Genomic DNA, 56680 nt, shown 5'->3' with positions numbered 1-56680 from the left:
GAAAAGCCAAGGTGACGGTAGAAGCCTCTGGCGCGTTCGTTGTTTGGATCGACCCCGAGATGCACGGCCGTGACCCCATGATTGCGAAGCGCCTGAAGCTCGGTGTCGATCATCCGTCGTCCCCAGCCGCTTGCCTGAAGTCCGGGAAGAATGTTGATGTGAAGATGCGCCGGGTACTGGTCCTGAAGCCAGGGCGTTCCGCTGCGCGGATTTTGGATTCGCTCCAGCACATCGGCGTCGCGCGGACGGGTAGGCGCCAGTCCGGCGATCTCTCGGCGCACGGACGGCCACCAGTTTGCCGCCAAGTCTCTGTCGAACCCGCTGGTATCAGGCGCGCCTATGACATAGCCGACCGGCCGGTCGCCCTGAACGAGAACAAAGGCAAAGTCTTTGGCGAACTTGAGATAGGGTACCGACCAGATGTAGCCGGGCAGATGCGGGTCGCTGTAAAGGGCGCTGGCATCGTGACCGCCATTCGCGGTCCTCAGGCAGATGTCAAAAAAGGCTTCAGTATCCGCTTCAATCGCGGGACGGATGAAGCAACTGGTGTCCATCACTTTGCCACCTCCTGCGTGGCGCTTTGTCATTTGAGGTCGCGAGAGGAGCTGATGCACTGACGATTACCTCAGATTCGCCAGCCAGGCAAAGCTCTGGGGGAAGAAAACGTTCGGCCGGCGCCAGGCGCGAAGCCGGAACGGAGAGTGGAGAATAAACCAAGTGAGGTGGAGCAGATGAACAGAACCGTGAAATCGATCAGCATACTGCCGGCATACCGATTGAAAGCAGCTGTCGCGCTTGCCGGCGCGGCGCTTGTGAGTTTCGGCCTTTCCGCCGCCCGCGCCGACGATCTGGCCGTGTGGGACGACCAGACCTTTGAAGGTCAGAGCGCAGTCATAGAGCAGCTGAACAAGGACTTCGAAGCCGCGCATCCCGGTGTCACGATCAAGCGCACCGCCCGCACCTTCGATGACATGAAGCTGACGTTGAAGCTTGCGGTCTCGGCCGGCGATGGCCCTGTCGTCACCAAGGTCAACCAGGGCGCCGGCGACATGGGCGCGATGGTCAAGGAAGGATTGCTCCTGCCGGTTGACGAGTACATCAAGAAATATGGCTGGGATAAGCGGCAGTCGGATTCCGTGCTTGCCAGAGACCGCTGGGAGGGGGCGAAATTCGGGGTCGGCAAGACCTACGGCATATCGGGTCTCGCCGAGATCGTCGGCCTTTATTACAATAAGAAGATCCTCGACGACGCGGGCGTGGCGCTGCCGCATACCTTCGACGAGCTGTTGGCCGCTCTCGACAAGCTCAAGGAAAAAGGCGTCGCGCCCTTCATGATGGGCTCGGCCAAGCAGCATCTCGCCCTGCACATGATCGGCGCCATCGATCAAGCGCATATCGACGCGGCCAATCGCGCCGAGCTTGATGACCTGATTTACGGCAAAGGCGGCTCCTGGAACACCAAGGGGAATATCGAATCGGCCAAACTCGTGCAGCAATGGGCGCAGGGCGGCTACTTTTATCCCGGCTTCGAGGGCATCTCGGGTGATGACGCCGTCCAGCTGTTCATATCAGGGCAGGGCGCATTCCTGATTTCCGGGACCTGGTATTTCGGCGACATGCAAAACAATCCGGATATCGGCTTCATGGCCATTCCCGCCCCGAAGGGTATTTCCAAGCCGATGAGCGTCGGCGGCGTGGATCTTGCCTGGGCGATAACCAGCCTCGCCAAGGACAAGGCGAAGCAGGACCTGGCCGGCGAGTATATCGACTATATGGTATCCGAAAAGGCCGCTGAAAGCTGGGCCGCGGCAGGCTATCTTCCCGCAACATCGCTCCCGGCAGATGCAAAGCCGAAGCTCACGCCGCTGCTGACCTCCGGCATCGAGATGTGGAAGACACTCAATGCCAACGATGCGCTCGGCCATTACCCCGATTGGTCGAGCCCGACGATGCTGAAGACAATCGACGACAACACGCCGCTTCTCTTGTCCGGCAAGATCACGCCCGAAGCCTTTGTCGATGCCATGGACAAAGACTATCAGGCCTATTTGAAGGATAAGAAATAAGAAGTGCGGACGCCGGTCACGACGGCCCCGGGCGGTCCGACCGGCGTCCCGTTCATCACGTAAAAATTGGCGCTACGAGCTCACGGCTTGCGCGATGACCAGAGGTTTGGCAGGGAGTACTGGATGAAACGCTCCGCACTGGATGGAACGCAACAGACCAATTTCATCTATTTATTGCCTGGATTTCTGCTCTATGGGGCGTTTGTCTTTGGGCCGATCGTCGCGGCTTTGGGTTTGAGCCTGACCAGCTGGGACGGCCTGACCATGCCCAGATGGGTTGGGCTGGGCAATTACGCCGATCTCTTTTCCGACAGCCGCTTTTACATTGCCTTGCGCAACAATGCCGAACTCATGATCTTCTACTGCGTCCTGCCGCTCGTGCTCGGCATAACGCTTGCCGCCTGTGTGTGGAATTTGAAGCAGCGCGAACAACTCGCCCTCAGAACGTTCCTGTTCCTGCCTTACATCATGCCGACTGCCGTGTTGGGCATCATCTGGGCATGGCTCTACAATCCGGCATTCGGCCCGTTCAATCAGTTTCTGCGAGCGGTAGGCTTGGGCAGGTTCGCTTTGCCCTGGCTCGGAGATTTCAATTTCGTGCTTCCCGCGGTCGGGATCGTTGCCACCTGGTATTTCTTCGGTTTTTGCATGGTCATCTTCCTCACCGGAATCCAGCGCATCGACCCGTCTCTTTTCGACGCCGCCAAGGTCGACGGCGCGTCGGCGCGAAAGACGTTTTTCTGGATAACACTGCCGCTTCTCATGCCTGAGATCAGGGTGGTTTTGCTTCTGACGGTTATAGCCTCGATCAAAAGCTTCGACCTGATTTTCACCATGACCCGCGGCGGCCCCGCCAATGCGACGCTGGTGCCGAATATCTACATGTATCAGCTCGGTTTCGAGCTCAACCGGTTCGGCGCCGCAGCGGCCATCGCCATCGTCGGCGCCTTGCTGACATTCGCAATCAATTACGCAATTCACCGGCTGGTGGGCTCAAGAAGCAAGGGATTGGCTTGATGAGCCGTTCGTCCAACATCCCCGCCGCGCTGTTCCTTCGCATTATCCTCTGGCTCCTGGCTTTCGTAACGATCACCCCGTTCCTGCTTCTGCTGCTGACCTCGATAAAGAGCAAGGCCGACGTTCTGAAGGGCGCATTCGCCCTTCCGGCCTATCCGCATTTCGAAAATTACCTCGATGCCTGGAATGCCGGGCATTTCAACATCTACTTCTGGAATTCGATCGTCGTCGTCATACCCGTCGTTGCTGCAAGCGTCTTTTTAGGCCTGCTAACCGGATTTGCCTTCGCCTACCTGTCATTCCCGCTGCGGCGCACGCTTTTTGCGATCCTGACGCTCGGCATGATGGTACCGGCGGAGGCCTTCATCATTCCGCTTTATTATGAAATGCGCTATCTCGGGCTGATCAATACCTATGCGGCTCTCATCATCCCGCAGATCGCGATGTCGATACCCTTCTCAACGATCTTCCTTGCGAGCGCGATGCAGCAATTGCCGGAGGAAATTCTCGAAGCGGCGGTCCTCGACGGCGCCGGACGCTTCTATATCCTTCGCAAGATCGTTGTCCCGCTGATGATACCGGCAATGTCGACGCTGGCGCTGTTCTTGTTCATCTGGACCTGGAACGAATTTCTCATCCCGTTCATTCTGGTCAACGACGACGCCTATCGGACGCTGCCGCTGGGCATGCTGTTTTTCCAGGGGCGCTATACCGTCAACACGCCGGTTCTGACTGCCGGCGCGGTGATCGTCATCTTCCCGCTCATTCTGACCTATCTGGTATTCCAGCGGCGATTCATCGCCGGCTTGACGGCAGGCGCGACGAAATAGACAGCCACGTGCTCCCAGCTATGGCGTCCGGCCGCGCTTATGGCGCACCTCAAGCGCCGCGCAGCCCCAGACCGTGCCGAGCAGCAGATAGACATGGCGCCAGTGGTCGATATCGATGACGTTGCCGATCGCGGCATGGCCGAGAATCGAGATCCAGGCGATCATCAGGAAGGGCTGCCACGGGCGGTCGAGCAGCAGGTATCGGAAGCCGAGCGCGAGCGTCCAGATAAGCATGCCGACATAGCTGGCGAAGCCGAGCCAGCCATAGGAGGTGAGCGATTTCAGCCAAATATTGTGCTCGTCCTCGGGAAACATCGTGCCGAATACCAGCGGGCCGATGCCGAGCGGGCGCTCCATCATCATGGTGAAGCCGATCCGGTGACGTTCGAAACGGCCGAGATGTTCGCCGTCATATTGCTGCACCAGCTGGGCGCGGGCGGAAAACAGTTCGGCGACCTTCGGGACTTGAAGCGCCACCAGCAGCGATGCGATCAGCATGATGATCGCCGCCAGCGACAGCACCAGCACTCGCAGGCGAAAGGCGCCGCTGCGCTCCTTCAGCAGCATGATGAAGATCAGAAGCCCTATGCCGAGCGCAAACAGCCCCCAGGCGGCACGCGAAAAAGACAGGAAAATGCCGAGCGCCAGCACGAGCAGGGCGGCAGCCTTCAGCGGCGATTTCTTCAGGTCGCCCACGAGAATACCGTGGACGAGATAGAGCGATGGCGGCACCAGGAAGGGGCCGAAGACGTTTGGATCCTGGAAGGCGCCCTTGGCGCGGTCATAGAGGGTGAAGATCTCAGCGCCTGGAAAGGCATGGAAATAGCCGAGTATGCCGAGCGCCGAGGTGGCGACGGCGGCGAAGACCCAGGCATTGAAGATCAGCGGCAGCCGCTTGTGGCTGTCCTCGATGATTGCCGCGTAGAAGACGGCGGTCAACGCCAGGAAGGTCGACACCGCGATATACATCGGCGCCGTTGCCAGATCCTTCATCTGCGTCAGTGACAGCATGCCGCCGATATTGAAGGTGAGCAACAGGGCAAGCAGGGGCGCCACGCCGCGTGAAATCTTCAATCCCAGGATGAACCAGAGACCGATCAGCCCGGCCATCCAGAGTTCGTAGGGGGCAGGCTCGTCGATGACGAAACCGGAGAGGAAGACGCCGAAGGCGACGAAGGCCGAGCCGATCAGGCGCAGCGTCATCCGCTGCGGCTGGGCGACACGCGGATATGTCGCCTCGACGGTGCTCAATAGGCGTTTTCCGTGTTCAGCAGCCGGATCGGCGTCAGGAACAGGATCTTCAGATCGAACCAGAGCGACCAGTTCTCGATGTAATAAAGGTCATAGGCCGTGCGGAACTTGATCTTCTCGTCATTGTCGACCTCGCCGCGCCAGCCGTTGATCTGCGCCCAGCCGGTCACCCCGGGCTTGACGCGGTGGCGGGCGAAATAGCCCTCGACGACATCGCCGAAGGCGCGATCGCGAGCTTGGGCGAGAACGGCGTGCGGGCGCGGGCCGACCAGCGAAAGCTCGCCTCTCAGCACATTGAAAAGCTGCGGCAGCTCATCGATCGATGTCTTGCGGATGAAGCGGCCGACGCGGGTGACGCGCGGATCGCCCTTGGTCACCGCGGCCTTGCCGGTGGGGTCGGCCATGTTGGTGTACATCGAGCGGAATTTGAAGACGTTGATGATTTCATTGTTGAAACCATGACGCTTCTGCATGAAGAAAACCGGGCCTTCGGAGGTCGCCTTGATGGCGGCAGCCGTGACCAGCATCAGCGGCCACAGCAGGGCAAGGGCGACCACGGTGAAGAAGATGTCGAAGCCGCGCTTGGCGACGGAATCCCAGTCGCGGATAGGCTTCTTGAAAATGTCGAGCATCGGCACCGAGCCGACATGCGAATAGGCGCGCGGCCGGAAGCGCAGCCGGTTGGCATGCGCTGCAAGACGGATATCGACCGGCAGAATCCAGAGCTTCTTCAGAAGGTCGAAGATGCGCGCCTCTGCCGACAGCGGCAGGGCGATGATCAGCATGTCGATGCGCGTCAGCCGCACGAATTCGACGAGCTCGGCCACGGTGCCGAGCTTCGGATAACCGGCGACCATGATCGGCGAGCGCTTCTCGCCGCGGTCGTCGAAGATGCCGCAGATGCGAATGTCGTTGTCGGCCTGCTGTTCGAGGATGCGGATCAGCTCCTTGGCGGGCTCGCCGCCGCCGACGATGACGGCGCGCCGCTCCATGATACCGTTGCGCGCCCAGTTGCGAATGCCGTAGGCGACGAGGAAACGCTCGCCGGCAAGGAAGAGCGCGCCGGCGGCAAACCAGGAGAGATAGGCCTCGGTCATTGCCCATGTGGCGCCGCGGACGAGCGCGAACAGGCCGATGGTGAGGACGAGGGCGATCGTCCATGCGGTGAGGATGCGCGGCATCAGCCGCAGCTTCGCCCGAAGTGCCGGGATGGTGTAGGTGTCGGCAAGCTGCAGGCAGGCCACGGTCAGGGCCGAAGCGATCGCCGCCATGCCCGCCCGCACCAGCAGGGGACCGCTGCCGTCGCCGGGTGCGAAGAAGTAGACGATCAGAGCAATCGAAAAGAGGGCGAGGAATTCGAGCAGCCGTAATTGCCCGATGATGATGACAGGCGAACGGGTTCCGTCGCGGAACTGTTCGGCGATCTGCCGGGCATAGGCATTGATTTCGGTCGGCTCGGAGGCCTGCTCCCGACTTGCATTGCGTCGCGCCTCGATGTCGGAGACCTGCTTGCGCAGCGCTTCTACGTCGAACGGATCGCTTTTTTCCAGCTTGTTCATGGGGTTTTGTCGCTCGTTGTCAGCAAGCGAAATACCAGAAAGCCCCTAAGAAATATTTACGAGGCGGCAGACATTGCTTGGCCCGCGGCGGGATCGACCAGTTCATGGTACAATTTCAGCACATCACGCGCCATGACGGCGGAGGAAAATACCGCCTTTACCGCCTCCGGCTTCGGCATCGTCCTGCCATGCCAGCCGGGCATGGTCAGCGTTTCCGCCATCACGCGGGCGAGGTCGTCGGCATTGCCGGGCTCCACCAGTGCCGCGCTGTCGGCGCCGAGCACCTCGGGAATGCCGCCGACGCGGCTGGCGATGACCGTCTTGCCGGCGCCGAGGCCCTCGAGGACGATATAGGGCATGGCTTCGGCGCGCGAGGGGACGACAAGGTTCTGCGCCATCGAAAAAGCTTCGTGGACGCGCATGGCCGGCAGCATGCCGATGCGCTTGCCGAGGCCGCGTTCGACCATCATCTCGCGGTAACGGTCCCGGTCGGGCCCGTCGCCGATCATCAGCGCCGACAGCGGCCGGCCGAGCAGCCGTTCGGTCTTGGCAAAGGCATCGACAAACAGATCGGGACCCTTGAGGTCCCGGAGCATTCCGACATAGATGAAATGCACGGCATCCGAGCGGGTCGGGATCGGTTCGAAATCACGCTCGCCGATGCCGTTGTAGATCAGTCTCGTCTTCGTCCGTGGCTTACCCACCTTGCGCGCATAGGTGTCGCGCTCATATTCGCAGATGAAGACCAGCGCATCGGTGAAATATTCCTGCAGGCGCTCCATCCTGAGGACGAACTGTCCGCCGAGCGAGGAGCGCGAATAATGCAGGCTTCCGCCATGCGCGGTATAGAGGCGGGCTACGCGATACCTGTTCACCCGCAACGCTGAGCCGGCAAGTCGCGCGAGCACGCCGCCCTTGGCGCCGTGTCCGTGCAGCACATCCGGCCGCAAACTTTTGATTTTCTTGTATGTATCCCACATCGTCGCAATATCGGACGGGCTGATCGAGCGCCGGATCGGCACGCGCGTCAGGCCGAGCGAGAGATAGGGACGGATATCGTCGAACAGGCTGTCCTCGTACTCGCCGCCGGTCGAGCTGTCGCAGAGGATGCCGATTTCATGGCCGGCCTTGCTGTGTTCCTCGACGAGATCGCGGACATGGCGGAAAATTCCGCCGATCGGCGACCTGAAGCAGTGGAGGATGCGGAGCGGCTGCTGTTCTGCCATCGCTCAGAAAAGCCGTTCGCGAACGTAGATCGTGTCACCTGCGATGATCGGCCCCGATATGTTGATGCGGCCGGTCAGCACCTGTCCGTTGATCTTGCGGGTGACATCGACCATGCGCTGGTTGGCGCGGCTGGTGAAGCCGCCGGCAACCGCGATGGCATTCTGCACCGTCATGCCGGGAACGTAGGCATACTGGCCGGGCTGGCCGACTTCACCCATGATGAAGACCGAACGGTAGCGATCGACATCGATGGTGACGTCGGGATCGCGAAGATAGCCCTGCTGCAGTTTCTGGGCGATCTGTCCCGAGAGTTGCTGCAGGGTTCGGCCGCGGGCAGGGACCTGGCCGATGAGCGGGAAGGCGACATAGCCGGCCTGATCCACCGTATAGGTATTGGTCAGGCTCTGCTGGTCGAAGACGGTAATGCGCAGCCGATCGCCGCTGTCCAGCGTATAGGGCTGGATGGTGGCCTCGTTGAAGGCCTTCGGCGCCGGCCTGTACGTCGTGCAGCCGCCCAATGCTGCCGTCATGGCTGCAAGGCTCAGGGCCAAAAAGATTTTGGGCGGGGCGACAGACATCCGCTTGTGCTCACAGAAATGAACTCGGTGAAGCCGTTATCGATCTGTTAGGGTTAATGCCCGGTAAAAAGCGCATGACAATTTCCTGAGTTCTTTGGGCACATTTCTTGGCTAATCACCATTAACCGTTGAGTTACCACGGTCGTTTACGCTTGCGGCACCTTTGTTGTGGAGTAAGAGCATGTCCGGCGTATCGCGTGATCAGGATGTGGACATCGATCTCGGCCAGCTGGCTCGCGCCGTCTGGGCGCGCCGGCTCAGGATTTTGACGATTACGCTCCTGGGGGCGGGCATCGCCTTCGCCGGCGCCAAGATCATGTCGCCGCAATATCGCAGCGAAACCCGCATCCTCATCGAACCCCGCGCGCCGGCCTTCGCCAGCACTCAGCAGGTAAACGACGCAGGCGCCAGTCCGCTGATGGACGAGCTGAATATCGCCAGCCAGGTGCAGCTCCTGCAATCGGCCGATCTCCTGAAGAAGGTGATCAACGACCTCAAGCTCTACAATCTGCCGGAATTCGACGATGCCGCCAACGGCTCGGCGATGAGCAGCATCCTGGTGAAGCTGCATCTGAAGAAGAACCCGATGGAGAACCCGCCGGAAGAGCGGGTGATCGACGCTTTCGTCGAGCGGCTGCAGGTCTATCAGGTGCCGGGCTCACGCGTCATCGGCATCAGTTTTACCTCGAAGGACCCGAAACTCGCCGCCGCCATTCCGAACGCCATGGCGAATGTCTATCTGTCCACCCAGAGCGGCGCCAAGCTCGATTCCAACTCCGAGGCGACGCGCTGGCTGGAGCCGGAGATCGAAAGCCTGCGCCGCAAGGTCAGCGAGGCCGAGAAGAAGGTCGCCGAATATCGCACCAGCCACGGGCTCTTACAGACGAACGGCACGACCACATTTCCCGCCCAGCAGCTGAACGACATCTCCGCCGAGCTCACCCGCGTGCGCGGCGACAAAGCCAATGCCGAGGCGAGGGCGCAGGCGGTGCGCAATGCGCTGTCGTCGGGCGAAGCTTCCGACACGCTGCCTGACATCATGTCCTCGCAGGCGATTCAGCGGCTGAAGGGAACGGAATCGGGCCTGCAGTCGCAAGTCTCAGACCTGCAGACGAGCCTCCTCAATAGCCATCCGCGGCTGAAAAGTCTGCGTGCCCAGCTTGCTGACATCCGCGGACAGATCCGCCAGGAGACACAGAAGATTCTGGCGAGCATCGAGAACGAGGCCAAGGTCGCCGATCTCCGGGCACGTGAGCTCGAGCGGCAGAAGGATACGGTGCAGGCCAACAGCGCCCGTGCCGGCGAGGACGAAGTCGGCCTCAATGCGCTGGAGCGCGAGGCGACCGCCCAGCGTCAGCTGCTCGAAACCTACCTGGTGCGCTACCGCGAGGCCGCCTCCCGCGCCGACAGCAATTCGAGCCCGGCCGACGCCCGTATCGTTTCGAAGGCCATCGAGCCGGTCGATCCCTACTTCCCCAAGGTCGTGCCGATCGTCGTCGTCGCGGCCGTCGCCATACTGATCCTCAGCGCCATCGTCACCATGCTGGCCGAACTCTTCAGCGGCAGGGCGCTTCGCCCGATCGACGCTTCGGCTGAGACAATCGAGACGGAAACGGGCGCCGAAGAGAAGATTGCGCCGCAGGCAGCTCCCGTCGTCGCCGTCCGGAGGCCCGCCGGGGCGAGCATGCTCGCCGTGGTCGCCGAGGAAGAGGATGCGATCGACGAGGACGTGGAGACTGCCGCGGAGGTACCGGAGGACGACAATGAGTTCTCCGTCGCCTCGGTTGCCGATTACCTCACCGGCAGCCGGGCGCCGCTGGCAATCGCGATATCTCCGACCGGTGACGATGGTTCCGCAGCGACGGTTTTGCTGACCCGCATTCTTGCCGATGCCGGCCGCCGCGTCATCCTGATCGATATGACCGGTTCCGGTTATCCGACGGAACTGATGGCCGAAGACCAGGCCGCTCCTGGTGTCACCGACCTGCTGTGCGGCGAGGCCGCCTTCGGTGATACCATCCACAGCGATCGGCTTTCCGATGCCCATCTGATCCCGCAGGGCCGGAGCGACGTGCGCCGCGCCATGCGCGGTGTCGATCGGCTGTCGCTGCTGCTCGATGCGCTGGCCGCTGCCTACGACCTCGTGGTCGTCGAATGCGGCGCTGCCGATGTCGCCGGCGTCTCGCGCCTGACGCGCAGCCGGGATGTCGAGATCATCCTCTCCCTGCCGCAGCTCGAGGAGACCGTTTTCGTAACACTGATGACGGAATTCCACGCTGCGGGCTACGAGCGCGTCGTGCTGATGTCGGACGGCGAAGCGGCAGAGCAGAGGTTCGGCCAGGCGGCCTAACGCATGGCGCGCAAAAGTGTGCGACGGTTTTGCGGCAACGCCACGCGTAAACAAAAACCATATGGCGCGCGTGCTGCCGTTTTGCGGCAACCACACGCGTAGGGCAGACCGTTCAGCCGATCCTTGCCCGGATCCCCTGGGCGAATTTATAGAGATTCGGGCGCGCCTTGATATGCGCCTTGCCGCGCGTGACGATCCTGTGCGCGGCGCCGGCGGCGATGCCGATAGGCGAGACCGGCAGCACCACGTCGTAATGCGCGGTCTCGACCGGCGCCCAGGATCGTTTGTAGGTCTGATCGCCGAGGCCGAAATCGAACAGCGCGACGCCTTTGCCGTGCAATCCCGAGATGGTCTGCCAATAGAGGAATTCGCCGGGGCTCGTATCCGGCACGAGGTCTTCGTCGATCGCCCCGAATTGGCAGATGACGTGATCGCCCTTGCGCGAGATGCCTGAGATCGCAGCGATCCGGTCCTCATTCCCGCCCCTCAGCCGCAGGAGATGCATCTGCAGCCCGAAGAACTGCCTTGTTTCATCCTGCTTGTCGATGAGGCCGTGCAGGAAGGCTTGTGTTTCCCGATCGGCAAAGACGTCGGGCAGGCCAAGGCTGGAAAAGCGGGTACTTTTCAGACGGAAGAAGATATCGAGCAGGCGATGCTGTTCTTCCGATGTTTCGGGGGTGACGTATTCGGCGCCGCCGGCGGCCTCGAGACGCCTCGACTGAACGCGGAATTTCTTACGCCGGCTCTTGGCGTTGATCTGTTTCAGCGTCTCCTCGAAACCGGCAAGGAGCGGCAGTTGATAGGCGTGGTTCTGGTTTTGCACCATCGGCAGCCCGGTGAGCGGCGTCTGCCGTCCGCGCCATTCCAACGGAATGTTTTGCAGTAACAGCAGATCGGCCCGCCCCTTCAACGCTTGCTGAAGCTGACGAGCGAATTTTTCGGCGTCGATGCTCCCGCCGCTTTCGGCGAAATTCCTCGAGAATAGACCGGTATTGATATTGCTGTGATCGGCAGCGATGAATTTCGCGACGGCAAGACCACGCGACTTGACGATCTCGACCGGCAGGATGAAGGCAGTCTCCCCGGCGTAGGTGCCTTTGAGGATCGCCAGCGGCCGTCGAAAGGCGTTTACCCAGGCGGCGCACCAATCGTAGCTCTGATGGAGCGACTGGAGATTGTCGACCTCCAGCGCCCGCCAATCATCTTCCAACGGCTGCATCGCATCGAAAACCTCGAGGTCGATTTTGGCCATGGCAAGTTTCATGCTCACCTGGCGTAGGCGTGAAATCGCCGTCTCGGCCGATGCGCCATCGTCTGACGGCTGTTCATGGACGTCGAACCTTTGCGTCTGCACGGGAACTCTCCGGTCAAAATGCTGAGCGGGAAGCTAGCTATACAGGGCGTATATTTGGTTTAATCGTCGGCTATCAGCGAGGTTTTCCGCCGATCACGGTTATTCGGCCGTTAATGGCTTACTGCTGCCGCGGTCCGGCCATCCATTTGATGATCACCATCGCCGGCAAGATCCAAAGCAGGCCGGTGAGCAGGAAATAGAGCAGGTGCCCCCACCACGGCGCGTTGCCGAGCGTCGCCACTGCGATCGTGTTCGCCACCAGCGCGTAGACGAGCACGAGCACGATGATGAGGATCGTGCCGATGAATTTGCGGAGGCGGACGGGCATTTTGATCTCTTGTCTGGGTGGCGCGAACCGGCGCGACGGCATGCCGCAAAGGTTCGGGGCTTGTTTTGCATGAGCCGGTGGGGCAAATCAACTGCCGGATAGAAGGAGACATCATGGCCGTCGCGAACCTCACCACGGAACAGGCGATCCTGAGCGAAGTGCGCAAGCAGAACCACAATCGCCGCGCCTTGCGGCTGTGGCTCGGCTTCGTGCTTTTAGCGCTCTTCTGTCTCGTGCTCGTCGGCGGCGCCACGCGGCTGACCAATTCCGGCCTGTCGATCACCGAATGGAAGCCGATCCATGGCATCATTCCGCCACTATCGGCTGCCGAATGGGAGGAGGAGTTCCGCCTCTACCAGCGCATTCCCGAATTTCAGCAATTGAACAGCTCCATGACGGTCGACGAGTTCAAGGGCATTTTCTGGTGGGAATGGGCCCACCGGCTGATCGCCCGCGGCATCGGCGTGATCTTCGCGCTGCCGCTTATCTTTTTCTGGCTGACGGGGCGCATCGAAAGACGCCTGCGCTGGCCGCTCGTCGGCATTCTGGCGCTCGGCGGCCTGCAGGGTTTTATCGGCTGGTGGATGGTGTCCTCGGGTCTTTCCGTCCGCACCGATGTCAGCCAATACCGGCTTGCGACACATCTCGTCATGGCCTGCCTGATCTTTGCCGGCTGCATGTGGATTATGCGCGGTCTCTCCAGACATTCCAACGATCCGGCGCCGGCGCGCAGTTCGCGCGGTTTTGCCGCCGTCATCGCCATCTTCGCGCTGTTCCAGATCTATCTCGGCGCGCTGGTGGCCGGGCTCGATGCCGGTTTCTCCTACAATACCTGGCCGCTGATGGATGGTGCCGTCATCCCCTCGGATCTCTTGATCCAGCAGCCCTTCTGGATCAACGCCTTCGAGAACCCGAAGACCGTGCAGTTCATCCACCGCGTCGGCGCCTATGCGCTCTTCGCGCTGACCTTGATCAACATGGTCATTGCCCTGCGCGCCGCACCCTGGACAACCCATGCCCGCCGCGCCGTGGTGCTTTTCTCTCTGGTGACGCTGCAGGCGGCGATCGGCATCGCCACGCTGCTGCTGCAAGTGCCGCTTCACTGGGGCCTGCTGCATCAGGCCGGCGCCCTGGCGGTCTTCGGTTTCGCCGTCGCCAACTGGCGCGGCTTTTACGGCGAATATCCGCACACCACGGCAATTGCGGAGCGCGATTGAAGCTGGCCGTTTAACGCAGCACGCCGTCGAGCAGCGGCATGCCGATGATTGCAGCGGCGGCGATCAGCACGTAGCAGGCGATGCGGAAGGTCCGTTCCTCGGCCAGCCCGAACAGTTTCGAGCCGCCGTAAAGCCCCAGCGCATAACTCGGCAAGATGACGGCAGTCAGCGCAAAGACGGCGGGGACGAACAGTCCGCCGATATAATAGCTGATGGCGCTGAAGATGGTGGAAATGGAGAAATAGAGCACGACATTGGCCCGGACGCGCGTGAAGTCGCTCTTGCCGCCGAGCCAATAGGCGACGACAGGCGGGCCACCGAGCTGTGCGGCGCCGCTGAAGAGGCCGGCAATCAGGCCGACGCCGCTGCTGAGCGGTGCCGAAGGCGCGCCGTGATAACGCCATCCGGAGACGAGAAGCGCGAGCAGTGAGATGGCGATGATCGTGATGCTCCATCGCAACAGCGTCGGATCGAGCAGTGCCAGCATCGCGGTGCCGGCCGGGACGCCGAGTGCCGCACCCGCGGCCATGACGAAGACCTCGGGCCGGTTGGCGTTGCGCCAGGCAGTTGGGATCATCCCGAGCGTGGCAATGCCGTCGATGACGAGCAGGATCGGCGAGGCCAGTTTTGGCCCGATGATGGCGCCACCGAGCGGAATGAAGATCAGCGCTGCCCCGAAACCGGAGAAGCCGCGGGCGAGTCCGGCGATGAAGGCAAAGGCCATCAGGGCATAGATGCCGTGATCGGGCAGGGCGGCGGCAAACCAGGCCTGCCCGTCCGTGATAAGCCCATCCAGCGTCATGACGTCAGGAAGCGAGCATCAGGTCCATGTTCTGCACGGCAGCACCCGAGGCGCCCTTGCCGAGATTGTCGAGCAGCGCCACCAGATTGACCTGGGAACCGCCCGGCGCGCCGAAGACGAAGAGCTTCATCGTGTCCTTGCCTTCGAGTTCGACGGCGTTGACACGGGGGAGCGCCTTGCTGTCGGCGAGCGGTACGACGGTGACGATGTCCTGGCCGGCATAGTGAGCGACGAGAGCCGCGTGGATGCTTTCCATCGTCGTGCCCTCGGCGAGATCGTCGAGATGCAGCGGCACCTGCACGATCATGCCCTGCGCGAACTTGCCGACCGATGGCGAGAAAATCGGTGCCCGGTCGAGCAGCCCGTGCACGGTCATTTCGGGCACATGCTTGTGGGTGAGGGGCAGACCGTAGAGGAAATGCGGCGCGGTGATCGCATCCGGGTGATCCGGATTTTCCATCTGCGCGATCATCTGCTTGCCGCCACCGGTATAGCCGGAAACCGCATTGACCGTCACCGGATACCCGTCCGGCAGAATGCCGGCGGCACGCAGCGGCCGGATCAGGCCGATTGCGCCAGTCGGATAGCAGCCGGGGTTGGCGACGAAACGCGCGGCTTTGATCTTGTCGGCCTGCGCGCCGTCCATTTCGGCAAAGCCATAGGCCCAGCCGGGATTGACGCGGAAGGCGGTCGAAGTGTCGATGACGCGCACATTGTTGTTGGCCGAGACCATCTGAACCGCTTCCTTCGATGCCTCGTCGGGCAGGCAGAGAATGGCGATATCGGCGCTGTTCAGCATGTCCTCGCGCAGGGCGGCGTTGCGCCGCTCGGCCTCCGGTATGGACAGAAGCTCGACATCGCGGCGGCCGGCCATGCGCGTGCGGATCTGCAGACCCGTTGTGCCGTGTTCGCCGTCGATGAAGATTTTCGGTGCCATGTTAACCTGCGCTTTCAATGGGTTCAGAAGGTTTCCGGATTCATTTTGGGATAATAAGTCAGCCTTGTGACACGGCGATGGCGCGTCGCTCCGCATGAAGCCCCAGCATATACATCGCCACCGTTGCCCCGGCAATGGCGGTGATATCGGCATGGTCGTAGGGCGGCGAAACCTCGACGATATCGGCGCCGCGGATATCGAGCTGATGCAGGCGCTGCAGCACTGAGAGGATTTTGGCGCTCGACGGTCCGCCGGCGACCGGCGTGCCGGTGCCGGGCGCAAAGGCCGGATCGAGGCAATCGATATCGAAGGTGAGATAGGCCGGCGCGCCGCGCGTGTGGGAGATGATCGCCGAAGCGATATCGCCGGCAGTCATATCCTCGACCTGATGACCATAGAGAATATTGATGCCGCAATCCTCCGGCGCATGGGTGCGGATGCCGATCTGAATCGAGCGATCGGGGTCGATGATGCCCTCGCGGGTGGCCCGTGCGACGAAGGAGCCATGGTCGATGCGCCGCTCTTCGTCGAACCAGGTGTCCTGATGCGCGTCGAACTGCACGAGCGCCAGCGGCCCATGTTTCGCCGCATGGGCTTTCAGCAGCGGCCAGGTGACGTAATGATCACCGCCGAGCGTCAGCAGGAAAGCGCCACTGTCGAGGATCGCGTTCGCCTGGCGTTCGATGGCGCCGGGCGTATCCTGGTGATTGCCGTAATCGAGCAGGCAATCGCCGTAGTCGATCACGGCCATATCGGCGAACAATTCGCGGTTGAAGGGATATTGGGCATCATTGTCGAAGATCGCCGAGGCGCGCCGGATTGCCTGAGGACCGAAGCGCGTGCCTGGCCGGTTCGACGTGGCGGCGTCGAAAGGAATGCCCCAGACGGCGACATCGACGCCGGCGAGTTCCTTGGTGAAGCGGCGGCGCATGAAGGACAGCGCGCCGGCAAAGGTCGGGTCGCTGGCGGCGGAGGTGAGGCTGGTCGCCGTGAAGGCGTGATCGATGGTCTTGTTCGCCAAGTCATGCTCCTTTTTTCGGTCGCAGAACCATAGTCGCGTTCAATGCGGACGCTGCCTTGCAGATCGCCATTCCACGCCGGAGCGTCGAGGCCGATCTGCGCGAAGGATTTGGCCGATCCGTTCGCGCGAGGAAAGGGGTAGGCGAGGTGCGCACGGATTTCAAGCAATCGTTCGGATGACGGCGTCGCCGAGGCCTGGGAACAAGGCGCTATCCTCCTTCTGAGGATCTTGATAAAAGCGGCGGTTTAGTCGAATTTTTTCTAAAATTCATACTTGCAGAAAAAATCCGACCTATCTATGCAATGCCGGGTTGCAGATTCGGTGCTCATAGTCGGTAAGAATACGATTTTTCGGGAATATTTTAAGTGATTTACCGACGAGAGATTGACGGCCTGCGGGCGGCCGCAGTGATGCCCGTTATTCTATTTCATGCGGGCTTCAGTTTCTTCAGCGGCGGCTTCATCGGCGTCGACGTTTTCTTCGTGATCAGCGGATTTCTGATCACCTCGATCATCCTTGAAGAGATGCGCAACGGCACCTTCTCGCTGGCGGCATTCTACGAGCGCCGCGCCCGCCGGATCCTGCCGGCCCTGTTTCTCGTCGTCCTGTGCTGTCTGCCCTTCGCCTGGCTCTGGGTCATGCAGGAGGAATTTCGCGCCTTCTCCGACAGCCTGATTGCCACCAGCCTCTCCGGCGCCAATTTCCTGTTCTGGTTCAAGAGCGGCTATTTTGCGCCGGAGGCCGCAGAGGTGCCGCTGCTCCACATCTGGAGCCTGGCCGTCGAAGAACAGTATTACATGTTCTTTCCGCTGCTCGTCATATTCATGTGGAAGCGCAAGCCGAGCTGGCTCTTTGCGGTCCTGGTTGCGATCGCGCTTGCCAGCCTTGCCTACAGCGAGTGGGCGTCGCGCGTCTTTCCCTCGGCCAATTTCTATTTCCTGCCGTCGCGGGCCTGGGAGTTTCTGGCCGGATCGATCGGCAGCGTCCAGTTGAAGGGGCAAAAGCGCGGCAGCGATCCGCTGTCGTTCCTCGGTTTCGGCATGATTGCCTTCTCCATCTTCTATTTCGACGAAACCTCGCCCATTCCCTCGACGCTCGCCCTGGTTCCCGTGGTCGGCGCGATGCTCGTGCTGCTCTATGCGCGACAGGGAACCTGGGTGGCGGCACTGCTTTCAACCCGCGTCTTCATCATGGTCGGGCAGATCAGCTACAGCGCCTATCTCTGGCACCAACCGCTTTTTGCCTTTGCGCGGATCCGCAGCATCGATCCGCCCCCTTTGACCGCGATGGGCGTTCTTACCTGGCTTTCGCTTGTGCTTGCCTATGTCTCATGGCGTTTCGTCGAGCAGCCGTTCCGCAGGGGCGAGCGCCGATTGCTGCCGTCGACCCGCGGCCTGGTCGCATCGGTATCCTTGGTGCTGGCCGCCTTTATCGCCTTCGGCATTTACGGCCACGATACGCGCGGCATTCCCTGGCGTCTGCCGGCGCCGATCAAGGAATTCATGGCGAACAATGGTTGGAGCAAGACCTGCCTTCTCGAGGGCGCGTCGGGCTGGGAGACGATGCCGATCCAGGGCTGCGTATTCAACGGCAGCCACGCACAGACATACGCCATCCTTGGAGATTCCCTGGCGTCGTCGCTGACGCCGGCGCTGGCCAAGCGTCTGGACGGCATGAATATCGGCCTGCAGCAGATCACGCACAGCTTCTGCGCGCCGGTCGCCGACGTCTCGATGGTCCCCCACCAGGCGCGCGACTGCGGTGCCTTCAACGCTGCGGCGATCGACTATCTCGTCAAGAGCAAGGTGAAAACGGTCTTTCTCGCTGCCTCCTGGAAGATCTTTTTCGAGCAGTCGCGCTACAGGTTCAGGGGCGAGGAAGTCGCGACATCAGACGTAGGGCAGCGGTTGAGGGATGCTTTCGACAAAAGCGTCGGCGAGCTGACATCGGCCGGCATCCGCGTCGTCATCATCTATCCTCATCCGCGCGGCGAAACCGAGATCGCCGCCAAGGTCGCGAAGCTGATGCACAAGGGCACGCCGGAGCCGACGATCACGATCGCTCAGGATGAATTTCTCCAGCAATCGGCGCCTTCCTATGCCTATCTCGACGACCCCAAGGACAGGCACGTCCTGCGCGTCGATCCGGCCAGGATTTTCTGCGGGATGGAGGCGGGCCGATGCGATCTGGCGCGGGAAGGCAAGACCTTCATTTCCGACAAGGTGCATTTCACCCCGGTAGGCGCGGACGCCGTCACCGACGAAATCATGGTCACTCTCGGGCGCGACCACATGGCGGATCCGAACGGTATGGCAGCGCTCTCTTCTGACTAATGCATGTCGCCCGGAAGTGTGCAGTGCTTCGGGGATAACGACCTTCATAAAACAAAGGACTGAAGCGCGTCGGGCTTTCGGACGCGGTCCTTCTGCTTTTATTTACGCATGCCGCTGCCGCAGAAGCGCTGCATGGTTTTGCGCGGCATGCTTTCAGGTCCTGAAGAGCGCGCAGCGCCGCAGCGATCCGCCCGTTCAGGAGCCGACTGCACAGCAAAAAGGCCGGGTTTCCCCGGCCTTCGTAAAATCCATCTGTTCGAAACGATTAGCGCTTCGAGAACTGGAAGGAGCGGCGGGCCTTTGCCTTGCCGTACTTCTTGCGTTCGACGACGCGGCTGTCGCGGGTCAGGAAGCCGCCCTTCTTCAGCACCGAGCGCAGGCCCGGTTCGAAGTAGGTGAGCGCCTTGGACAGGCCGTGGCGAACGGCACCGGCCTGGCCGGAGAGACCGCCGCCGGCAACGGTTGCGACGATGTCGAACTGGCCGTCACGGGCAGCAGCGACGATCGGCTGGCGCAGGATCATCTGCAGCACCGGACGGGCGAAATATTCCGCGAATTCCTTGCCGTTGACGATGATCTTGCCGGAGCCCGGCTTGACCCAGACGCGGGCGACGGCGTTCTTGCGCTTGCCGGTCGCGTAGGAGCGGCCGAGCGAATCGACCTTGCGGACGTGGGCCGGAGCAGCAGCTTCGGAAGCCGTGCCGAGATCCTTCAGGGAGGAGAGGTCAGCCATGATCAGGCGCTCCTTACGTTCTTTTTGTTGAGCGCGGCAACGTCGAGGGCGACCGGCTGCTGGGCTTCATGGGGATGGTTGGCGCCGGCGTAGACGCGCAGGTTCTTCATCTGGCGACGGCCGAGCGGGCCGCGCGGAACCATGCGCTCGACGGCCTTTTCGAGGACGCGCTCCGGGAAGCGGCCTTCGATGATCTGGCGCGCAGTGCGTTCCTTGATGCCGCCGGCGTAACCGGTGTGCCAGTAGTAGACCTTGTCGGAATACTTCTTGCCGGTGAAAACGACCTTGTCGGCATTGATGACGATGACGTTGTCGCCGTCGTCAACGTGGGGCGTGAAGGTTGCCTTGTGCTTGCCGCGCAGGCGCATAGCGATGATGGAAGCGAGACGGCCAACGACCAGCCCTTCGGCGTCGATGATCACCCACTTCTTCTCCACCTCTGCAGGCTTCTGGGAGAAGGTAGCCATAGTGAATACTCTCTTTTGGGACCCTTGGCCCGAGGGCTTGAAAGGGCGTTTCTTGTTGCTTGGATTGGCAGGCGCAAGGCATGCCAAAAAGAAAGCAGCCGGGAGGGCTGCGTTCTGGCGCGGTGTATAAAGGGAATGTGTCATCGGGTCAATATCGACGCGTCCGGCAATCTCAAAAGAAACATAAGCAAAAACAGCCATTTAGCAATGTGGTATTATGTTGCCTCAAATTAGGTGAGGCGAGAAGCTTGCCATATTGAAGGTTTTTCCCCCGTCGCGTCCGGACTTGTGGGGTCGAAGCGGTGTTAATCCTTGCACTCGCGCAGGCATTTCATCATTTCGCGAAGGCCGCGTGTCAGATGTTTGTCCCGGCGCAGAACCATACCGAGCTGGCGCATGAGCTTCGGCTTCAGCGACGTCGTTGTCACCAGGCCGGCACGGTCGCGCTTGAGCGCCAGTCCCGGCAGGATCGACCATCCGAGCCCGACGGCCACCAGCTCCTTGATCGCCTCGACGCTGCCGAATTCCATCGCAGGACGGGTCCTGCCATCGGGGGCGGCGAGCCACGCGTCGATTGCCCGCCTGGTATTGCCGCCCTCGTAAAGCAGCAGCGTCCTGTCGCGCATGAAGGCGGCATCCGGTCCGCCGTCGGGCAGCAGGCTGCCTGCGGGCGCGACAGCCAGCAATTCCTCCTCGTAAAACGGTTCGATCTCGAAGTTTCGTCCCGATGCCGGCAAGGCCACGACGGCGATGTCTAGGCTGTTGGCCTCCAGATCGCGCAGAATATCATCGGCATTGCCGATATTGACGGTGATTTCGAGGCCGGGCATCGCCTGCCTGGCGGCGGCGATGGCGCGCGGCAGCAGATGGATCGAGGCCGTGCCGCCGCTGCCGATGCGCACCCGGCCGCTGGCGCCGTCCCTGTAGGGCATCATTGCTTCTTCCGCCGCGGCCGCTTCCTGCAGCAGACGCCTCGCGTGCGAAAGCAGGTCGAGGCCGGCCGCCGTCGGTTGCGCCCGCCGCCCGACGCGCTCGATCAGTCTGACGCCGAGCCGCTGTTCGAGGCCTTTGATCTGCTGGCTGACGGCCGGTTGCGTCACGCCTTCCTTGTCGGCGGCGGCCGTAAAGCTTCCAAGATCGGCGACATTGATGAAGGTCTCGAGCTGATCGAGATTGAGCGGCATCCAAAGAATTCCTTATGCATATCATAATATCCATAAGCTTCTTTCGGAGTGTCTTCCAGCGCATCTTTTCTCCGTTGAGAAAGGACAAAAGATGACCCTGGAATTCGGCGAGCTATTAGCGACACCGCGCAACGCCCTTCGTCTGAAACTTCGCGAGACGGCACGCCGGGGCCGGCGGCTGCTGGCGGCTATCGAGTCTCGGCTCGAAAAGCGACGCAGCCGCCGCAAGCTTTCAGACCTTACCGATGATGAGCTCCGCGATATCGGTCTGACCCGTGCGCAGGCGACGGCCGAGACATCGAAATCGTGGTTCTGGTTTTGACCACGCCGCAGCGGGGAGGGCGGATCCTGCTCGAAATTGGCGGCGCCTTGTGGCAGAACAGGTGTGTGGAAATCGAGCGCAGGGAGCAGCATCATGGCCGAAATCGTATCCTTCCGAAAGGACGCGGACAGGGTGGACGGTTTGTTGCTCCGCTCGCTGCGCGACGGCATGCTGCGGCTCGTGCTCAACGATCCGCCGGCAAATGCGCTTTCGATCGCGCTTCTCGAGGCGCTGATGGCCGAGCTCGAAAAGGCGGAGGGGGATTTGGATGTGCGCGTCGTCGTCATCGCCTCGACCGGCTCCGTCTTTTCCGCCGGCCATGACCTCAAGGAACTCACGGCCCATCGCGTCGACGAAGACCGGGGCGCTGCGTTCTTCGAGAAAAGCTTCCGGCTCTGCGCCGACCTGATGCTGAAGATCGCGCATCTGCCAAAACCTGTTATCGCCGAGGTCGACGGGCTTGCAACGGCTGCCGGCTGTCAGCTCGTTGTCTCCTGTGATCTGGCGATCTGCACGGACACGTCGACGTTCTGCACGCCGGGCGTCAATATCGGCCTGTTCTGTTCGACGCCGATGGTGGCGGTTACCCGTGCCGCCCATCGCAAACAGGCGATGGAAATGCTGCTGACCGGCGAGACGATCGACGCTTCGACCGCCAAGGATTTCGGCCTCGTCAACCGCATCGTGCCGAAGCAGTATCTGGCGCAGGTCGTTTCCAAATATGCGGCCGTGATCGCCGGCAAATCGCCATTGATCCTGAAAATCGGCAAGCAGGCATTTTATCGGCAGCTCGAACTGCCGGTGGAGGCAGCCTATGACTATGCCGCCAAGGTGATGGTGGAGACCATGCTGACGCAGGATGCGCAGGAGGGCATCGGCGCCTTCCTCGGCAAGCGCAAGCCGGAATGGAAGGGCGAATGATCACGCCAGCTTCAGAACCAGCACGCCGGCCGCGATGACGACGCCGGCGAGGTAACGCCAGATCCCGGCTTTTTCCTTGAACACGGCGACCGAGATCACCAGAGCGAAGACGATCGCGGTTTCCCGCAACGCGGCAACGGTCGCGACCGGAGCCTTCGTCATCGCCCAGAGCGCCAGTCCGTAAGATGCAATCGAACCCGCGCCGCCGATAAGGCCGCGCCACCAGTTGCGGCGAACGTGGCGCACCACCGTCAGGCTGCCGCGCCGGGACGCCGCCCAGGCAAACAGCAGGATGGGCGGCAGCAGCGACATCCACAACGTATAGGAAACCGCGTTGCCTGAAAGGCGGGCGCCGATGCCGTCGACATAAGTGTAGCTGGCGATGACGAAGGCATTGGCAATGGAGAGGACGACGGCGCGGCCGCTGCCGCGACGCGCCTCCAGAGCGAGCGTCAGGACGCCGGCTGAGATCGTCATGATGCCGGCGAGCGCGGCGCCGGAAAGGTCTTCCCTGAGGACGACACCGCTTGTTGCGGCGATCAGCAACGGCGCGCAACCACGCATCAGCGGATAGACCAGGCCGATATCGCCGGCCCGGTAGGCGGCGGCAACCAGCTGGAAATAGGCGAACTGCAGGATGGCCGACGCGCCGATAAATGGCCAGGCCGCACTTTGCGGCAATGGCAGAAATGCCAGAAACGGCAAGGCCGATACGGCGCCGCCGGCCGAAATCAGCGCCGCATCAAGGGATTTATCGCTCCCCGCTTTGACGATGGCGTTCCATGTCGCATGCAGCAATGCACCGAACAGAACGAGCAGGATGACGTCGAGGGGCAAGGATAAATCCTGGACTCCGGGGGAAAGACAAGCGCTTCGCCCCGACGGGGCAAACTTCTGGTAAGACAACTGCGATTTGCACGAAAATGCGTTGCGCGGTCGCGGATGTCTTCCTGTCTGCAATATCACCCTTCCAATATCCCAACAATGGCGGGTGCAGCCGGCAATTTTGACGTGCGCTCGATATGCGTTCAATCCAGACGATCTTCTCAACTATGAGATGCTGCTAATGGACACCAGAACATAGGGTGATTTTACAAGGAACGAAAGAAGAAAGCGCTGGGAGGAATTTCGGCGTGGATTTTTCTATGTTACTGAAATACAGATATTATTCTATAACTTTGACATACGCGAAAAATAAAGCTGGTGATTGCATATTCTCAGGAAAATCGCATCGCGGGATTGAGGCGGCGGACACTCCCAAACGCGAAGGGCGTAGGTCGTTACGACAGTCACGGCAGCAAAATCCTCAGAGCTGATAATGCGGAACGAACAGCATCCCGTCAAGGTTGTCTATGTTCTCGCAGTTCAGAACGGGACACCGGGGGTTGTCTTTCGAGGGAATGTGCGTCCACTCCGCATAGTCGGTCGCGTCGCAATAATTGCTGTTGCGGACGTAGCGATCATAGAGGGGCAGACCGCGGGGTGACCGATAGCGGAAAATGACGGCGCCCTGATTGTGGATGGCGGCGCGCACGCTGTCGCAGCTCATGGTGAGCGGATTGTAGCGCGAGATTGCCAGCGCCGGCGATGCGGCGAGCACGAGCATGAGGGCAAGAGCGATTTTTTTCATCGAATCATCCTCAGAGAGTGTCCAATTCATATATACGGGAAAGGCGCGCAACTGGTTTCACGCAAACGCAAAATTACGCGCGCCGTGGCGAAAGACTTTCGCAAGTGGAGAAGCGGACATGAATCACGACAGCTACACGGATGATTTCCTCGCCCAAATCCTGCATTCGGTGAAGACCATCGCCCTGACCGGCGCTTCGCCCAATCCGGCGCGGCCGAGCAACGGCGTCATGGGCTATCTGCTGTCGCGCGGCTATGAGGTCATTCCGGTCAACCCGGGGCAGGCGGGTAAACAGATCCACGGCCGCACCGTCTTTGCCCGGCTCGCCGACATTCCGGTGCCGATCGACATGGTCGACGTCTTTCGCGCTGCCGAATATCTGGACGGCGTCGTCGAGGAGGCCTTAGCGCTGAAGCCTTTGCCGAAGATCATCTGGGCGCAGCTCGGCGTCCGCGACGATGCGGCTGCGGCAAAGGCGGAGGCCGCCGGCATCAAGGTGGTGATGAACCGCTGTCCGGCGATCGAGTATCCCCGGCTCATTGCCTGATCTCATTGCCTGATCTCATTGCTTGAGCTGCGCGCTGCAGAGACGGATTTTCCACCGAACGCCCGCGGCTTGAAACGGATCACGATTAACTTTCGTCCGGGAGAGGCTATGATCCCGGCCGTCAGCAACAACGGGAGGACGACATGGCCAAGAATGATCCGGGATTCAACACGTTGGCGATCCATGCCGGTGCGCAGCCCGACCCGGCGACCGGCGCGCGGGTGACGCCGATCTACCAGACGACCGCCTACGTCTTCAACGATTCCGATCATGCCGCCGCGCTCTTCGGCCTGCAGGCTTTTGGCAATATCTACACCCGCATCATGAACCCGACGCAGGCCGTGCTGGAGGAGCGCGTAGCAGCGCTCGAGGGTGGCACGGCGGCCCTTGCCGTCGCCTCCGGCCATGCCGCACAGATGATCGTCTTCCACACCATCATGCGCCCCGGCGAGAATTTCATCGCCGCCCGCCAGCTCTACGGCGGCTCGATCAACCAATTCGGCCATGCCTTCGAGAATTTCGGCTGGCAGGTGCGCTGGGCCGATTGCGCCGATCCGGCAAGCTTCGAAAGTCAGATCGACGAAAAGACGCGCGGCATCTTCATCGAGAGCCTCGCCAATCCCGGCGGCACCTTCGTCGATATCGCCGCGATCGCCGACGTGGCGCATCGCCACGGCCTGCCGCTCATCGTCGACAATACGATGGCAACACCCTATCTCATCCGTCCGATCGAGCACGGCGCCGATATCGTCGTGCATTCGCTGACCAAGTTTCTCGGCGGCCACGGCAATTCCATGGGTGGCCTCATCGTTGACGGTGGCACCTTCGACTGGTCGAAATCCGGAAACTACCCGATGCTGTCGAGCCCGCGGCCGGAATATAACGGCATTGTCCTGCACGCGACCTTCGGCAATTTCGCCTTTGCGATCGCCGCCCGCGTTCTCGGCCTGCGCGACCTCGGGCCCGCGATCTCGCCCTTCAACGCCTTTCTGATCCTGACCGGCATCGAAACGCTGCCGCTGAGGATGCAGCGCCACAGCGACAATGCGATCGCGGTGGCCAGGTGGCTGAAGGCGCACAGCAAGATTGCCTGGGTGAATTATGCCGGCCTCGAAGACGACCCGAACTACGCCCTGCAGCAGCGCTATTCGCCGAAGGGCGCCGGCTCCGTCTTCACCTTCGGCGTCAAGGGCGGTTATGAGGCGGGCAAGACGCTGGTCGAGGGCCTTGAGCTCTTCTCCCATCTTGCCAATATCGGCGACACCCGCTCGCTCGTCATCCATCCTGCCTCGACGACGCACCGGCAGTTGAGCGACGAACAGAAGACCGCCGCCGGGGCCGGCCCCGACGTGGTGCGCCTTTCGATCGGCATCGAGGACGTCAAGGACATCATCGCCGATCTCGAGCAGGCGCTCTCGAAGATCTGAATCAGCTCAGCCGGGAGGTAAAGCTGGCGAGGGGATCGGCTCGGGGCTTCACCCGATCCGGTTAACGTTGGACAATCACTCGGGTTCCCGGCTGGACCATATCGTAAAGCTCCTCGACGTCCTCGAGGTACATTCGAAAACAACCACTCGACGCATTGGTTCCGATGGAGGACGGGTCGTTGGTACCGTGGATGCGCAGCAGCCCATCGGCAAGGTATATCGCTCGGGTCCCCAGCGGATTGTTGGGGCCCGGCTTCACGACCGCTGGAAGCCTCGGATTCTTCTGACGCATGCTCGCTGTTGGCCGCCACTCGGGATGCATTCGCTTGGATACCACCCGGGTTGATCCGTACCATTGCTTGCCTTCGCGACCGACGGCTATGGGGTAAACGAACTGCTCTCCGCTTGCTGTCGTGTAAATAAGTGTGTGTTCGCGCGTGGCGATCACGATGTTTCCTCTAGCGCTTCGCGTCGAGGGTCCCCTGCGATCATACAGGGGTTCCTGATAGCGGGGGGCGGGGTCGTAATAGGGAGGAGGTGGATACGGGCTGTAGGGGTCATCATAGTAGCCTCCGTATTCGTCGTATCCATCATACGGTTCATAAACTTGGGCTTTGGCTTGAACCACCGTTAGCAAAACGGCCACAGCAAGAAGAGCCAGCAATCTCATTTTTCGCCATCCGCCTGTTATACAAGCCGTATTGGTCCCAACTCTATGGCATCACTATGGCGCACCGTTGACCCATACGAGGTCCCCTGGACGTGATCGCCCCAGACACCTTGCAGGTCGACCATCGCAGTGATGAACAGGTTTGTTATAGCATCAGCGGCCCGTTCGGCCCTGAATGGTGAACGCCAAATCCAAGCGAAAAGCTGATGATGTGAAATTGACCACGAGCGCTTGTTGGTTCTATGCGTGGTGCATGACGAACGTTCTCAGCTTCAAGTTTGATAATGCGGACGAAGACACGGTGCCTCATACAAACGTATGCTGCGAAGAACGCTGAAATCGAAGAGATTCAGGATGACCATGACCAATTTCATCCCCTTCAGCATCGATGGCGTCGAACCGGAGTTCGGCGCCCCGGAGCCTGGCCGGATCATCTCCGGCGATCCGCAATTCCGCACCTGGAATCTGGAGGAGGCCGAAGGCGGCCTCTATTGTGGCATCTGGGAGGCGACGCCCGGCAAGTGGCGGATCGTTTACGAGGAATGGGAATATTTCAGCCTGCTGTCCGGCCATTCAATCGTGACCGAGGACGGCGGTGAGCCGATCCATCTGAAAGCGGGTGACCGGATGATCTTGAGACCCGGCTTCAAGGGAACGTGGGAAGTCGTTGAAACGACTCGCAAGGATTATGTGATCAGGCTTTGATGCTTGTCGCGTGGAAGCGTGCAGCGGTTCCGAGATAACGACATGCATAAAGACAAGAGTGAAAGCGTGCCATTTTCCAAGATAGAACGCTTTTGATCAATCTCATTAATCGTGTCTACATCGTCAAATGCTAAACCATGTCTGCAGCGCATTGCGGACATGATGTCTCCTGCTGTCTCACAGACATGGTCTTGCAATCGATCACTCCCGGAATTTGCATGTCGTCGACTCTTGCATGTAGGCACGTTCGCACCCAAACCTCTTCCATCATCGCGACAACGATCTGTTTCCTTGTTGTAGCGCTCCTGTTGACCGGCCTCATGGCGCATGTCGTCACCACCATGACCCGCTCGGCCAACGAAATCGATGATGCCCGGGCCAGTCGCGCCGCTCGCGCCGCAATCGCCGCCTTTGTCGCCCGTCTCGGCGCGACAACGACGGATAATGCTATTTGGGACGATGCCTATCGTGCGGTCCCGGCTCCGGGCGGCGCCGATTGGGCCTATGAGAACTGGGGAAAGACCAGCGAGGATTACGCGCTCTATGACGGCGCCATCGTGATCGGCCCGGATCGGACTTCGATCGTTTCCGCCTATGCCAAGGGCAAACCCTTCCAGCCGGGCGTTTTCTTCGGCGAAGCCTTCTATCGGCAGGTCAAAGTGGCGGCCGATCCGGCGCGCGCGCCTTTGGTGAATTTCGTCAAGACCGAAAACGGCATCGCGCTGCTCGCATCGCAGGCGATCCAACCTTTCGACGACGCCGCCGACACGACGGAATTCAGCACGCTGAGCTTTTACAAGGAATTCACCCCGGAAGTGCTGGACACGCTGTCGAACGAACATGAACTCGAGGGCCTGCGGCTCGAGGCGACACCCAAGCCGGATTTCCTGAACACACCGATCACCGACATGAAGGGCGCGGTCATCGGCTACCTCGTCTGGCCGAGCAAAGCACCGGGAAGCACCGTGTTTCATCAGGTGACGCCCTATATCGCAGCCGCCATTGTCATTCTTGCGCTGTTCCTCGTCGCTGTTTTGATGGTCGGCGCGTCAGAGGCGCGGCGCCTGCGTCAACTGGCGCAGGCCGCGCTTTACGAAGCCGGCCACGATAGTCTGAGCGGGCTGTTGAACAGACAGGGGCTTCTCAGCCTGCTCGAAGAGCTGGATGATACAGCCGCTTCGCCGCCCCGGCTCTATCTGGTCGACCTTGATGGCTTCAAGGCCGTCAACGATGCCTGGGGGCATGCCGTTGGGGATGATCTGATCCGGCTGGTTTCGAACGCGCTGACGGCCTGCCATCCCGAAGTCGTCGCGGCGGCCCGGCTGGGGGGCGACGAATTCGCGCTTGTGCACGTAGGCCCTGCCACATGCGACGATATGGAAAGGGCTATTCTGGCGCTGTTTGCCGAGCCCTTCAAAATCGGCGGACGGACAATCGAAGTCGGAGCCAGCATCGGAGCTGCCGCCCGCGACGGTGACATCGAGCCCTTGGAGCTTCTGCGCAGAGCGGACATGGCGCTTTATCGCGCCAAGGCAAATGGCAGAGGCCAGGCGATCGAATACGACCCCGAACTGGACCAGGAGCGCCAGCGGGTCGCCGAGCTGGAGGCTCTGCTGAAGAGCGCCATCGGCTCCGGCGCCATCGAAGCTGTCTTCCAGCCTCTCGTCTCCGCCTCGACCGGCGCGGTGACCGGTCTTGAAGCCCTGGCGCGTTGGCGAACCGCCGCGGGCAACGTCAGTCCGGAGGTCTTCATCCCCCTTGCCGAAAGATGCGGTCTCATCGACGCGCTCGGCGTTCACATGCTCAGAACATCGGTCGCGCATGCCAAGACCTGGCCCGATCTGGCATTGTCGGTGAATGTCTCGCCGGTCCAGCTGTGCAATCCGGAATTTGCTGCCGAAGTGATCTCGATCCTGCAGGAGCTCGATTTCGACCCAAAGCGCCTGACATTGGAGATCACCGAAGGCGTCCTGATGACAAATCCGGATCAGGCCCGGCGCTCGATCGATCAGCTCAAGCGCGTCGGCATCAAGTTCGCGCTCGACGACTTCGGCTGCGGCTACGCCAGCATCGGCGCATTGCGGCAATTCGGCTTCGATCGCATGAAGATCGACCGCTCGCTGGTCTCGGCGCTCGACGAAGGCGCAAAGGGCGCCGATGTTCTTCGGGCGACCATCTCTCTGGCGACTGCCCTGCAAATCCCCGTCACCGCTGAAGGCATCGAGAATTCGCGCCAGGCGGCGATCCTGCGGGACGCCGGCTGTGATCAGCTTCAAGGCTATCTGATGGGAAAACCCATGTCGGCCCGCGACATCACCGGCAAGCTGCAGGAAGAGGCCGCCGCCTAAACATGTCTTGCAAGAGTGTTTAGCGCGTTGGATTCAGCCGGCACGCCGCTCGGATCCTCCAGCCGCCGAGGATCAAGCCTCGGGATCACCAGTGCAAATCCAGCCGCTCCAGTCCGTGGAAATGGTAAACGTCCTTGACCACGGGTGTCTTCGCCAGCCGAAGGCCGGCAAGCCGCTCGAACAGGATCGGCAGCACGACGTTGAGTTCTAGCCGCGCCAGCGGCGCGCCGATGCAGAAATGGATTCCGGCGCCGAAGGAGAGGTTGGGCGCTTCGCCGCGGTCGGGTCGGAAGCTCAGCGGATCGCTGAATTTCGCCGGGTCGAGATTGGCGGCGGCGAGGATGAGGCTGACCTTGTCGCCGCGCTTGAACGAGACGCCGTCGATTTCGGCGGGCTCGAGCGCCCAGCGCTGGAAGATGTGAACGGGCGCGCAGATGCGTAGCGTCTCCTCGACGGTGCGCTCCGTCGTCGCCTCGTCGCGGAAGAGCGTCGCCGGATCCGAGCCGCTGTCGAGGATCGTGCGCACGGAATTGCCGATCTGGTGCACGGTCGCCTCATGGCCGGCGTTGAGCAGCACGATCGTCGTCGAGATCAGCTCCTCGTCGGTGAGATACTGGCCCTTGTGCTCAGTATGGATCATGTGGGTGAGCAGGTCGTCGCGCGGCTCGGCGCGGCGCTCGGCGATGACGGTCCTGACATAGTCGGAAAATTCCTTCGCCGCCCGTTCGGCCTCGTCTTCCTGGGCGCGCGTGCGGCCGAACATGTACATGCGGACATAGGCGTGCGACCAGGCGAGCAGCTGCGGCCCCATCTCCTCGGGAATGCCGATCATGCGGGCGATCATCGTCACCGGGATGATATCGGCAAAGGCCGAGAGCAATTCGACCTCGCGCTTGCCGGCGAAGCCGTCGATCAGCCGGTTGGCGAGTTCGGCAAGCTCCGGCTTCATCTTCTCGACATGGCGGGAGACGAAGGCGCGGTTGACGAGCGTGCGCAGCCGCGTGTGCTCCGGCGGTTCGAGTTCGAGCAGGGAATACCGTTCGGACAGATCGAAACTTTCAAGATGCGGCATCGGCTCGGCAAGGCCAAGCTCCTCGCGGCTGGCGATATGCAGGATCTGCCGGCCGAAGCGGCGGTCGCGCAACAGCCCGTTCACATGGTCGTAGCCGGTGAAGAACCACTGTTTCTGCTCGGTCCAGTAGAAGGTCGGACAATGGGCGTGAAGCGCGTTATAGACGGCATTCGGATTGCCATAGAAGGCCGGGTTGCGGGCGTCCAGCGAAACATGGCGCAGGGCAGGGTCGATTGAGAGAACGGGCGGTATCGTCATGCCCCGAGGCTTAGCGGATTTGCCGGGCCTCGAAAAGATGCGGATGAGGAGAGCCGGCCGGAAGCAAGACATGCCCGGCCGGAGGCGCCGACGACTTTAAGATCTTTGGCTAAACCTGGGGATTGATTCTATTTTCACGCTGCGGCTAATGCATGTCGCCCGGAAGTGCAGCGGTTCCGGGACAACGACATGCATAAAAACAAAGAGCTAAAGCGTGTCGCATGAATCAAATTTGATGCGACGCGCTTTAGCCGGCCCGCGACAGCGTGCCCATGCGTCGCAGCGCCTCGACCTGATCATCGACCGTCGGCACGAGTTCGCCGGCTGTCGGGCTCGGCGTGGCCGGCGCCGGGACCGCCGCTTCCGCTTCGCCGAAGGTGACCGTGCAGTTGCGGCCGGCGGCCTTGGCCGCATAGAGCGCCCGGTCGGCGGCCGAAATCAGCTTGTCGATATTGGCTTCGAGCGAGGCGGCGAGCGCAATGCCGATGCTGACGGTGACCGGAACGATCGCTTCGCCGGTGCTGACGGGAAGGCGGCAGAATTCGGTGCGGATCGCTTCGGCGATCGCCTCGGCTTCCATCTGGTCTGAGACGGCGGCAAAGGCGGCGAACTCCTCGCCGCCCATGCGGCCGAAGATGTGGTTTGGAATGTACTGCCGCGCCATGCGCGCGAAGGCGGTGAGCACCGCGTCGCCGGACTGGTGGCCGAAGCGGTCGTTGACGCGCTTGAAATGATCCAGATCGAATAGAATCACTGCGACCTGCTGCTGTTCGCTGTGGGCTCTTTCCTGGATGGCCTCGAAATAGCCGAGCAGGCCGCGGCGGTTGAGCACGCCGGTCAGGGAATCGGTCAGTGTCATTGCCCGCAGATGCCGTTCGGAGCGTTCCATGACCAGCCGGCAGGTAAGCGCGAAGGCGATGGTGAGCAGGAAGGCGCTCGCCATCGCCGAGACGCCGCCGAGATTGGTCGCGTCGATATCGCTGGGCAGCGTTACCGCCATCGTCAGCGCCGAGCCGAAGCACAGGCAGCCCTGCATGACGAACACGCCCATCAGCTTGATGCGGGTGCGCTCGCGGCGCATGTCGCCGGCGGCGACCGCCATGGCGAGGGCCGTGGCGCCGGTCGCCGAAGCGAGATTGTAGAGCACGACGCGGTTCGAATAATCGGTGTTGACCCAGGGCAGGAACACCCCGGCCAGCCAGATTGCCGGCGGCAGCAGTGCCCACCATTCGATCTTCTTGCGGTCGAGCGCGAGAAAACCCGCCACCCAGGCGCTCTGGCCGAGCAGCGCGATGGCATTGCCGATCTCGACGGACACCAGGCTGGGGACTTGGCCGCGAAGCGCGATCATCGCAAAGCCGAGGCCGGTCAGAAGAAAGCCGAGGCCCCAATAGAGGTAGGCTTCGTTCTTGACGTTGTGGCGCCAGGCTACGAAAAGCACCAGAGCGAGCGTCATGGCCTCCGAACACCAGATGGCGAGACCTGTAGCGATATTGAACACGGCAGCAAACCCCTTGCCCGTCGACCTTGTCTGTTGGCCGCATCCTTGCTGAGGAAGCTCGCCACTTCCTTAATGCTGTTGCGGTGCGGCATGATTTTCGGCCGGTATCTGGCGGTAGGCTTTCCGTTGGGTAAACGTATGTGAGCACTGCCGGATGGAGTAAGCTTTCCTTCATCCTGTCATGGAGAAAAGCCGGGGAGACGCCGCCGGGGGCTCGCGGTCATCAGCCATTTACGAGAAAGAGGCTGCCGGCGCCGAAGCTCGATGCATGTCGCCCGGAAGTGTGCAGCGGTTCCGGGATGACGACATGCATCAAAGAGGAGCTGAAGCCGCCGTGCCCCGCCTTCTTAACGTTATCCTCATGCGTGTCTTGAAGAGGAGGGCCGGGACACTCTATGTAGGGATATGGCATTTTCTTTGATTCCCGGCGGCCGCCGGCATGACGTTGACAAAGGACGCACATGAGAAACCCAGTTGATACCGCAATGGCCCTCGTGCCGATGGTCGTGGAACAGACCAACCGCGGTGAACGCTCCTACGACATCTATTCCCGCCTGTTGAAGGAACGCATCATCTTCCTGACCGGCGCCGTCGAGGATCACATGGCGACGCTCGTCTGCGCCCAGCTGCTCTTCCTCGAGGCCGAAAACCCGAAGAAGGAAATCGCCCTCTACATCAATTCGCCCGGTGGCGTCGTCACCGCCGGCATGGCGATCTACGATACGATGCAGTTCATCAAACCGGCGGTTTCGACACTTTGCATCGGCCAGGCCGCGTCCATGGGCTCGCTGCTGCTGGCCGCCGGCCACAAGGACATGCGCTTCGCCACGCCGAATTCCCGCATCATGGTGCACCAGCCCTCGGGCGGCTTCCAGGGCCAGGCCTCGGATATCGAGCGCCACGCCCGCGACATCCTCAAGATGAAGCGCCGCCTCAACGAAGTCTACGTCAAGCACACCGGCCGCACCTACGAGGAAGTTGAAAAGACCCTCGATCGTGACCATTTCATGGATGCGGACGAGGCCCAGGGCTGGGGCGTGATCGACAAGGTACTGACGTCGCGCCTCGAGATGGAAGGCGAGCAGGCCTAGTAATTAATTGGGATGGTGTTTTTGCCGCCACAGTTCTATCTCATTTGTGATCGAACAAGGGCTTTCATCCGGCGGTGAAGACACTAATAGTAACTATTAATGCTATGTTGAATTTTTGTGACATAGCATTTGGCATTCGAAGGGGATTCGTTGCCGCCGGAACCTGGACATGGTTGACTGGAACCGGTTCGTAGCCCCTGAAGCCCTTCTCGGCAAAGGCTCCGGAAACGGAGTGCCGCCAGGAGCTGATAGAGTGGACCGCGATTTCGCCTTGAAATGCGGCGTGCTGGAAGGAAAATGATATGAGCAAGGTCAGCGGCAGCAACGGCGGCGACTCCAAGAACACCCTCTATTGTTCGTTCTGCGGAAAGAGCCAGCACGAAGTCCGGAAACTGATTGCCGGACCGACCGTCTTCATCTGCGATGAATGCGTCGAATTGTGCATGGACATCATCCGCGAGGAAAACAAGTCCTCGATGGTCAAGTCCCGCGACGGCGTTCCGACGCCCCAGGACATCATCAAGGTCCTCGACGAATACGTCATCGGCCAGCGGCAGGCGAAGAAGATCCTGTCGGTCGCCGTGCACAATCATTACAAGCGCCTGGCGCACGCCTCCAAGAATGGCGAAGTCGAACTGGCGAAGTCGAACATCATGCTCGTCGGCCCGACCGGCTGCGGCAAGACCTATCTTGCCCAGACGCTCGCCCGCATCATCGACGTTCCCTTCACCATGGCCGATGCGACGACGCTGACCGAAGCCGGTTATGTCGGCGAAGACGTCGAAAACATCATCCTGAAGCTCCTGCAGTCGGCCGACTACAATGTCGAGCGTGCCCAGCGCGGCATCGTCTACATCGACGAAGTCGACAAGATTTCGCGCAAGTCCGACAATCCGTCGATCACCCGTGACGTCTCGGGCGAGGGCGTGCAGCAGGCGCTCCTGAAGATCATGGAAGGCACGGTCGCTTCCGTTCCGCCGCAGGGCGGCCGCAAGCACCCGCAGCAGGAATTCCTGCAGGTCGACACGACGAACATCCTGTTCATCTGCGGCGGCGCCTTCGCCGGCCTCGACAAGATCATCTCCGCCCGCGGAGAGAAGACCTCGATCGGCTTTGGCGCGACCGTCAAGGCCCAGGACGACCGCCGCGTCGGCGAAGTCCTGCGCGAACTCGAGCCGGAAGACCTGGTCAAGTTCGGCCTCATCCCCGAATTCATCGGCCGTCTGCCGGTTCTGGCGACGCTCGAGGATCTCGACGAGGATGCGCTGATCCAGATCCTGTCCGAGCCGAAGAACGCGCTGATCAAGCAGTACCAGCGCCTGTTCGAGATGGAAGACGTCGAACTGACCTTCCACGAAGACGCCCTGCGCGAAATCGCCCGCAAGGCGATCGTGCGCAAGACCGGCGCTCGCGGCCTCCGCTCGATCATGGAGAAGATCCTGCTCGACACGATGTTCGAACTGCCGACGCTGGAAGGTGTGCGCGAGGTCGTCATCTCGGAGGAAGTGGTGCGCGGTTCGGCCCGTCCGCTTTATATCTATGCCGACCGTCAGGAAGAAAAGGCCAACGCTTCGGCGTGACCTTGCGCTTTCGCACCATTATTTTGGGGGCTTGCCATCAGCAGGCCCCTTTCTATTTGAAAAATCATCCGAGGCGCTGTTAGTATTTGCCGGTGGGACCGGAATTGCCTGTGCCGATGTTGCGCAGGGGTAATGCTTGGCAATGATGGGATGATCTCGTAAGCCTGTTGCTGGCGTTGTATTTAGCCTGGCCGGAAATGGTAAGCGCCGGTCCAGCTAGGCGCTTCATAGTGTTGGCGTTCCGTTGTAACAAGGCTGTCACATCCGGGGAACGCGGGCGTTAGCGTGGCTTGAAAAGCGTAGTCAGAACCTCCACTTGTAGAGCCAAGTGAGAGCCGGCCGGTCCCAAGCGGCCGTGCAGAGAGCCCGGTAACGGGACGATGGAAAGGACAAAAAAATGACGAAGAAAACGTCTGTAGCGAGCAGCACTGCCTACCCTGTTTTGCCTTTGCGCGACATCGTGGTGTTCCCGCATATGATCGTGCCGCTGTTCGTCGGACGCGAAAAATCGATCCGTGCGCTCGAAGAGGTCATGGGTTCCGACAAGCAGATCATGCTGGTGACGCAGATCAACGCCAGCGACGACGATCCGGACCCTTCGGCAATTCACAATGTGGGCACGGTCGCCAATGTGCTGCAGCTGCTCAAGCTGCCCGACGGCACCGTCAAGGTTCTGGTCGAAGGCCGCGCCCGCGCCGAGATCGACACCTATACCAGCCGCGAGGATTTCTATGAGGCGCTCGGCCATGTGCTCGAGGAGCCGCATGACGATCCGGTAGAGCTGGAAGCATTGTCGCGCTCGGTCGTTTCCGAATTCGAAAGCTATGTGAAGCTCAACAAGAAGATTTCGCCCGAAGTGGTCGGCGCCGCCAGCCAGATCGACGACTATTCCAAGCTCGCCGATACGGTCGCCTCGCACCTGTCGATCAAGATCACCGAGAAGCAGGAGATGCTGGAGACGACCAGCGTCAAGGCCCGCCTGGAAAAGGCCCTCGGCTTCATGGAAGGCGAGATCTCGGTGCTGCAGGTCGAAAAGCGCATCCGCTCGCGCGTCAAGCGCCAGATGGAGAAGACCCAGCGCGAATACTACCTGAATGAACAGATGAAGGCGATCCAGAAGGAACTCGGCGACGGCGAGGAAGGCCGCGACGAGATGAGCGAACTGGAAGAGCGCATTTCCAAGACCAAGCTGTCCAAGGAGGCCCGTGAAAAGGCCGATGCGGAGCTGAAGAAGCTGCGCCAGATGAGCCCGATGTCGGCGGAAGCCACCGTCGTGCGCAACTATCTGGACTGGCTGCTCGGCATCCCCTGGGGCAAGAAGTCGAAGATCAAGGCCGATCTCAACAATGCCGAGAAGATCCTCGAAGCCGATCACTTCGGTCTCGACAAGGTCAAGGAGCGCATCGTCGAATATCTGGCCGTGCAGGCCCGTGCTACCAAGATCAAGGGCCCGATCCTCTGCCTCGTCGGTCCTCCGGGTGTCGGCAAGACCTCGCTCGCCCAGTCGATCGCCAAGGCGACCGGCCGTGAGTATGTCCGCATGGCGCTTGGCGGCGTTCGCGACGAAGCCGAAATCCGCGGTCACCGCCGCACCTATATCGGCTCGATGCCCGGCAAGGTCATCCAGTCGATGAAGAAGGCGAAGAAATCCAACCCGCTCTTTCTGCTCGACGAGATCGACAAGCTCGGCCAGGACTATCGCGGCGATCCGTCGTCGGCCCTGCTCGAAGTGCTCGATCCGGCCCAGAACATGACCTTCATGGACCACTATCTGGAAGTCGAATACGACCTGTCGGATGTGATGTTCATCACGACGGCGAATACGCTGAACATTCCAGCGCCCCTGATGGACCGCATGGAAATCATCCGTATCGCCGGCTACACCGAGGATGAAAAGCGCGAAATCGCCAAGCGGCACCTGCTGCCGAAGGCTATCAAGGAACATGCGTTGCAGCCGGAAGAATTCTCGGTCAGCGACGACGCCCTGATGGCGATCAGCCAGCAGTACACCCGTGAAGCCGGCGTCCGCAACTTCGAACGCGAATTGATGAAACTCGCCCGCAAGGCGGTGACCGAGATCATCAAGGGCAAGACGAAGTCCGTTCATGTGACGGCTGCCAACATCGCCGACTATCTGGGCGTCCCGCGCTTCCGCCATGGCGAAGCCGAGGGCGAGGATCAGGTCGGCGTCGTGACCGGTCTTGCCTGGACGGAAGTCGGCGGCGAGCTGCTGACCATCGAAGGCGTGATGATGCCGGGCAAGGGCCGCATGACGGTCACCGGCAATCTGAAGGAAGTCATGAAGGAATCGATCTCGGCAGCGGCCTCCTATGTCCGCTCGCGCGCTGTCGATTTCGGCATCGAACCGCCGATGTTCGAAAAGAACGACATCCACGTGCACGTGCCGGAAGGCGCCACGCCGAAGGATGGCCCCTCGGCCGGTGTCGCCATGGCGACCGCCATCGTCTCGATCATGACCGGCATCCCGGTCAACAAGCATGTGGCCATGACCGGTGAAATCACCCTTCGCGGCCGTGTGCTGCCGATCGGCGGTCTCAAGGAAAAGCTGCTCGCAGCGCTTCGCGGCGGCATCAAGAAGGTGCTGATTCCGGAGGAAAACGCCAAGGATCTGGCGGAGATTCCTGACAACGTGAAGAACAACATGGAGATCATCCCGGTCTCCCGCATGGGCGAGGTGATCAAGCACGCGCTGATCCGCCGGCCCGAGCCGATCGAGTGGGATGGCACCGTGGAAACGCCTGTGATCACATCGGTCGAAGGCCTTGATGAGACGGGCGCAACCATAGCGCATTGAGTGGTGCTTGCCACATTTATGCCCATTTGGCGCAAAAGACACAAAAAGGCTGGCGGAAACGCCAGCCTTTTTTGTGAAAACGTCATGGAGACGCTTGCTTTTCCTTGATTTGCAGGGCTTCTGGGTTCCCGGCGGGCCTGATGAAACCTATTCTGCGCCTAGCTTACATTTGAGTCGTTTCATACCATTTAGAAAGGGGTGGAAACATGAACAAGAATGAACTCGTGTCCGCAGTGGCCGAAAAGGCAGGACTGACGAAGTCTGACGCGGCTTCCGCTGTCGACGCGGTTTTCGACGTTGTCCAGGCTGAACTCAAGAACAAGGGCGACATCCGCCTCGCAGGGTTCGGCAGCTTCACCGTTTCTCATCGTGCAGCATCGAAGGGCCGCAACCCGTCCACCGGCGCTGAAGTCGACATTCCGGCTCGCAACGTGCCGAAGTTCACGCCCGGCAAGGGCCTGAAGGACGCCGTCAACGGCTGATTAAAGATTATCCGCCAGCCGTAAACGAGACCGGCTGTGCAGGGTTTTTGAGAGGGGTTCGGCTTTGCCGGGCCCCTTTTTGTTCTGGCCGCTTGCCGCACGCGGCACTTTGATTTACCACGGAGCTGTTCTCAGGGCGGGGTGAAACTCCCCACCGGCGGTAAGGGCTGCGGCCCGAGCCCGCGAGCGCCTTCCCAAGCTGTCGCGTGGGAAGGGTCAGCAGATCCGGTGCGATTCCGGAGCCGACGGTATAGTCCGGATGAAAGAGAATGAGCATGGCCGCGTGCGGGCAGGGGACTGCCGGCGTCAGCGTGCCGTCGCCTCATGCGTCCTGGTTTATGTTGGTCCCTCTTCTGGATAAAAGACATGAATCAGAATTCCCTTGCAGTCTCGCAATCCCGCGCCCTTGCCGGCGCAAGCTTCATGGTGCTTGGAGGAGTGGCCTTTTCGCTCCTCAACGTCGTCACCCAGTGGCTGACCATGAGGCTCGCCTTTCCCCCGGCCTCGGCGGCCTTCTGGCAATATGCCTTCGCCTTCCTTTTCTCCTTGCCCTTTCTGCGCAAGGCAGGCCTTTCGGCCATGCGCACCGATTATCCCTGGCGGCATGTCGTGCGCGTGGTCTTTGCCGCGCTCGGCGTCGCGGCCTGGGTTTCCGGCCTTGCTTCGGTGCCGATCTGGCAGGCGATTGCGCTCGTCATGACTTCACCCTTCTTCATCATCCTCGGCGCCCTCCTGTTCCTCGGCGAACGCGTCGGCGCCGCCCGTTGGGCGGCAACCGCTGTCGGCTTTGCCGGCGCGATGATCATCCTGCAGCCATGGTCCGACAGTTTCACCTGGGCAGCATTGCTGCCGGTGCTCTCGGCGCTGCTCTGGGGCGCCTCGTCGCTTATCACCAAGAGCCTGACCGGCATCGAGAAGCCGGAGACGATCACCGTCTGGCTGCTGGTGCTGCTGACGCCGATCAACGGCGGGCTGGCGCTTGCGGCGGGCCTTGCCGTGCCGACGGGTGCGACGCTGGCTCTCTTCCTTCTGGCGGGCCTCCTGACGGTCGCGGCGCAATATCTGCTGACCCTTGCCTATGCCAGCGCCGACGCTGCCTATGTGCAGCCGTTCGACGATCTGAAGCTGCCGCTCAACGTGCTCGCCGGCTGGCTGTTCTTCGGTTATGCGCCGGCCGGTTATCTCTGGCTGGGAGCCGGACTCATCCTCGCCGCATCGCTCTTCATCATGCGCAACGAGATGCGCCGGGAAAGGCAAGCGGCCTCCGCGTGAAATGTCACGGACTGTCATGTCTCTGTCATGGCAGTCCCGCAGAAAACCCATGTTTCGACTATTCGACACATGGGGGATTTCATGACGATTTCATCGCGCCAGGCAGCGCTTGCTGCCGTGCTTCTCGCATCCGTTGCCTTTCCGGCCGCCGCCGAGCCGGTCTTCAACCGCATCGCCTCTTTCCCGGTCGCTCAGAACCTGCCTGATGACAAGGACAAGCTGTCGCCGACATCGGCCGAAATCATCACCGCGACCGACGACGGCAAGACGCTGATCTACAGCGACAGCCCGCTCGGCGCGATCGGCTTCATCGACATCAGCGATGCCAAGGCGCCGAAATCAGGGGGCGCGCTGATGATGGACGGCGAGCCGACATCGGTCACCGCGAGCGCCGGCAAGGCGCTCGTCGCCGTCAACACCTCCGAGAGCAACGCGAAGCCCTCAGGCCGTCTCGCCATCGTCGACGTGGCGACGAAGAAGATCGAAAACAGCTGCGATCTCGGCGGCCAGCCGGATTCGATCGCCCTCAACAAGGACAAGACGCTCGGCACTATTGCGATCGAAAACGAGCGCGACGAAGACGTCAATCACGGCAAGATCCCGCAGATGCCGGCCGGCGACCTCGTCGTCTTCCAGGTCAAGAACGGCACTGTCGATTGCGGCAGCATCAAGCATGTGACGCTGACCGGTCTCGCCGGCGTTGCCCCCGAGGATCCGGAGCCGGAATTCGTCGCCTTCAACGGGCTGAACGAGATTGCCCTGACGCTGCAGGAAAACAACGAGATCGTCATCATCGATGCCAATACGGCTGAGGTGAAGACGCATTTCTCCGCCGGCAGCGTCGATCTTACCGGCATCGACACCAAGCGCGACGGCGCGCTGAAATTCACCGGCGAATCCAAGGGCGTGCTGCGCGAGCCGGACGCCGTGAAGTGGCTGGACGACAACCGCCTCGTCGTCGCCAATGAAGGCGATTACCAGGGCGGCTCGCGCGGTTTCACCATCTTCGACAAGACGGGCAAGCTTCTCTACGAATCGGGCGCATCCTTCGAACGCGCCGTCGCCCATATCGGCCACTATCCGGAAAGCCGTTCGGGATCGAAGGGCGTCGAGCCGGAAGGCCTCGAGGCTGCCAAGTTCGGCGACGACCAATATTTCTTCCTGCTCGCCGAGCGCGCCTCGGTCGTCGGCGTCTATAAGGATACCGGCGCCGACCCCGAACTCATCCAGCTGCTGCCGTCCGGCATTTCGCCGGAGGGTGGGGTCGCTATCCCCCAGCGCAATCTCTTTGCCACTGCCAACGAGCTCGACCTCGGCAAGGATGGCGGCGCGCGCTCGCATGTGATGATCTACGAGCGCTCGGAAGGCGAGAAAGCCTATCCGAAGATCGTCTCCGCCGACAAGGACGGCAATCCGATCGGTTTCGCAGCCCTTTCGGGTTTGGCCGCCGTTCCCGGCAAGCCAGGCATGCTCTATGCCGTCAGCGACAGCGTTCTCGGCTCGCAGCCGACGATCTACACGATCGATGCCAGCAAGAAGCCGGCGGTCATCACCGACGCTCTCGTCGTCAAGCGCGACGGCGCCCCGGCCCAGAAGCTCGACATCGAAGGCATCGCGGTTGCCGCCGACGGCTCCTTCTGGCTCGCCTCGGAAGGCTATAGCGAGCGTCTCGTCCCGCACGCCCTCTACAACGTCAACGCGAAGGGCGACATCAAGGCCGAGATCGCCCTGCCGAAGGAACTCGCCGCCAACGAAATCCGCTTCGGTTTCGAAGGTGTGACCATGATCGGCACCGGCGACGATGCCACGCTCTGGATGGCGGTCCAGCGCGAGTGGGGCGACGACGAGAAGGGCTTCGTCAAGCTCGTCTCCTACAATCCGAAGAAGAAGGAGTGGGGCGCGGTGCGCTATCCGCTCGACAAGACAGAAAGCGGCTGGGTCGGCCTGTCGGAAATTTCGGCTCAGGGCGACAGTGTCTACATCATCGAGCGCGACAACCTCGTCGGCGATGCCGCCAAGCTGAAGAAGCTCTATAAGGTGGCGATCTCGGAGCTGAAGCCCGCCAAGCTCGGCGGCGAACTGCCCGTCGTCAAGAAGACCGAAGCCCACGATTTCCTCGGCGAACTCAAGAGCGCGACCAACGGCTACGTGCTCGACAAGCTCGAAGGCTTCACCTTCGATGCATCGGGCAAACCCTATGCCGTCACCGACAACGACGGCGTCAGCGACTCCTCCGGCGAGACGCTGTTCTTCCCGGTTGATCTCAGCGCTACGAACTGAGGCGTCATAGAGGGATACAGGGAGAGGCCGGGCGAAAGCCCGGCCTCTCTTTTTTGATGCAAAGGATCCATGGGGTGTCCGCATTCGCAGCGGGAAGGCGAGGACATCCGACTGAAGAATATTTTGCAAAGCAGAGGGCTTCGGAATGGATGCTCGGGTCGAGCCCGAGCATGACGGAGATTGGGGCGACGCGACGGGGAGGAGGCGAGATGCTGGAGCAATTCCAACAGCTTGCGGGTGCGGCGAAGTTGGAGTTTGGCATGGACGATCCCCCACACTCCGTCATCCTCGGCCTTGAGCCGGGGATCCATGCTATGGCTTCTCACGCGTGCGTGTGCTCGGGTCAAGCCCGAACATGACGGAGATAGGGAGGACGCGACTGGCAGGAGGCGAGATGCTGGAGCAATTCCAACAGCTTGCGGGTGCGGTGACGTTGGAGTTTGGCATGGACGCTTCCCCACACTCCGTCATCCTCGGCCTTGAGCCGAGGATCCATGCTGCGGCCTCTCACGCGTCCGGGTGCATGCTCGGCTCAAGGCCGCGCATGGGAGGAGAGGCGTGAGGACTTAAACAAGGGCGGCTCACCGATGTTTCCGCAGCCCCGAGCTCCAGCCCTACCAGCGCTGATGCACATGCGGCGCGATCAGCCGATCGTAATTCTCCCGTGTCGCCGCCATGACGTCGGCCGCAAGCGGCGCCAGATCGGCGGCCGCCGCGTTGGCCTTGGCCTGCTCGCCATTGCGGGCGCCGGGGATAACGACGGTGACGGCGTCGCTCATCAGGATCCAGCGCAGCGCAAAGGCGGCCATGGTCGCGCCGGCGGGCACCAGCTTGCTCACCTCTTCCACCGCCTGCAGGCCGACCTCGAACGGCACGCCGGCAAAGGTCTCGCCGACATCGAAGGCTTCGCCATGGCGGTTGAAGTTGCGGTGGTCGTCGCTGGCAAAATGCGTCTCGCGGGTGATCTTGCCGGAGAGCAGGCCGCTTGCCAGTGGCACGCGGGCGATGATCGCCACATTCCTGCGGCGGGCCTCGGCAAAGAACAGGTGGTCGGGGCGCTGGCGGAAGATGTTGTAGATGATCTGGATGCTGACGACGCCGGGATATTCGATCGCCTTCAGCCCGTCCTCGACCTTTTCGACGCTGACGCCGTAACCCTTGATCTTGCCGGCCGCCTGCAACGCGTCGAGACCGTCGAAGACCTCGGGCTGGTAAAACACCTCGCGCGGCGGGCAATGCAACTGCACGAGGTCGAGGCGGTCGACGGCAAGGTTTTTCAGGCTGCGGTCGATGCAGCCTTCGAGATTGGCCTTGCTGTAGCCTTCGGCGACATGCGGATTGAGGCGGCGGCCCGCCTTGGTGGCGACCATGGGGCGCTCGCCGCCACGCGTCTTCAGCACGTCGGCAATGATTTTTTCCGAGCGGCCGTCGCCATAGACGTCGGCCGTATCGATGAAGGTCATGCCGGCATCGAGTGCGGCATTCAGCGCCGCACGCCCGTCCGCCTCGCTGATATCGCCCCATGAGCCGCCGATCTGCCAGGCGCCGAAGCCGACATTGGTGACGGTGAAGGGCATGCGGCCGAAAGCATGATGTTTCATGAGAAATTCTCCCAATGCATGTTGCCCGGAAGTGTGCAGCGGTTCCGGGATAACGACATGCGTAAAAACAAAGAACTAAAGCGCGTCGCATGAGCCAAGTTCAATGCGACGCGCCTTAGGCGATGAAAGATATTGGCCTATCAGCAGGGCGACTATGCGGCAGTTGCCGATCCGGCCTTGATCGCCCGCCTCGATGAAATATCGTCAGGTTACAAGGCTTCAACCGCAATGGAATAGAAAAGGAACGATCATGGAGATCAAACCCGCCGGCTCTCGCCCCTCGATGAAACCGCCGGCCGACTATTTCACCGGCGCCGTTCGCCAGGATCCGCTGATTGAGCCGCCGGCGCCGGCCCGGGTGCGGGCAACCTCCGTCACCTTCGAACCCGGCGCCCGCACGGCCTGGCACACGCATCCGCTCGGCCAGACGCTGATCGTCACCTCGGGCAGGGGCCTTGCCCAGAGCTGGGGCGATGACATCCGCGAGATTCGCGCCGGCGACACCGTCTGGTTCGCGCCGGGCGAAAAACATTGGCATGGTGCTGCCCCGGACACGGCGATGACGCACATCGCCATACACGAGGCGCTGGACGGCAAGCATGTCGACTGGATGGAGCATGTCAGCGACGCGCAATATTCCGGCGCGGTGTCGGCCGGTTAGAGCCGCTTCAGGCAGTAGGAAAAATGCGCATGTGATTCGACGGTCAGGAACTCGAATTGCCAGCCATAATCCTTGCAGAACTTGGTGACCGCCTCGACGACGCCATAGACGATCGGTTTGACGGTATTGCCGGTGCAGAAATCATGCCCGGCAATGCGCCCCGTCCGCTTCACCTTCTTTTCGCAGAGCAGCAGTTCCTGCCAGGTGAGCTCGAAGGAATGGTCGGTATCGATATAGGCCCAGTCGAGGAAATCGTCCTCGAATTCGGCGAGCTTTTCGAGCGACGTGCCCTGCATCAGATGCAGCCGCCGGGCCGCGATCTCGGTCGCGAACTGCGTATGGATCGAATCGAGGCCGGAGCTGTAGCGGTCCATCGACCAGGGATCGATGAGGTAGAGCTGCGCCGGGCGGTTCTTCTCGAGAATCTCCGCCGTATATTCGCCGAAGGCTGCCCCCACCTCGACGCCGATGCCGCCATTCGGGATCCGGTAGAGCAGCTCGCCGCGATCCGGCAGCAGGCGGGCGTTTTCCAAATGGTGGGCGCTGAGCGGGGTGCGCGGCATGCTCGCCCTAAGCGCCTGCCTTTCTTCACGTGTCTTCATTTCTGATCTCGGATTGCGGGCGGTTGACGGCCCTGATGCGGTCTGCGGGGAACGTAGGAGCAGCGGACCTCGATGACAACCACATGACGGGAATTTGCTTCTTTCGGACAAATCGCTAAGTTTCATTCGTGGACCGACGAAAAAGCCTCGGGAGGAGCGATTTCATGAGACGCATGTGGCCGGAAGAATTCAACGCCGTCTTCAACGGAGCCGAGGAGGTGATGTTGGAATCACCCGCCGAGGCCGGCGAGGCGCCGTTGCACCGGAAGGCGCTGAGGGCGCGCATCACCATGGAGGATTACGAGCGGATCTGGCCGCTTGCCGAGATGCGCTTCCGGCTGGGCGAAGGGGATCTGGCCGGCAAGGCCGTCACGCTGATCACCACCAATCCCCACTACCACGCCTGGCACCCGAAGGACGGCGGCAGCGTCGAGTCGGTCTCCGACAGCGGCCGCCACTTCAAGACGGATTATATTGTCGTGCATTTCCTGCTCGACGACGTCAAGGAAACCTCTCCCGCCTGATAGCCCAAGCCGGTGCCGGCCGCGAGCCCGCACCGGCATCCGCATTCTGTTGACGCCGATGTGATGCCGACGCTGATGACAATCGCGGCGATATCGCTAAGTTTGCGGAAATTTTTTCACCAAATTGGAGGTTCCCGTGACGGCGAACGTGCTGGATATTCCTGTCAAATCAGTGGATGGTCGTGAAACCACGCTCAACGACTACAAGGGCAGGGTGCTCTTGATCGTCAATGTCGCCTCGAAATGCGGGCTCACGCCGCAATATGAGGGGCTTGAGAAGCTCTACGGGGAAAAGCGCGAGCGTGGCTTCGTCATCGCCGCTTTCCCCGCCAACGACTTCAAGGGCCAGGAGCCCGGCACGGATGCCGAGATCCTCGATTTCTGCACCAGCACCTACGACGTCACCTTCCCGATCTTCTCGAAGATCTCGGTCAAGGGCGAGACCCAGCACCCGCTTTACCGGCAACTGACCAAATCGGGCGTGAAGACCACCGGCGACGGCCCGATGCGCGAACGCCTGAAAGCCCACGGCATATCAGCCGGCGACGAGGACGACATCCTCTGGAACTTCGAAAAATTCCTCATCGGCCGCGACGGCAAAGTCGTCGCCCGCTTCGCGCCTGACGTGACGGCGGATGATTCGCGGCTGGTTTCGGCGGTGGACAAGGAACTGGCAAAGGAATGATTGCCCTCCGGCTGCCAGGCGCATCCGGGCGCTGAACGTCTTCAGATACCGAGCACGGTCACAAGCGGAGGCGTAAAGTCCTTGAAGCCCAATCTTGGCCAGTCGCACCTTGCGTCAAATCGCGTCTTTGGTTTGTGGCGCTGGCAGTTCGGATTCGTCTTGAATGCATAGCCAGGCAGGTTGACATAGGTGGGACTTGGCGCGCCAACGGCCATCGCGATGCACAGCGTCAATGCGGAGCAGAGAGTTCTCATGGCACCCCTCCAGGCGTGAGAAACCTTCAAGCGCGGAGACTTTCCGGGCGGCGAATATTCCCACGTTCGCCGGCTCCCATCCATTCGCCCAATAGGAGGTGGCGCGGTCGCCGGAGTAGTCCGTTTTGGTGGAGGTTCCAGACTCCGAGCGCATCTGGATCTGCCGGACGTCGCGCCTTGCTGTGCCGAAATCTCTTCCCCCGCCTCGAATACGGGTACCGAGGGGCACCAAGCGTCGGTCTGCGAGCCCACGATATCACCTGGGTACTTGACGCTGATAGGAGAAAAATGGTGGGCGATGAGAGACTCGAACTCCCGACATCCTCGGTGTAAACGAGGCGCTCTACCAACTGAGCTAATCGCCCATCGCGAGCGAAGCCGGATCGGCCTGCCGCGTTGGTGGCCGTGATCTATGCGGATCGCGGCAAAACCGCAAGAGTGTTTGTGAAGAATTTTTGATTTTTTTGGCGGCGGTCCCTCTCTTCACGGCGCCGGTCGGGCGCAGCCGGGTTGTGGATAAACGGGAGGGGAAGGCGGCGGGCATGTCGGCTTCGACCGTGTCGTCGGCTTCGATCGGGCGTCCATGCCGCAGCGGCAAACGGAATTGCCGGCTTTTCATTCCCCCCCGCATGGTCTTTGCGCAAACAATTCAACGACTGTCATGGTTTTGTCTCCAAACCTGCTTGACACTAAAAGACGAACCCCGTAGTTAGCCGCTCATCGAAACGGGCAGCCGTTTTGGTGGGGGTGCGAAGGCATCCGGATTGCTTGAAATGAAGTGCGGGTGTAGCTCAGTCGGTTAGAGTGCCGGCCTGTCACGCCGGAGGTCGCGGGTTCGAGCCCCGTCACTCGCGCCATTTCAAAAGAGGCGACAAATCGCCGCCGTCCGGTTCTTCCGTCCGTCATGCGCGGGTGTAGCTCAGTCGGTTAGAGTGCCGGCCTGTCACGCCGGAGGTCGCGGGTTCGAGCCCCGTCACTCGCGCCATTCTCTTCCGAAAGCTATGCAGTTTCCAGGGGTCAGGCATGCAGCTTGAATCAGCTTCTGCGGATTTGTCGCGACATCGTTGCATCTGCTTGATAATGTCCGCGCGCGACGCGTCGAATTGCCTCTGTAAAAGTCTTGCGCCGGGGCTTCGGCTGCGCTAACCACGGCTTGTTGCAACGCACGTTCGCTTGCCGGGCAATTGCCCAAATGCGCCTCCTGGCGCCTCCGGCAAGCAAGGATGAACATGATGACTGAACTGCTCAGTTCCTATATTCCGATCGCTATCTTCATCGCTATCGCGCTTGTCATCGGCCTGGCGCTGCTCATTGCGCCGTTCGCCGTGGCTTTCAAAGCGCCCGATTCGGAGAAGCTCTCGGCTTACGAATGCGGCTTCAACGCTTTCGACGATGCCCGCATGAAGTTCGACATCCGCTTCTATCTCGTGTCGATCCTCTTCATCATCTTCGACCTCGAAGTCGCCTTCCTCTTTCCCTGGGCCGTTTCCTTCGGTGCCATCGGCTGGTTCGGCTTCTGGTCCATGATGGTCTTCCTCTTGGTGCTGACCATCGGCTTTATCTATGAATGGAAAAAGGGAGCCCTGGAATGGGAGTGACCCCTGTGAGCAATCAGCCGCTCGTTGCCCAGCAGCCGAAGGGGATCATCGATCCCTCGACCGGCAAGCCGATCGGCAGCAATGACGCCTTCTTCGGCGAGATCAACAACGAGCTCGCCGACAAGGGTTTCCTCGTCACCTCGACCGACGAACTGATCAACTGGGCCCGCACCGGCTCGCTGATGTGGATGACCTTCGGTCTTGCTTGCTGCGCTGTCGAAATGATGCAGCTGTCGATGCCGCGTTATGACGTCGAGCGCTTCGGCTTTGCGCCGCGCGCCTCGCCGCGCCAGTCCGACGTAATGATCGTCGCCGGCACTCTGACCAACAAGATGGCGCCCGCTCTGCGCAAGGTCTACGACCAGATGCCGGAGCCGCGTTATGTCATCTCGATGGGTTCCTGTGCCAATGGCGGCGGCTACTACCACTATTCCTATTCCGTGGTGCGCGGCTGCGACCGTGTCGTGCCGATCGACATCTACGTGCCGGGCTGTCCCCCCACGGCAGAAGCGCTGCTCTACGGCGTGCTTCTGCTGCAGAAGAAGATCCGGCGCACCGGCACGATCGAACGCTAAGGGTTAAGGACAAGGCATATGAGTGAAGCCCTGACTGAGCTTGCGTCCTATCTTGGCGAAGCGCGCAGCAACCTGATCACCACGTCGCAGCTGAAGTATGGCGAGCTGACGCTGACGACGACGGGTGAAAACCTGATCGCGCTTCTGACCTTCCTGCGTGACGACGGCAAATGCGGTTTCGTCAACCTGATCGATATTTGCGGTGTCGACTGGCCGCAGCGCGAGCTGCGTTTCGACGTCGTCTATCATCTGCTGTCGCCGAAGCAAAATCTGCGCGTCCGCATCAAGGTCGCAACCGACGAGGATACGCCCATTCCCTCGGCCTGCGCCGTCTATCCGGGTGCTGACTGGTTCGAACGCGAAACCTGGGACATGTACGGGGTTCTCTTCACCGGCCATCCGGACCTGCGCCGCATCCTGACCGATTACGGCTTCGAAGGCCACCCGCTGCGCAAGGACTTTCCGACGACAGGTTTCGTCGAAGTCCGTTACGACGATGCCGCAAAGCGCGTCGTCTACGAGCCGGTAGAACTGAAGCAGGAATTCCGCAACTTCGACTTCATGTCGCCCTGGGAAGGCACCGAATACGTGCTGCCGGGGGACGAGAAGGCGAAGCAGTAGTCTTAGGCATTAGGCAGAAGCCAGCAGGCAGTAGTGATAAGGGAGAATGGCAACGGCGATTAATTCCTATCAGGATCTTACGGTGTGGCAGCGCTCAATGGATCTTGCGGTTGAATGTTACGGCCTGACCAAAGAATTTCCGAAAGAGGAAATTTATGGCCTCACCTCCCAGGTAAGACGTTCAGCGGCGTCCATCGCGGCAAACATAGCGGAAGGTTACGGACGCGAGGCAACGGGTGCGTATGTGCACCATTTGAAAATTGCCCAAGGGTCCCTGAAGGAGTTGGAAACGCATCTGATACTTTCGGCGCGAGTAGGAATGACCACGGTGTCGCAGACCCAGTTGGCGCATTCCTTGATCACCGAGGTAGCAAAGATGCTGCGGTCGCTCATTCGCCGCCTGCAAGATGGACAGAACGAACGTGAGAACTGAAAACGACACTATTGCCTATTGCCCACTGGCTAATGCCTGCAATAGCGGAGCGCTTGCAAATGACCGAACATAACGTCCGCAACTTCAACATCAATTTCGGACCGCAGCATCCGGCGGCGCATGGCGTTCTTCGTCTTGTCCTGGAGCTTGACGGCGAAATTGTGGAGCGGGTCGATCCGCATATCGGCCTTTTGCACCGCGGCACCGAGAAGCTGATCGAGACCAAGACCTATCTTCAGGCCGTGCCCTATTTCGATCGTCTCGATTACGTCGCGCCGATGAACCAGGAGCATGCCTATGCGCTGGCCGTCGAAAGGCTGCTTGGCATCGAGATCCCGATCCGTGGCCAGCTGATCCGCGTGCTGTATTCGGAAATCGGCCGCATCCTGTCGCATCTCTTGAACGTCACGACGCAGGCGATGGACGTCGGCGCGCTGACGCCGCCGCTCTGGGGCTTCGAAGAGCGCGAAAAGCTGATGGTGTTCTATGAGCGCGCCAGCGGTTCGCGCATGCACGCTGCTTATGTCCGTCCGGGTGGCGTCCATCAGGATCTGCCGGAAAAGCTCGTTCAGGATATCGGCGACTGGTGCGACCCCTTCCTGAAGGCGCTCGACGACATCGACAACCTGCTGACCGGCAACCGTATCTTCAAGCAGCGCAACGTCGATATCGGCGTCGTCTCGCTGGAAGATTGCTGGGCCTGGGGCTTCTCCGGCGTCATGGTGCGCGGTTCGGGCGCAGCCTGGGATCTGCGTCGCGCCCAGCCTTACGAATGTTATTCCGATCTCGAATTCGACATTCCGATCGGCAAGAACGGCGACAACTACGACCGTTACCTGATCCGCATGATCGAGATGCGCGAGTCGGTCCGCATCATGAAGCAGTGCGTCAACCGCCTGCTGTCGGATGCCAAGACCGGTCCTTTCTCATCGATCGACGGCAAGGTCGTGCCGCCGAAGCGCGGCGAGATGAAGCGCTCGATGGAAGCGCTGATCCACCACTTCAAGCTCTATACCGAAGGCTACCATGTGCCGGCCGGCGAAGTGTATGCCGCGGTCGAAGCGCCGAAGGGCGAGTTCGGGGTCTATCTCGTCTCGGATGGCTCCAACAAGCCGTACCGCTGCAAGATCCGCGCGCCCGGCTATGCCCATCTGCAGGCGATGGACTTCATGTGCCGCGGCCACCAGCTTGCCGACATCGCGGCCGTCCTCGGCTCGCTCGACATCGTCTTTGGCGAGGTGGACCGCTGATGCAGCGTCTGCCGCTTGCCGTCGCACTTCTTCTTTCGGCATCCGGGGTTTCGGCTCAGGAGGCCGACACTCTCGGCACGCCGTTGGGCCATAAGGAAGTGACGCCGCCGGCGGCGAAAACGTCCATGGGCGAGCTTTTGTCCAAGGGCTATCAGATCAAGGCTGCCATTCCGAACGGCAGCAAATTCGTCGTATTTATGCAGAAAGACCAGTCGGCCTATGCCTGCGAAATGCAGTCTTTGACCGCTTCGCGGTGTGGAACCCTAAACTGACAAGGCGTGAGGAAGAATGTCCGTTCGTCGATTAGCCGAAGATCAATTTCAGCCTGCCGCATTCGCTTTCAGCGATGAAAATGCGGTCTGGGCGGACAAGACGATCCAGAAATACCCCGCCGGCCGCCAGCAGTCGGCGGTCATTCCGCTGTTGATGCGGGCGCAGGAGCAGGACGGCTGGGTGACGCGCGCGGCGATCGAAAAGATCGCCGACATGCTCGACATGGCCTATATCAGAGTGCTCGAAGTCGCGACCTTCTATACGCAGTTCCAGCTGCATCCCGTCGGCACGCGCGCCCATGTCCAGGTCTGCGGCACGACGCCCTGCATGTTGCGCGGCTCGGAAGCGCTGATGTCGGTCTGCAAGAGCAAGATCCATGCCCATCCCTTCGAGCGCAATGCCGAAGGCACGCTGTCGTGGGAAGAGGTCGAATGTCTCGGCGCCTGCGTCAACGCCCCGATGGTGATGATCGGCAAGGATACCTATGAGGATCTGACGCCCGCCCGTCTCGAAGAGATCATCGATACCTTTGCCGCCGGCAATGGCGCGAGCATCAAGGCGGGCACCCAGATCGACCGGATATTCTCCGCACCGGAAGGCGGCCTGACCTCGCTGACGACGGAAGAGCCGAAGGCAAGGACACGCGCCAAGAAGGCCGATGCCGAAAGCGTATCGGCTCCGGTCGATGCGGCTCCAGTCCCGCCCTCCGAGGCCGCCCGCCCGAAGAGCACCGATGCCGAGACTAATGCGGCGCTGAAGACGCCGGCAACGGCGCCGAAGGCGGCTGCGAAAAATGCCAAGGCAGCCGAAGAACAGCCGGTTTCCGGCACGGCGGCTGCCGAGCCGGCCCCGGCCGTCAAGGCAGAAGCCCCGGCGGCGAAGCCTGCGCTGACCGACAAGAACCGCCCGGCCGGCATCGAAAAGCCCGCCGCCCCGGAGGATCTGAAGATGATTTCCGGCGTCGGTCCGAAGATCGAGGCGACGCTGAACGAAATCGGCATCTTCACCTTCGCGCAGGTCGCGAGCTGGAAGAAGGCCGAGCGCGAATGGGTCGACGGCTACCTGAATTTCCGCGGCCGCATCGAGCGCGACGACTGGGTCAAGCAGGCCAAGGCGCTCGCCAAGGGCGGCGAAGCGGAATATATCAAGGTCTTCGGCAAGAAGCCGCGGTAAGAGGTGAAGCATGTTACAAGATAAAGACCGCATCTTTACCAACATCTACGGCCTCAAGGACAAGTCCCTGAAGGGCGCGATGAGCCGCGGCCACTGGGACGGCACCAAGCAGATCCTCGAAAAGGGCCGTGACTGGATCATCAACGAGATGAAGGCATCCGGTCTTCGCGGCCGCGGCGGCGCCGGCTTCCCGACAGGCCTGAAATGGTCCTTCATGCCGAAGGAAAGCGACGGCCGCCCGCATTACCTCGTCGTCAATGCCGACGAATCCGAGCCCGGCACCTGCAAGGACCGCGACATCATGCGCCACGATCCGCATACGCTGATCGAAGGCTGCGTCGTCGCGAGTTTCGCCATGGGCGCCAATGCCGCCTACATCTATGTGCGCGGCGAATATATCCGCGAGCGCGAAGCGCTGCAGGCGGCAATCGACGAATGCTATGACTATGGCCTGCTCGGCAAGAACAACAAGCTCGGCTGGGACATGGACATCTTCGTCCATCACGGCGCCGGCGCCTATATCTGCGGCGAGGAAACTGCGCTGCTCGAAAGCCTCGAAGGCAAGAAGGGCCAGCCGCGCCTGAAGCCGCCGTTCCCGGCCAATATGGGCCTCTACGGCTGCCCGACGACGGTCAACAACGTCGAATCGATCGCCGTTGCGCCGACGATCCTGCGCCGCGGCGCCGGCTGGTTCTCGTCGATCGGCCGTCCGAACAATGTCGGCACCAAGCTGTTCATGCTCTCCGGCCACGTCAACAAGCCGTGCACGGTCGAAGAGGAAATGGGCATCACCTTCCGCGAACTGGTCGACCGCCACGCCGGCGGCATCCGCGGCGGCTGGGACAATCTGCTCGCCGTCATTCCCGGCGGCGCATCCTGCCCGATCGTTCCGGCCAAGGACATCATCGACTGCCCGATGGATTTCGACGGCCTGCGCGGCGTTGGCTCCTCCTTCGGCACGGCCGCCGCGATCGTCATGGACAAATCCACCGACGTCATCAAGGCGATCGCCCGCATCTCCGCCTTCTTCAAGCATGAGAGCTGCGGCCAGTGCACGCCCTGCCGCGAAGGCACGGGCTGGATGTGGCGGGTGATGGAACGCATGGCCAAGGGCAATGCCCAGAAGCGCGAAATCGACATGCTGTTCCAGGTGACCAAGCAAATCGAAGGCCACACCATCTGTGCGCTCGGCGACGCCGCCGCATGGCCGGTGCAGGGTCTGATCCGTAACTTCCGTCCCGAGATCGAAAAGCGCATCGACCAGTATACGGCAAGCGCGCTCGACCACGGCGCGGTTCTGGAGGCGGCTGAATAATCATGACGGACAAAGCATCCAAGAGTGGGAAGAAGGAAGAGACTTCCGATTTCGCGGCCGGCTTCGGCCGTCTTGCCGCCGAGATGCTGGAAAACGCACAGGCGATGCCGGTGCATCCGCTGATGGCGCATCCGGCCGCTGCCTTTGCCGCCGCAACGGCGATCGGCTTCGGTTTCTCGACGCAGATAGCGGGCGCCTTTTTTGGGGCCTTCCAGAGCGCGCTGGAAACGACCGGCAAGGTTGCCGCCGCCCTCGACGACACACCGCCGGACGAGCCGATGCCCGATGTCGACATCCGGCCGGAAAATATCCGTCCGGCGGTCAAGGTTTTCACCAAGCCCGCGGCCGACAAATCCGAGCTGGAGAAGAAGGCGAGGCCAAGGCTGACGGTGGTCAAGCCGGCGAGCGCGACGATCCCGGCAAGCGAACCGCAGCCGGCCAGCAAGGCAAAGCCGGTCGCGAAGGCAAAGCCGGTTGCGCGGGCTGCAAAGGCCGACGATCTCAAGCTGATCGCCGGCATCGGCCCGAAGCTGGAGCAGGTGCTGAATGCCAAGGGCATTCGCAGCTTTGCCGAGATTGCCGCCTTGACCGACGAGGACATCGCCCGGCTCGACGCCGAGCTTGGCTTCGACGGCCGCATCGCCCGCGACGACTGGATCGGCCAGGCGAAGGTTCTCGCCGGACGGAGCCGCAGAAGGAAATGAACTGTCCGGCCGTGCAAACCGGCCGGAAACATGGGCAGATCGGCGGACGGGCGGGGGCCCCACGCTGCAGATGCCGGTGCGGGTTCCGGGTCTGGAACGCGCGACAGAAAATTTGGGCGACATAGGCTGCCGGCAGGACGAAAGATCCGGCCCGGCAATGAAAATGTTGCAAAAACGGGTTTGTTTGCCGTCATCAGGCAAACGGGAAACAGGACTGAGCGACGATGGCAAAACTGAAGATTGACGGCAACGAGATCGAAGTTCCGGATCATTTCACGCTATTGCAGGCGTGCGAGGATGCCGGCGCCGAGGTTCCGCGCTTCTGCTTCCATGAGCGCCTGTCGGTTGCCGGCAATTGCCGCATGTGCCTTGTCGAAGTGAAGGGCGGCCCGCCGAAGCCGCAGGCTTCCTGCGCCATGAGCGTTCGCGACATCCGCGGCGGCCCGAACGGCGAACTGCCCGAGGTCTTCACCAACACGCCGATGGTCAAGAAGGCCCGCGAAGGCGTGATGGAATTCCTGCTGATCAACCATCCGCTCGATTGCCCGATCTGCGACCAGGGCGGCGAATGCGATCTGCAGGACCAGGCGATGGCCTTCGGCATCGATACCTCGCGCTACCAGGAAGACAAGCGCGCCGTCGAGGACAAGTATATCGGCCCGCTGGTCAAGACGGTGATGAACCGCTGCATCCATTGCACACGCTGCGTCCGCTTCACCACCGAGGTCGCCGGCATTTCCGAACTCGGCCTGATCGGCCGCGGCGAGGATGCCGAGATCACCACCTATCTCGAACAGGCGATGACCTCCGAGCTGCAGGGCAACGTCGTCGACCTTTGCCCGGTCGGCGCGCTCACCTCCAAGCCCTTCGCCTTTACCGCGCGCCCCTGGGAACTGAACAAGACCGAATCGATCGACGTCATGGATGCCGTCGGCTCGGCGATCCGCGTCGACACCCGCGGCCGCGAAGTCATGCGTATCCTGCCGCGCGTCAACGAGGCGATCAACGAGGAGTGGATCTCCGACAAGAGCCGCTTCATCTGGGATGGTCTGAAGACCCAGCGCCTCGACCGGCCCTATGTCCGCCGCGACGGCCGCCTGCAGCCGGCCAGCTGGGCCGAGGCTTTCGGCGCCATCAAGGCCGCCGTCGGCGCCACCTCGGGCGACAAGATCGGCGCAATCGCCGGCGATCTTGCTTCCGTCGAGGAAATGTATGCGCTTTCAGAACTGGTGAAGTCGCTCGGCTCCGCCAATCTCGACTGTCGCCAGGATGGGGCGGCACTCGATCCGTCGCTCGGCCGTGCAAGCTACCTCTTCAACCCGACCATCGCAGGCATCGACCAGGCCGATGCGCTGCTGATCATCGGCGCCAATCCGCGCTTCGAGGCGGCCATCCTCAACGCCCGCATCCGCAAGCGCTGGCGCCGTGGCAAGTTCCCGATCGGCGTCATCGGCGAGCCGGGCGAACTGCGCTACAGCTATGACTATCTCGGCGCTGGTCCCGACACGCTGAAGGATCTCGTCGATGGCGGCCATGCCTTTGCCGACGTCCTGAAGAACGCCGCCAAGCCGATGATCATTATCGGCCAGGGCGCGCTGTCGCGCAGCGACGGCGCCGGCGTTCTCGCCAGTGCCGCCAAGCTCGTCGGTTCGGTCGGCGCGGTTGTCGAAGGCTGGAACGGCTTTGCCGTCCTTCATACCGCCGCCTCGCGCGTCGGCGGCCTCGACCTCGGCTTCGTGCCGGGCGCCAAGGGCGTCAATGCCGCCGAGATGCTGACGTCGATGGACGTGCTCTTCCTGCTCGGCGCCGACGAACTCGACTTCACCGCCAAGAAGGCGGGGCTGACTGTCTATATCGGCTCGCATGGCGATAACGGCGCGCATCATGCCGACGTCATCCTGCCGGCCGCAGCCTATACCGAAAAGTCCGGCACCTGGGTCAACACCGAAGGCCGTGTCCAGATGGGCAGCCGCGCAGGCTTTGCGCCGGGCGATGCCCGCGAGGACTGGGCAATTATCCGTGCCCTTTCCGACGTGCTCGGCAAGAAGCTTCCCTTCGATTCGCTGAGTGAACTGCGTGGCCGGCTCTATGCCGCTTTCCCGCATTTCGCCGCCATCGACGAGATCGCCGAAACCGATAGCGCCCAAATTGCCGCAGTTGCGAAAAAAGCCGGCAAGATGAACAAGTCAGGGTTTGCGTCGCCGGTCAAAGACTTCTATTTGACGAACCCGATCGC

General features: G+C 61.4%; 52 protein-coding genes, 3 tRNA genes and 1 riboswitch (2 of these 56 cut by a window edge). Of the genes, 33 read left to right on the top strand and 22 right to left on the bottom strand.

The genetic code is table 11. The annotated features are described in order from the left end of the window. A protein-coding gene (locus tag K6M89_RS03540) for a GNAT family N-acetyltransferase (protein WP_097581649.1) crosses the window boundary here: on the bottom strand, positions 1-554 show its 5' portion. 61 nt of this gene lie to the left of the window's left edge; the window shows 554 of its 615 coding nt (coding positions 1-554); it begins with the start codon at positions 552-554; its stop codon lies off the left edge, out of view. Between the two features lie 177 nt (positions 555-731). On the opposite strand from K6M89_RS03540, the gene K6M89_RS03535 reads away from it, so the two are divergent. The 3 genes from K6M89_RS03535 to K6M89_RS03525 all read left to right on the top strand — a co-directional run bounded on the left by K6M89_RS03535 (position 732) and on the right by K6M89_RS03525 (position 3913). After that, positions 732-2066: an extracellular solute-binding protein gene (locus K6M89_RS03535; protein ID WP_097581648.1), complete on the top strand. Its 1335-nt coding sequence runs from the start codon at positions 732-734 to the stop codon at positions 2064-2066. Positions 2067-2189: 123 nt separating this feature from the next. Beyond that, the gene (locus K6M89_RS03530) at positions 2190-3083 is read left to right on the top strand and encodes a carbohydrate ABC transporter permease (protein WP_222138450.1); all 894 of its coding nucleotides are present in this window, start codon (positions 2190-2192) and stop codon (positions 3081-3083) included. Continuing rightward, on the top strand, positions 3083-3913 hold the full coding sequence (locus K6M89_RS03525) for a carbohydrate ABC transporter permease (protein WP_222138449.1): 831 nt from the start codon (positions 3083-3085) through the stop codon (positions 3911-3913). Before K6M89_RS03530 ends, K6M89_RS03525 begins: the two co-directional genes overlap by 1 nt. Before the next feature lie 18 nt (positions 3914-3931). Here the strand turns inward: K6M89_RS03525 and K6M89_RS03520 are convergent, their stop codons facing one another. From K6M89_RS03520 to K6M89_RS03505, 4 genes are read right to left on the bottom strand one after another with little or no spacing between them, the layout of a single operon-like run. Continuing rightward, positions 3932-5164, bottom strand: coding sequence for an O-antigen ligase family protein (locus K6M89_RS03520; protein WP_222138448.1), 1233 nt, complete (start codon positions 5162-5164; stop codon positions 3932-3934). Next, positions 5161-6723: an undecaprenyl-phosphate glucose phosphotransferase gene (locus K6M89_RS03515; RefSeq protein WP_222138447.1), complete on the bottom strand. Its 1563-nt coding sequence runs from the start codon at positions 6721-6723 to the stop codon at positions 5161-5163. The genes K6M89_RS03520 and K6M89_RS03515 overlap by 4 nt, the downstream gene beginning before the upstream one ends. Before the next feature lie 56 nt (positions 6724-6779). After that, a complete protein-coding gene (locus tag K6M89_RS03510) occupies positions 6780-7949 on the bottom strand; it encodes a glycosyltransferase family 4 protein (protein WP_222138446.1) in 1170 nt (389 codons plus the stop codon). Between the two features lie 3 nt (positions 7950-7952). Further along, a complete protein-coding gene (locus K6M89_RS03505; protein WP_222138445.1) occupies positions 7953-8528 on the bottom strand; it encodes a polysaccharide biosynthesis/export family protein in 576 nt (191 codons plus the stop codon). Between the two features lie 181 nt (positions 8529-8709). Between K6M89_RS03505 and K6M89_RS03500 the strand changes: the two genes are divergently transcribed. Then, positions 8710-10878, top strand: a complete 2169-nt coding sequence (locus K6M89_RS03500) for a GumC family protein (protein ID WP_222138444.1) — start codon at positions 8710-8712, stop codon at positions 10876-10878. 112 nt (positions 10879-10990) lie between these two features. Here the strand turns inward: K6M89_RS03500 and K6M89_RS03495 are convergent, their stop codons facing one another. Further along, positions 10991-12232 carry a GNAT family N-acetyltransferase gene (locus tag K6M89_RS03495; protein ID WP_222138443.1) on the bottom strand — a complete coding sequence of 414 codons (1242 nt, stop codon included), beginning with the start codon at positions 12230-12232 and terminating at the stop codon, positions 10991-10993. 118 nt (positions 12233-12350) lie between these two features. Then, entirely contained in the window at positions 12351-12560 is a 210-nt protein-coding gene (locus tag K6M89_RS03490; protein WP_010016031.1) for a DUF2842 domain-containing protein, read from the bottom strand. A 113-nt stretch (positions 12561-12673) separates the two neighbouring features. On the opposite strand from K6M89_RS03490, the gene K6M89_RS03485 reads away from it, so the two are divergent. Further along, positions 12674-13777: a COX15/CtaA family protein gene (locus tag K6M89_RS03485; protein WP_222138442.1), complete on the top strand. Its 1104-nt coding sequence runs from the start codon at positions 12674-12676 to the stop codon at positions 13775-13777. 10 nt (positions 13778-13787) lie between these two features. Here the strand turns inward: K6M89_RS03485 and K6M89_RS03480 are convergent, their stop codons facing one another. From K6M89_RS03480 to speB, 3 genes are read right to left on the bottom strand one after another with little or no spacing between them, the layout of a single operon-like run. Then, complete coding sequence (locus tag K6M89_RS03480) at positions 13788-14579, bottom strand: sulfite exporter TauE/SafE family protein (protein WP_222138441.1); 792 nt, start codon at positions 14577-14579, stop codon at positions 13788-13790. A 4-nt stretch (positions 14580-14583) separates the two neighbouring features. Continuing rightward, complete coding sequence (gene argC / locus K6M89_RS03475) at positions 14584-15516, bottom strand: N-acetyl-gamma-glutamyl-phosphate reductase (RefSeq protein WP_222138440.1); 933 nt, start codon at positions 15514-15516, stop codon at positions 14584-14586. Between the two features lie 58 nt (positions 15517-15574). Beyond that, positions 15575-16537, bottom strand: coding sequence for an agmatinase (speB, locus tag K6M89_RS03470; RefSeq protein WP_222138439.1), 963 nt, complete (start codon positions 16535-16537; stop codon positions 15575-15577). A gap of 365 nt (positions 16538-16902) precedes the next feature. On the opposite strand from speB, the gene K6M89_RS31615 reads away from it, so the two are divergent. Continuing rightward, positions 16903-18870 carry an acyltransferase family protein gene (locus tag K6M89_RS31615; protein ID WP_222138438.1) on the top strand — a complete coding sequence of 656 codons (1968 nt, stop codon included), beginning with the start codon at positions 16903-16905 and terminating at the stop codon, positions 18868-18870. A 265-nt stretch (positions 18871-19135) separates the two neighbouring features. Here K6M89_RS31615 and rpsI read toward each other — a convergent pair whose 3' ends face one another. The 3 genes from rpsI to K6M89_RS03450 form a co-directional block, all read right to left on the bottom strand. Further along, positions 19136-19603: a 30S ribosomal protein S9 gene (rpsI, locus tag K6M89_RS03460; RefSeq protein WP_009995734.1), complete on the bottom strand. Its 468-nt coding sequence runs from the start codon at positions 19601-19603 to the stop codon at positions 19136-19138. 2 nt (positions 19604-19605) lie between these two features. Then, positions 19606-20070 (bottom strand): 50S ribosomal protein L13, encoded by a 465-nt coding sequence (gene rplM, locus K6M89_RS03455; RefSeq protein WP_008521951.1) that lies wholly within the window; start codon positions 20068-20070, stop codon positions 19606-19608. Between the two features lie 305 nt (positions 20071-20375). After that, a complete protein-coding gene (locus tag K6M89_RS03450; RefSeq protein WP_222138437.1) occupies positions 20376-21254 on the bottom strand; it encodes a LysR family transcriptional regulator in 879 nt (292 codons plus the stop codon). Between the two features lie 91 nt (positions 21255-21345). Between K6M89_RS03450 and K6M89_RS03445 the strand changes: the two genes are divergently transcribed. Then, positions 21346-21576 carry a DUF1127 domain-containing protein gene (locus K6M89_RS03445; RefSeq protein WP_222138436.1) on the top strand — a complete coding sequence of 77 codons (231 nt, stop codon included), beginning with the start codon at positions 21346-21348 and terminating at the stop codon, positions 21574-21576. A 93-nt stretch (positions 21577-21669) separates the two neighbouring features. After that, a complete protein-coding gene (locus tag K6M89_RS03440) occupies positions 21670-22497 on the top strand; it encodes an enoyl-CoA hydratase (protein ID WP_222138435.1) in 828 nt (275 codons plus the stop codon). On the opposite strand, the gene K6M89_RS03435 is transcribed toward K6M89_RS03440, so the two are convergent. Together K6M89_RS03435 and K6M89_RS03430 are read right to left on the bottom strand one after the other, a co-directional pair. Beyond that, positions 22498-23334: an EamA family transporter gene (locus K6M89_RS03435; RefSeq protein ID WP_222138434.1), complete on the bottom strand. Its 837-nt coding sequence runs from the start codon at positions 23332-23334 to the stop codon at positions 22498-22500. A 469-nt stretch (positions 23335-23803) separates the two neighbouring features. Further along, a complete protein-coding gene (locus K6M89_RS03430; protein ID WP_222138433.1) occupies positions 23804-24127 on the bottom strand; it encodes a hypothetical protein in 324 nt (107 codons plus the stop codon). A gap of 118 nt (positions 24128-24245) precedes the next feature. On the opposite strand from K6M89_RS03430, the gene K6M89_RS03425 reads away from it, so the two are divergent. Both K6M89_RS03425 and K6M89_RS03420 read left to right on the top strand, forming a co-directional pair. Continuing rightward, positions 24246-24674, top strand: a complete 429-nt coding sequence (locus K6M89_RS03425) for a CoA-binding protein (RefSeq protein ID WP_097581623.1) — start codon at positions 24246-24248, stop codon at positions 24672-24674. Positions 24675-24817: 143 nt separating this feature from the next. Beyond that, complete coding sequence (locus K6M89_RS03420; protein ID WP_222138432.1) at positions 24818-26101, top strand: O-acetylhomoserine aminocarboxypropyltransferase; 1284 nt, start codon at positions 24818-24820, stop codon at positions 26099-26101. 61 nt (positions 26102-26162) lie between these two features. On the opposite strand, the gene K6M89_RS03415 is transcribed toward K6M89_RS03420, so the two are convergent. Further along, positions 26163-26771 (bottom strand): L,D-transpeptidase, encoded by a 609-nt coding sequence (locus K6M89_RS03415; protein ID WP_222138431.1) that lies wholly within the window; start codon positions 26769-26771, stop codon positions 26163-26165. A gap of 360 nt (positions 26772-27131) precedes the next feature. Here K6M89_RS03415 and K6M89_RS03410 point away from each other — a divergent pair, with 360 nt between their 5' ends. Both K6M89_RS03410 and K6M89_RS03405 read left to right on the top strand, forming a co-directional pair. Beyond that, positions 27132-27476: a cupin domain-containing protein gene (locus tag K6M89_RS03410; RefSeq protein WP_222138708.1), complete on the top strand. Its 345-nt coding sequence runs from the start codon at positions 27132-27134 to the stop codon at positions 27474-27476. Between the two features lie 218 nt (positions 27477-27694). Then, the gene (locus tag K6M89_RS03405) at positions 27695-29824 is read left to right on the top strand and encodes a bifunctional diguanylate cyclase/phosphodiesterase (protein ID WP_222138430.1); all 2130 of its coding nucleotides are present in this window, start codon (positions 27695-27697) and stop codon (positions 29822-29824) included. Positions 29825-29909: 85 nt separating this feature from the next. Here the strand turns inward: K6M89_RS03405 and K6M89_RS03400 are convergent, their stop codons facing one another. Both K6M89_RS03400 and K6M89_RS03395 read right to left on the bottom strand, forming a co-directional pair. Then, positions 29910-31154, bottom strand: a complete 1245-nt coding sequence (locus K6M89_RS03400; RefSeq protein ID WP_222138429.1) for a cytochrome P450 — start codon at positions 31152-31154, stop codon at positions 29910-29912. A 247-nt stretch (positions 31155-31401) separates the two neighbouring features. After that, complete coding sequence (locus K6M89_RS03395) at positions 31402-32655, bottom strand: sensor domain-containing diguanylate cyclase (RefSeq protein WP_222138428.1); 1254 nt, start codon at positions 32653-32655, stop codon at positions 31402-31404. Between the two features lie 461 nt (positions 32656-33116). Between K6M89_RS03395 and clpP the strand changes: the two genes are divergently transcribed. From clpP to K6M89_RS03365, 6 genes are all read left to right on the top strand, one after another. Next, positions 33117-33746: an ATP-dependent Clp endopeptidase proteolytic subunit ClpP gene (gene clpP, locus K6M89_RS03390; RefSeq protein WP_003573944.1), complete on the top strand. Its 630-nt coding sequence runs from the start codon at positions 33117-33119 to the stop codon at positions 33744-33746. Positions 33747-34048: 302 nt separating this feature from the next. Next, positions 34049-35326, top strand: coding sequence for an ATP-dependent Clp protease ATP-binding subunit ClpX (gene clpX / locus K6M89_RS03385; RefSeq protein WP_003573940.1), 1278 nt, complete (start codon positions 34049-34051; stop codon positions 35324-35326). 397 nt (positions 35327-35723) lie between these two features. Further along, positions 35724-38141 (top strand): endopeptidase La, encoded by a 2418-nt coding sequence (gene lon, locus K6M89_RS03380; RefSeq protein WP_222138427.1) that lies wholly within the window; start codon positions 35724-35726, stop codon positions 38139-38141. 206 nt (positions 38142-38347) lie between these two features. After that, a complete protein-coding gene (gene hupB / locus K6M89_RS03375; RefSeq protein ID WP_003547346.1) occupies positions 38348-38623 on the top strand; it encodes a DNA-binding protein HupB in 276 nt (91 codons plus the stop codon). Positions 38624-38746: 123 nt separating this feature from the next. Next, positions 38747-38898: riboswitch (FMN riboswitch) on the top strand. 82 nt (positions 38899-38980) lie between these two features. Then, the gene (locus tag K6M89_RS03370) at positions 38981-39895 is read left to right on the top strand and encodes a DMT family transporter (RefSeq protein WP_438826579.1); all 915 of its coding nucleotides are present in this window, start codon (positions 38981-38983) and stop codon (positions 39893-39895) included. 81 nt (positions 39896-39976) lie between these two features. Then, a complete protein-coding gene (locus K6M89_RS03365) occupies positions 39977-42175 on the top strand; it encodes an esterase-like activity of phytase family protein (RefSeq protein WP_246642314.1) in 2199 nt (732 codons plus the stop codon). Between the two features lie 614 nt (positions 42176-42789). Here the strand turns inward: K6M89_RS03365 and K6M89_RS03360 are convergent. Next, positions 42790-43776: an aldo/keto reductase gene (locus tag K6M89_RS03360; protein WP_222138424.1), complete on the bottom strand. Its 987-nt coding sequence runs from the start codon at positions 43774-43776 to the stop codon at positions 42790-42792. Between the two features lie 250 nt (positions 43777-44026). Here K6M89_RS03360 and K6M89_RS03355 point away from each other — a divergent pair, with 250 nt between their 5' ends. After that, entirely contained in the window at positions 44027-44437 is a 411-nt protein-coding gene (locus K6M89_RS03355; RefSeq protein ID WP_222138423.1) for a (R)-mandelonitrile lyase, read from the top strand. Here K6M89_RS03355 and K6M89_RS03350 read toward each other — a convergent pair. Then, positions 44434-45039: a class I SAM-dependent methyltransferase gene (locus K6M89_RS03350; protein ID WP_222138422.1), complete on the bottom strand. Its 606-nt coding sequence runs from the start codon at positions 45037-45039 to the stop codon at positions 44434-44436. The two genes, K6M89_RS03355 and K6M89_RS03350, sit on opposite strands and share 4 nt — an antisense overlap. Positions 45040-45203: 164 nt before the next feature. Here K6M89_RS03350 and K6M89_RS03345 point away from each other — a divergent pair, with 164 nt between their 5' ends. Both K6M89_RS03345 and K6M89_RS03340 read left to right on the top strand, forming a co-directional pair. Next, complete coding sequence (locus tag K6M89_RS03345) at positions 45204-45563, top strand: hypothetical protein (protein ID WP_097581608.1); 360 nt, start codon at positions 45204-45206, stop codon at positions 45561-45563. Positions 45564-45699: 136 nt separating this feature from the next. Beyond that, positions 45700-46248 (top strand): glutathione peroxidase, encoded by a 549-nt coding sequence (locus K6M89_RS03340; RefSeq protein WP_222138421.1) that lies wholly within the window; start codon positions 45700-45702, stop codon positions 46246-46248. 543 nt (positions 46249-46791) lie between these two features. Here K6M89_RS03340 and K6M89_RS03335 read toward each other — a convergent pair. Further along, positions 46792-46867, bottom strand: a tRNA-Val gene (locus tag K6M89_RS03335). Continuing rightward, positions 46858-47121 carry a hypothetical protein gene (locus K6M89_RS03330; protein ID WP_222138420.1) on the bottom strand — a complete coding sequence of 88 codons (264 nt, stop codon included), beginning with the start codon at positions 47119-47121 and terminating at the stop codon, positions 46858-46860. The genes K6M89_RS03335 and K6M89_RS03330 overlap by 10 nt, the downstream gene beginning before the upstream one ends. A gap of 161 nt (positions 47122-47282) precedes the next feature. Between K6M89_RS03330 and K6M89_RS03325 the strand changes: the two genes are divergently transcribed. The 12 genes from K6M89_RS03325 to nuoG all read left to right on the top strand — a co-directional run. After that, a tRNA-Asp gene (locus tag K6M89_RS03325) sits at positions 47283-47359 on the top strand. A gap of 51 nt (positions 47360-47410) precedes the next feature. Then, positions 47411-47487: transfer RNA gene (locus K6M89_RS03320), tRNA-Asp, on the top strand. Positions 47488-47734: 247 nt separating this feature from the next. After that, a complete protein-coding gene (locus K6M89_RS03315; RefSeq protein ID WP_010055493.1) occupies positions 47735-48100 on the top strand; it encodes an NADH-quinone oxidoreductase subunit A in 366 nt (121 codons plus the stop codon). Continuing rightward, positions 48091-48675, top strand: coding sequence for a NuoB/complex I 20 kDa subunit family protein (locus tag K6M89_RS03310; RefSeq protein WP_008521904.1), 585 nt, complete (start codon positions 48091-48093; stop codon positions 48673-48675). Before K6M89_RS03315 ends, K6M89_RS03310 begins: the two co-directional genes overlap by 10 nt. An 18-nt stretch (positions 48676-48693) precedes the next feature. Continuing rightward, a complete protein-coding gene (locus K6M89_RS03305) occupies positions 48694-49296 on the top strand; it encodes an NADH-quinone oxidoreductase subunit C (RefSeq protein ID WP_222138419.1) in 603 nt (200 codons plus the stop codon). A 46-nt stretch (positions 49297-49342) separates the two neighbouring features. After that, positions 49343-49729, top strand: a complete 387-nt coding sequence (locus tag K6M89_RS03300; RefSeq protein WP_011424924.1) for a four helix bundle protein — start codon at positions 49343-49345, stop codon at positions 49727-49729. A 59-nt stretch (positions 49730-49788) separates the two neighbouring features. Next, positions 49789-50979, top strand: a complete 1191-nt coding sequence (locus tag K6M89_RS03295) for an NADH-quinone oxidoreductase subunit D (RefSeq protein ID WP_097581601.1) — start codon at positions 49789-49791, stop codon at positions 50977-50979. Then, positions 50979-51251 carry a hypothetical protein gene (locus K6M89_RS03290; protein WP_097581600.1) on the top strand — a complete coding sequence of 91 codons (273 nt, stop codon included), beginning with the start codon at positions 50979-50981 and terminating at the stop codon, positions 51249-51251. Before K6M89_RS03295 ends, K6M89_RS03290 begins: the two co-directional genes overlap by 1 nt. Before the next feature lie 16 nt (positions 51252-51267). Continuing rightward, positions 51268-52425, top strand: a complete 1158-nt coding sequence (locus K6M89_RS03285; protein ID WP_222138418.1) for an NADH-quinone oxidoreductase subunit E — start codon at positions 51268-51270, stop codon at positions 52423-52425. Positions 52426-52435: 10 nt separating this feature from the next. After that, on the top strand, positions 52436-53740 hold the full coding sequence (gene nuoF / locus K6M89_RS03280) for an NADH-quinone oxidoreductase subunit NuoF (protein WP_097581597.1): 1305 nt from the start codon (positions 52436-52438) through the stop codon (positions 53738-53740). A 2-nt stretch (positions 53741-53742) separates the two neighbouring features. After that, positions 53743-54444 carry a helix-hairpin-helix domain-containing protein gene (locus K6M89_RS03275; protein ID WP_222138417.1) on the top strand — a complete coding sequence of 234 codons (702 nt, stop codon included), beginning with the start codon at positions 53743-53745 and terminating at the stop codon, positions 54442-54444. Positions 54445-54668: 224 nt separating this feature from the next. After that, positions 54669-56680, top strand: partial view of an NADH-quinone oxidoreductase subunit NuoG gene (gene nuoG / locus K6M89_RS03270; protein WP_222138416.1) — the 5' portion only. The gene runs 70 nt beyond the window's last position; the window shows 2012 of its 2082 coding nt (coding positions 1-2012); its start codon is at positions 54669-54671; its stop codon lies beyond the right edge, outside the window.

Source organism: Rhizobium croatiense, from assembly GCF_019793465.1.
Taxonomy (GTDB): domain Bacteria; phylum Pseudomonadota; class Alphaproteobacteria; order Rhizobiales; family Rhizobiaceae; genus Rhizobium; species Rhizobium croatiense.
This window is presented reverse-complemented; position numbering and strand designations above follow the sequence as displayed.

Excerpts from the sequence above, each read along its gene's own strand:
- K6M89_RS03535 (WP_097581648.1), top strand. The coding sequence starts at position 732 with ATGAACAGAACCGTGAAATCGATCAGCATACTGCCGGCATACCGATTG.
- K6M89_RS03530 (WP_222138450.1), top strand. The coding sequence starts at position 2,190 with ATGAAACGCTCCGCACTGGATGGAACGCAACAGACCAATTTCATCTAT.
- K6M89_RS03525 (WP_222138449.1), top strand. The coding sequence starts at position 3,083 with ATGAGCCGTTCGTCCAACATCCCCGCCGCGCTGTTCCTTCGCATTATC.
- K6M89_RS03515 (WP_222138447.1), bottom strand. The coding sequence starts at position 6,723 with ATGAACAAGCTGGAAAAAAGCGATCCGTTCGACGTAGAAGCGCTGCGC.
- K6M89_RS03510 (WP_222138446.1), bottom strand. The coding sequence starts at position 7,949 with ATGGCAGAACAGCAGCCGCTCCGCATCCTCCACTGCTTCAGGTCGCCG.
- K6M89_RS03505 (WP_222138445.1), bottom strand. The coding sequence starts at position 8,528 with ATGTCTGTCGCCCCGCCCAAAATCTTTTTGGCCCTGAGCCTTGCAGCC.
- K6M89_RS03500 (WP_222138444.1), top strand. The coding sequence starts at position 8,710 with ATGTCCGGCGTATCGCGTGATCAGGATGTGGACATCGATCTCGGCCAG.
- K6M89_RS03490 (WP_010016031.1), bottom strand. The coding sequence starts at position 12,560 with ATGCCCGTCCGCCTCCGCAAATTCATCGGCACGATCCTCATCATCGTG.
- K6M89_RS03485 (WP_222138442.1), top strand. The coding sequence starts at position 12,674 with ATGGCCGTCGCGAACCTCACCACGGAACAGGCGATCCTGAGCGAAGTG.
- K6M89_RS03480 (WP_222138441.1), bottom strand. The coding sequence starts at position 14,579 with ATGACGCTGGATGGGCTTATCACGGACGGGCAGGCCTGGTTTGCCGCC.
- argC (WP_222138440.1), bottom strand. The coding sequence starts at position 15,516 with ATGGCACCGAAAATCTTCATCGACGGCGAACACGGCACAACGGGTCTG.
- rpsI (WP_009995734.1), bottom strand. The coding sequence starts at position 19,603 with ATGGCTGACCTCTCCTCCCTGAAGGATCTCGGCACGGCTTCCGAAGCT.
- rplM (WP_008521951.1), bottom strand. The coding sequence starts at position 20,070 with ATGGCTACCTTCTCCCAGAAGCCTGCAGAGGTGGAGAAGAAGTGGGTG.
- K6M89_RS03450 (WP_222138437.1), bottom strand. The coding sequence starts at position 21,254 with ATGCCGCTCAATCTCGATCAGCTCGAGACCTTCATCAATGTCGCCGAT.
- K6M89_RS03445 (WP_222138436.1), top strand. The coding sequence starts at position 21,346 with ATGACCCTGGAATTCGGCGAGCTATTAGCGACACCGCGCAACGCCCTT.
- K6M89_RS03440 (WP_222138435.1), top strand. The coding sequence starts at position 21,670 with ATGGCCGAAATCGTATCCTTCCGAAAGGACGCGGACAGGGTGGACGGT.
- K6M89_RS03430 (WP_222138433.1), bottom strand. The coding sequence starts at position 24,127 with ATGAAAAAAATCGCTCTTGCCCTCATGCTCGTGCTCGCCGCATCGCCG.
- K6M89_RS03425 (WP_097581623.1), top strand. The coding sequence starts at position 24,246 with ATGAATCACGACAGCTACACGGATGATTTCCTCGCCCAAATCCTGCAT.
- K6M89_RS03420 (WP_222138432.1), top strand. The coding sequence starts at position 24,818 with ATGGCCAAGAATGATCCGGGATTCAACACGTTGGCGATCCATGCCGGT.
- K6M89_RS03415 (WP_222138431.1), bottom strand. The coding sequence starts at position 26,771 with ATGAGATTGCTGGCTCTTCTTGCTGTGGCCGTTTTGCTAACGGTGGTT.
- K6M89_RS03410 (WP_222138708.1), top strand. The coding sequence starts at position 27,132 with ATGACCAATTTCATCCCCTTCAGCATCGATGGCGTCGAACCGGAGTTC.
- K6M89_RS03405 (WP_222138430.1), top strand. The coding sequence starts at position 27,695 with ATGTCGTCGACTCTTGCATGTAGGCACGTTCGCACCCAAACCTCTTCC.
- K6M89_RS03400 (WP_222138429.1), bottom strand. The coding sequence starts at position 31,154 with ATGACGATACCGCCCGTTCTCTCAATCGACCCTGCCCTGCGCCATGTT.
- clpP (WP_003573944.1), top strand. The coding sequence starts at position 33,117 with ATGAGAAACCCAGTTGATACCGCAATGGCCCTCGTGCCGATGGTCGTG.
- clpX (WP_003573940.1), top strand. The coding sequence starts at position 34,049 with ATGAGCAAGGTCAGCGGCAGCAACGGCGGCGACTCCAAGAACACCCTC.
- lon (WP_222138427.1), top strand. The coding sequence starts at position 35,724 with ATGACGAAGAAAACGTCTGTAGCGAGCAGCACTGCCTACCCTGTTTTG.
- hupB (WP_003547346.1), top strand. The coding sequence starts at position 38,348 with ATGAACAAGAATGAACTCGTGTCCGCAGTGGCCGAAAAGGCAGGACTG.
- K6M89_RS03365 (WP_246642314.1), top strand. The coding sequence starts at position 39,977 with ATGACGATTTCATCGCGCCAGGCAGCGCTTGCTGCCGTGCTTCTCGCA.
- K6M89_RS03360 (WP_222138424.1), bottom strand. The coding sequence starts at position 43,776 with ATGAAACATCATGCTTTCGGCCGCATGCCCTTCACCGTCACCAATGTC.
- K6M89_RS03355 (WP_222138423.1), top strand. The coding sequence starts at position 44,027 with ATGGAGATCAAACCCGCCGGCTCTCGCCCCTCGATGAAACCGCCGGCC.
- K6M89_RS03350 (WP_222138422.1), bottom strand. The coding sequence starts at position 45,039 with ATGAAGACACGTGAAGAAAGGCAGGCGCTTAGGGCGAGCATGCCGCGC.
- K6M89_RS03345 (WP_097581608.1), top strand. The coding sequence starts at position 45,204 with ATGAGACGCATGTGGCCGGAAGAATTCAACGCCGTCTTCAACGGAGCC.
- K6M89_RS03330 (WP_222138420.1), bottom strand. The coding sequence starts at position 47,121 with ATGAAAAGCCGGCAATTCCGTTTGCCGCTGCGGCATGGACGCCCGATC.
- K6M89_RS03315 (WP_010055493.1), top strand. The coding sequence starts at position 47,735 with ATGACTGAACTGCTCAGTTCCTATATTCCGATCGCTATCTTCATCGCT.
- K6M89_RS03310 (WP_008521904.1), top strand. The coding sequence starts at position 48,091 with ATGGGAGTGACCCCTGTGAGCAATCAGCCGCTCGTTGCCCAGCAGCCG.
- K6M89_RS03305 (WP_222138419.1), top strand. The coding sequence starts at position 48,694 with ATGAGTGAAGCCCTGACTGAGCTTGCGTCCTATCTTGGCGAAGCGCGC.
- K6M89_RS03300 (WP_011424924.1), top strand. The coding sequence starts at position 49,343 with ATGGCAACGGCGATTAATTCCTATCAGGATCTTACGGTGTGGCAGCGC.
- K6M89_RS03295 (WP_097581601.1), top strand. The coding sequence starts at position 49,789 with ATGACCGAACATAACGTCCGCAACTTCAACATCAATTTCGGACCGCAG.
- K6M89_RS03290 (WP_097581600.1), top strand. The coding sequence starts at position 50,979 with ATGCAGCGTCTGCCGCTTGCCGTCGCACTTCTTCTTTCGGCATCCGGG.
- K6M89_RS03285 (WP_222138418.1), top strand. The coding sequence starts at position 51,268 with ATGTCCGTTCGTCGATTAGCCGAAGATCAATTTCAGCCTGCCGCATTC.
- nuoF (WP_097581597.1), top strand. The coding sequence starts at position 52,436 with ATGTTACAAGATAAAGACCGCATCTTTACCAACATCTACGGCCTCAAG.
- K6M89_RS03275 (WP_222138417.1), top strand. The coding sequence starts at position 53,743 with ATGACGGACAAAGCATCCAAGAGTGGGAAGAAGGAAGAGACTTCCGAT.